This is a genomic window from Caballeronia sp. HLA56 (assembly GCF_054655155.1).
In genome coordinates this window covers 453,275-509,725 of record NZ_BAAHOB010000002.1, presented here as the reverse complement: position 1 = coordinate 509,725, position 56,451 = coordinate 453,275, and the positions used below count along the sequence as shown (strand labels likewise).

The 56,451-nt window shown below is 62.7% G+C and carries 53 protein-coding genes and 1 riboswitch (1 of these 54 running past the window's edge); of the genes, 26 read left to right on the top strand and 27 right to left on the bottom strand.

The genetic code is table 11. The features are described 5' to 3' along the window. The first annotated feature begins 295 nt into the window (after positions 1-295). A complete protein-coding gene (locus tag ACYQ47_RS08755; protein ID WP_250469200.1) occupies positions 296-601 on the top strand; it encodes a high-potential iron-sulfur protein in 306 nt (101 codons plus the stop codon). A gap of 13 nt (positions 602-614) precedes the next feature. On the opposite strand, the gene ACYQ47_RS08750 is transcribed toward ACYQ47_RS08755, so the two are convergent. Then, the gene (locus tag ACYQ47_RS08750; RefSeq protein ID WP_459905118.1) at positions 615-1,115 is read right to left on the bottom strand and encodes a DUF4019 domain-containing protein; all 501 of its coding nucleotides are present in this window, start codon (positions 1,113-1,115) and stop codon (positions 615-617) included. A 153-nt stretch (positions 1,116-1,268) separates the two neighbouring features. Continuing rightward, positions 1,269-1,892, bottom strand: a complete 624-nt coding sequence (locus ACYQ47_RS08745) for a hypothetical protein (RefSeq protein ID WP_459905117.1) — start codon at positions 1,890-1,892, stop codon at positions 1,269-1,271. Positions 1,893-2,292: 400 nt separating this feature from the next. Here ACYQ47_RS08745 and ACYQ47_RS08740 point away from each other — a divergent pair, with 400 nt between their 5' ends. The 7 genes from ACYQ47_RS08740 (at position 2,293) to ACYQ47_RS08710 (ending at position 11,918) form a co-directional block, all read left to right on the top strand. After that, positions 2,293-3,609, top strand: coding sequence for an MFS transporter (locus ACYQ47_RS08740; RefSeq protein WP_459905116.1), 1,317 nt, complete (start codon positions 2,293-2,295; stop codon positions 3,607-3,609). Between the two features lie 786 nt (positions 3,610-4,395). Then, on the top strand, positions 4,396-5,025 hold the full coding sequence (locus tag ACYQ47_RS08735) for a (2Fe-2S)-binding protein (protein WP_459905115.1): 630 nt from the start codon (positions 4,396-4,398) through the stop codon (positions 5,023-5,025). Positions 5,026-5,035: 10 nt separating this feature from the next. Further along, the gene (locus tag ACYQ47_RS08730; protein WP_284507852.1) at positions 5,036-6,040 is read left to right on the top strand and encodes an FAD binding domain-containing protein; all 1,005 of its coding nucleotides are present in this window, start codon (positions 5,036-5,038) and stop codon (positions 6,038-6,040) included. A 21-nt stretch (positions 6,041-6,061) separates the two neighbouring features. Beyond that, entirely contained in the window at positions 6,062-8,296 is a 2,235-nt protein-coding gene (locus tag ACYQ47_RS08725; protein WP_459905113.1) for a xanthine dehydrogenase family protein molybdopterin-binding subunit, read from the top strand. 132 nt (positions 8,297-8,428) lie between these two features. After that, positions 8,429-9,139, top strand: a complete 711-nt coding sequence (locus ACYQ47_RS08720) for a UPF0149 family protein (RefSeq protein WP_250469195.1) — start codon at positions 8,429-8,431, stop codon at positions 9,137-9,139. Between the two features lie 171 nt (positions 9,140-9,310). Further along, on the top strand, positions 9,311-11,485 hold the full coding sequence (locus ACYQ47_RS08715) for a malate synthase G (protein ID WP_459905112.1): 2,175 nt from the start codon (positions 9,311-9,313) through the stop codon (positions 11,483-11,485). Between the two features lie 184 nt (positions 11,486-11,669). Further along, a complete protein-coding gene (locus tag ACYQ47_RS08710) occupies positions 11,670-11,918 on the top strand; it encodes a hypothetical protein (protein ID WP_459905111.1) in 249 nt (82 codons plus the stop codon). Positions 11,919-12,013: 95 nt separating this feature from the next. Here ACYQ47_RS08710 and ACYQ47_RS08705 read toward each other — a convergent pair whose 3' ends face one another. The 5 genes from ACYQ47_RS08705 to ACYQ47_RS08685 all read right to left on the bottom strand — a co-directional run bounded on the left by ACYQ47_RS08705 (position 12,014) and on the right by ACYQ47_RS08685 (position 15,517). Next, positions 12,014-12,199, bottom strand: a complete 186-nt coding sequence (locus tag ACYQ47_RS08705) for a 4-oxalocrotonate tautomerase (protein ID WP_016347879.1) — start codon at positions 12,197-12,199, stop codon at positions 12,014-12,016. Positions 12,200-12,226: 27 nt separating this feature from the next. Beyond that, the gene (locus tag ACYQ47_RS08700; RefSeq protein WP_250469192.1) at positions 12,227-13,003 is read right to left on the bottom strand and encodes a class II aldolase/adducin family protein; all 777 of its coding nucleotides are present in this window, start codon (positions 13,001-13,003) and stop codon (positions 12,227-12,229) included. Continuing rightward, positions 12,981-13,931 (bottom strand): urea transporter, encoded by a 951-nt coding sequence (locus ACYQ47_RS08695; RefSeq protein ID WP_459905110.1) that lies wholly within the window; start codon positions 13,929-13,931, stop codon positions 12,981-12,983. Before ACYQ47_RS08695 ends, ACYQ47_RS08700 begins: the two co-directional genes overlap by 23 nt. A gap of 127 nt (positions 13,932-14,058) precedes the next feature. Then, positions 14,059-14,262: a hypothetical protein gene (locus tag ACYQ47_RS08690; protein WP_244830959.1), complete on the bottom strand. Its 204-nt coding sequence runs from the start codon at positions 14,260-14,262 to the stop codon at positions 14,059-14,061. Between the two features lie 115 nt (positions 14,263-14,377). Next, on the bottom strand, positions 14,378-15,517 hold the full coding sequence (locus ACYQ47_RS08685; protein WP_459905109.1) for an iron-containing alcohol dehydrogenase: 1,140 nt from the start codon (positions 15,515-15,517) through the stop codon (positions 14,378-14,380). A 126-nt stretch (positions 15,518-15,643) separates the two neighbouring features. Here ACYQ47_RS08685 and ACYQ47_RS08680 point away from each other — a divergent pair, with 126 nt between their 5' ends. Beyond that, positions 15,644-16,573, top strand: a complete 930-nt coding sequence (locus ACYQ47_RS08680) for a LysR family transcriptional regulator (RefSeq protein ID WP_459905108.1) — start codon at positions 15,644-15,646, stop codon at positions 16,571-16,573. 7 nt (positions 16,574-16,580) lie between these two features. Here the strand turns inward: ACYQ47_RS08680 and ACYQ47_RS08675 are convergent, their stop codons facing one another. The 6 genes from ACYQ47_RS08675 to ACYQ47_RS08650 are packed head-to-tail and all read right to left on the bottom strand — an operon-like array spanning position 16,581 to position 23,110. Next, positions 16,581-17,600 (bottom strand): GntR family transcriptional regulator, encoded by a 1,020-nt coding sequence (locus ACYQ47_RS08675; RefSeq protein WP_244830962.1) that lies wholly within the window; start codon positions 17,598-17,600, stop codon positions 16,581-16,583. A gap of 56 nt (positions 17,601-17,656) precedes the next feature. After that, positions 17,657-18,652 carry an alpha/beta fold hydrolase gene (locus tag ACYQ47_RS08670; RefSeq protein ID WP_459905106.1) on the bottom strand — a complete coding sequence of 332 codons (996 nt, stop codon included), beginning with the start codon at positions 18,650-18,652 and terminating at the stop codon, positions 17,657-17,659. 9 nt (positions 18,653-18,661) lie between these two features. Next, positions 18,662-19,771 carry a Zn-dependent alcohol dehydrogenase gene (locus ACYQ47_RS08665; protein ID WP_459905104.1) on the bottom strand — a complete coding sequence of 370 codons (1,110 nt, stop codon included), beginning with the start codon at positions 19,769-19,771 and terminating at the stop codon, positions 18,662-18,664. A 4-nt stretch (positions 19,772-19,775) separates the two neighbouring features. After that, positions 19,776-20,612, bottom strand: a complete 837-nt coding sequence (locus tag ACYQ47_RS08660) for a phytanoyl-CoA dioxygenase family protein (protein ID WP_244830965.1) — start codon at positions 20,610-20,612, stop codon at positions 19,776-19,778. Positions 20,613-20,638: 26 nt separating this feature from the next. Then, positions 20,639-21,832, bottom strand: a complete 1,194-nt coding sequence (locus tag ACYQ47_RS08655; protein WP_250469186.1) for an alpha-hydroxy acid oxidase — start codon at positions 21,830-21,832, stop codon at positions 20,639-20,641. Positions 21,833-21,844: 12 nt separating this feature from the next. Beyond that, complete coding sequence (locus ACYQ47_RS08650; protein ID WP_250494458.1) at positions 21,845-23,110, bottom strand: MFS transporter; 1,266 nt, start codon at positions 23,108-23,110, stop codon at positions 21,845-21,847. 263 nt (positions 23,111-23,373) lie between these two features. On the opposite strand from ACYQ47_RS08650, the gene ACYQ47_RS08645 reads away from it, so the two are divergent. The 3 genes from ACYQ47_RS08645 (at position 23,374) to ACYQ47_RS08635 (ending at position 29,019) form a co-directional block, all read left to right on the top strand. Next, positions 23,374-24,564, top strand: coding sequence for a diguanylate cyclase domain-containing protein (locus ACYQ47_RS08645; RefSeq protein WP_459905102.1), 1,191 nt, complete (start codon positions 23,374-23,376; stop codon positions 24,562-24,564). A 421-nt stretch (positions 24,565-24,985) separates the two neighbouring features. Continuing rightward, positions 24,986-27,445: a hybrid sensor histidine kinase/response regulator gene (locus ACYQ47_RS08640; RefSeq protein WP_309846800.1), complete on the top strand. Its 2,460-nt coding sequence runs from the start codon at positions 24,986-24,988 to the stop codon at positions 27,443-27,445. 197 nt (positions 27,446-27,642) lie between these two features. Further along, positions 27,643-29,019 carry a CoA transferase gene (locus ACYQ47_RS08635; RefSeq protein ID WP_459905101.1) on the top strand — a complete coding sequence of 459 codons (1,377 nt, stop codon included), beginning with the start codon at positions 27,643-27,645 and terminating at the stop codon, positions 29,017-29,019. A 48-nt stretch (positions 29,020-29,067) separates the two neighbouring features. On the opposite strand, the gene mntP is transcribed toward ACYQ47_RS08635, so the two are convergent. Further along, positions 29,068-29,637, bottom strand: a complete 570-nt coding sequence (mntP, locus tag ACYQ47_RS08630; RefSeq protein WP_250469181.1) for a manganese efflux pump MntP — start codon at positions 29,635-29,637, stop codon at positions 29,068-29,070. 14 nt (positions 29,638-29,651) lie between these two features. After that, a riboswitch (yybP-ykoY riboswitch) is annotated at positions 29,652-29,819 on the bottom strand. Positions 29,820-29,904: 85 nt separating this feature from the next. Here mntP and ACYQ47_RS08625 point away from each other — a divergent pair. Both ACYQ47_RS08625 and ACYQ47_RS08620 read left to right on the top strand, forming a co-directional pair. Then, entirely contained in the window at positions 29,905-30,351 is a 447-nt protein-coding gene (locus ACYQ47_RS08625) for an ester cyclase (protein WP_459905100.1), read from the top strand. 666 nt (positions 30,352-31,017) lie between these two features. Beyond that, positions 31,018-31,917, top strand: a complete 900-nt coding sequence (locus ACYQ47_RS08620) for a glycoside hydrolase family protein (protein WP_250494453.1) — start codon at positions 31,018-31,020, stop codon at positions 31,915-31,917. 6 nt (positions 31,918-31,923) lie between these two features. Here the strand turns inward: ACYQ47_RS08620 and ACYQ47_RS08615 are convergent, their stop codons facing one another. Continuing rightward, entirely contained in the window at positions 31,924-33,738 is a 1,815-nt protein-coding gene (locus tag ACYQ47_RS08615; RefSeq protein WP_459905098.1) for a PQQ-binding-like beta-propeller repeat protein, read from the bottom strand. 224 nt (positions 33,739-33,962) lie between these two features. Here ACYQ47_RS08615 and ACYQ47_RS08610 point away from each other — a divergent pair, with 224 nt between their 5' ends. Further along, a complete protein-coding gene (locus ACYQ47_RS08610; protein ID WP_244830975.1) occupies positions 33,963-34,100 on the top strand; it encodes a hypothetical protein in 138 nt (45 codons plus the stop codon). A 97-nt stretch (positions 34,101-34,197) separates the two neighbouring features. Here the strand turns inward: ACYQ47_RS08610 and ACYQ47_RS08605 are convergent, their stop codons facing one another. The 3 genes from ACYQ47_RS08605 to ACYQ47_RS08595 all read right to left on the bottom strand — a co-directional run bounded on the left by ACYQ47_RS08605 (position 34,198) and on the right by ACYQ47_RS08595 (position 37,517). Then, positions 34,198-36,774, bottom strand: coding sequence for a glucose/quinate/shikimate family membrane-bound PQQ-dependent dehydrogenase (locus ACYQ47_RS08605; RefSeq protein ID WP_459905096.1), 2,577 nt, complete (start codon positions 36,772-36,774; stop codon positions 34,198-34,200). Positions 36,775-36,891: 117 nt separating this feature from the next. Beyond that, entirely contained in the window at positions 36,892-37,218 is a 327-nt protein-coding gene (locus tag ACYQ47_RS08600) for a hypothetical protein (protein WP_459905094.1), read from the bottom strand. Between the two features lie 50 nt (positions 37,219-37,268). Then, positions 37,269-37,517 carry a hypothetical protein gene (locus ACYQ47_RS08595; protein WP_244830978.1) on the bottom strand — a complete coding sequence of 83 codons (249 nt, stop codon included), beginning with the start codon at positions 37,515-37,517 and terminating at the stop codon, positions 37,269-37,271. A 117-nt stretch (positions 37,518-37,634) separates the two neighbouring features. On the opposite strand from ACYQ47_RS08595, the gene ACYQ47_RS08590 reads away from it, so the two are divergent. Next, the gene (locus ACYQ47_RS08590; protein WP_459905092.1) at positions 37,635-38,003 is read left to right on the top strand and encodes a hypothetical protein; all 369 of its coding nucleotides are present in this window, start codon (positions 37,635-37,637) and stop codon (positions 38,001-38,003) included. Here ACYQ47_RS08590 and ACYQ47_RS08585 read toward each other — a convergent pair whose 3' ends face one another. Beyond that, positions 38,004-39,200 (bottom strand): amino acid aminotransferase, encoded by a 1,197-nt coding sequence (locus ACYQ47_RS08585; RefSeq protein ID WP_459905091.1) that lies wholly within the window; start codon positions 39,198-39,200, stop codon positions 38,004-38,006. It lies immediately after the preceding gene. Positions 39,201-39,231: 31 nt separating this feature from the next. Beyond that, a complete protein-coding gene (locus ACYQ47_RS08580) occupies positions 39,232-40,644 on the bottom strand; it encodes an amino acid permease (protein ID WP_309958225.1) in 1,413 nt (470 codons plus the stop codon). 308 nt (positions 40,645-40,952) lie between these two features. Here ACYQ47_RS08580 and ACYQ47_RS08575 point away from each other — a divergent pair, with 308 nt between their 5' ends. Next, positions 40,953-41,192 (top strand): hypothetical protein, encoded by a 240-nt coding sequence (locus ACYQ47_RS08575; RefSeq protein ID WP_250510932.1) that lies wholly within the window; start codon positions 40,953-40,955, stop codon positions 41,190-41,192. An 88-nt stretch (positions 41,193-41,280) separates the two neighbouring features. After that, complete coding sequence (locus ACYQ47_RS08570) at positions 41,281-41,442, top strand: hypothetical protein (RefSeq protein WP_250469165.1); 162 nt, start codon at positions 41,281-41,283, stop codon at positions 41,440-41,442. A gap of 75 nt (positions 41,443-41,517) precedes the next feature. Here the strand turns inward: ACYQ47_RS08570 and aroQ are convergent, their stop codons facing one another. Further along, positions 41,518-41,955, bottom strand: a complete 438-nt coding sequence (aroQ, locus tag ACYQ47_RS08565) for a type II 3-dehydroquinate dehydratase (RefSeq protein ID WP_244830984.1) — start codon at positions 41,953-41,955, stop codon at positions 41,518-41,520. A gap of 216 nt (positions 41,956-42,171) precedes the next feature. Between aroQ and ACYQ47_RS08560 the strand changes: the two genes are divergently transcribed. Continuing rightward, positions 42,172-43,731, top strand: a complete 1,560-nt coding sequence (locus tag ACYQ47_RS08560) for a diguanylate cyclase domain-containing protein (protein WP_459905089.1) — start codon at positions 42,172-42,174, stop codon at positions 43,729-43,731. Positions 43,732-43,824: 93 nt separating this feature from the next. After that, entirely contained in the window at positions 43,825-45,039 is a 1,215-nt protein-coding gene (locus tag ACYQ47_RS08555; protein ID WP_244830986.1) for an MFS transporter, read from the top strand. A 14-nt stretch (positions 45,040-45,053) separates the two neighbouring features. On the opposite strand, the gene pssA is transcribed toward ACYQ47_RS08555, so the two are convergent. After that, entirely contained in the window at positions 45,054-45,683 is a 630-nt protein-coding gene (gene pssA / locus ACYQ47_RS08550; protein WP_244830987.1) for a CDP-diacylglycerol--serine O-phosphatidyltransferase, read from the bottom strand. A gap of 278 nt (positions 45,684-45,961) precedes the next feature. Here pssA and ACYQ47_RS08545 point away from each other — a divergent pair, with 278 nt between their 5' ends. Both ACYQ47_RS08545 and ACYQ47_RS08540 read left to right on the top strand, forming a co-directional pair. Further along, positions 45,962-46,477 carry a MerR family transcriptional regulator gene (locus tag ACYQ47_RS08545; protein WP_459905088.1) on the top strand — a complete coding sequence of 172 codons (516 nt, stop codon included), beginning with the start codon at positions 45,962-45,964 and terminating at the stop codon, positions 46,475-46,477. Continuing rightward, entirely contained in the window at positions 46,474-48,039 is a 1,566-nt protein-coding gene (locus ACYQ47_RS08540; protein ID WP_404989383.1) for an MFS transporter, read from the top strand. Before ACYQ47_RS08545 ends, ACYQ47_RS08540 begins: the two co-directional genes overlap by 4 nt. A 40-nt stretch (positions 48,040-48,079) precedes the next feature. Here ACYQ47_RS08540 and ACYQ47_RS08535 read toward each other — a convergent pair whose 3' ends face one another. From ACYQ47_RS08535 to ACYQ47_RS08525, 3 genes are all read right to left on the bottom strand, one after another. Next, complete coding sequence (locus ACYQ47_RS08535; protein WP_309846778.1) at positions 48,080-49,177, bottom strand: catalase family protein; 1,098 nt, start codon at positions 49,175-49,177, stop codon at positions 48,080-48,082. A gap of 63 nt (positions 49,178-49,240) precedes the next feature. Continuing rightward, positions 49,241-49,684, bottom strand: a complete 444-nt coding sequence (locus ACYQ47_RS08530; RefSeq protein ID WP_459905087.1) for a type II 3-dehydroquinate dehydratase — start codon at positions 49,682-49,684, stop codon at positions 49,241-49,243. Between the two features lie 12 nt (positions 49,685-49,696). Further along, positions 49,697-51,064, bottom strand: a complete 1,368-nt coding sequence (locus ACYQ47_RS08525) for an MFS transporter (RefSeq protein WP_309846773.1) — start codon at positions 51,062-51,064, stop codon at positions 49,697-49,699. A 184-nt stretch (positions 51,065-51,248) separates the two neighbouring features. On the opposite strand from ACYQ47_RS08525, the gene ACYQ47_RS08520 reads away from it, so the two are divergent. The 4 genes from ACYQ47_RS08520 (at position 51,249) to ACYQ47_RS08505 (ending at position 55,207) form a co-directional block, all read left to right on the top strand. Further along, on the top strand, positions 51,249-52,031 hold the full coding sequence (locus ACYQ47_RS08520) for an IclR family transcriptional regulator (protein ID WP_250510930.1): 783 nt from the start codon (positions 51,249-51,251) through the stop codon (positions 52,029-52,031). Between the two features lie 103 nt (positions 52,032-52,134). Next, the gene (locus tag ACYQ47_RS08515) at positions 52,135-52,839 is read left to right on the top strand and encodes a GntR family transcriptional regulator (protein ID WP_459905084.1); all 705 of its coding nucleotides are present in this window, start codon (positions 52,135-52,137) and stop codon (positions 52,837-52,839) included. Positions 52,840-52,902: 63 nt separating this feature from the next. Further along, positions 52,903-54,294 carry an MFS transporter gene (locus tag ACYQ47_RS08510; protein ID WP_250494440.1) on the top strand — a complete coding sequence of 464 codons (1,392 nt, stop codon included), beginning with the start codon at positions 52,903-52,905 and terminating at the stop codon, positions 54,292-54,294. Between the two features lie 34 nt (positions 54,295-54,328). Beyond that, positions 54,329-55,207: an isocitrate lyase/PEP mutase family protein gene (locus ACYQ47_RS08505; protein WP_459905083.1), complete on the top strand. Its 879-nt coding sequence runs from the start codon at positions 54,329-54,331 to the stop codon at positions 55,205-55,207. Positions 55,208-55,238: 31 nt separating this feature from the next. On the opposite strand, the gene ACYQ47_RS08500 is transcribed toward ACYQ47_RS08505, so the two are convergent. Next, a complete protein-coding gene (locus ACYQ47_RS08500; RefSeq protein ID WP_459905082.1) occupies positions 55,239-56,063 on the bottom strand; it encodes an isocitrate lyase/PEP mutase family protein in 825 nt (274 codons plus the stop codon). Positions 56,064-56,158: 95 nt separating this feature from the next. Then, positions 56,159-56,451 carry the end of an AraC family transcriptional regulator gene (locus ACYQ47_RS08495; protein ID WP_250469503.1) on the bottom strand. Its footprint extends 775 nt past the window's final position, so 293 of the gene's 1,068 nt are visible here — the last part of the coding sequence; its start codon lies off the right edge, out of view; the stop codon is at positions 56,159-56,161.

The following is a 56,451-nucleotide window of genomic DNA, read 5'->3' as shown; positions in this document are numbered from 1 at the left end:
GGCCATCATCCATTCAGCTTCACTCACAGTCGTTCTCCTTGCAAAAAATCGCGGCGTTTGCAACCGCGCATTGATACGTTTGCGAACCCTTCTGGCCTGATTTACGGCACGAACGCGCAAAGGTTTAGCGTCGAGTGAAATACCTGGCGTTGCGCTCGCGTTAAGAGAAAATGCAAAGAAAATTAGCCCGTGATCCGACCGGTCGTTCGAATTGCAGTCGCGTTGAAAGCTGTCTGCAACGCATTGGGCGTATCGTGCTGAAAATCCTACGTGTGCCGCGTCCACCTCAAACAAAATGAAACTGACCCGCCGAAAATTCGTCGTGATGAGCGCTGGAGCAAGCGCCTCTCTCTGGCTCATTCGCGCCGATGCCGCAGCCGCGCATCTAAACGAGACCGATCCCGCGGCCGCGGCAGTCGGCTACAGGGAAGACGCCGCGAAAGTGGATAGGACGAAGTACCCCAACTTCGCAGCCGAGCAGTCGTGCGGCAACTGCTCGCTCTTTCAAGGCAAATCCACCGATGCATGGGGCGGCTGCACACTCTTCGGCGACAAACTCGTGGCAGGCAAAGGCTGGTGCGCCTCCTACACGAATATGTGAGCCAGCCGCCCGGTCAACGTACCGAATACCCCGCGAAGCGCCAGCTATTGTCCGGATCGAGAATGAAAGTGACGATCTCGCGTGACGACTTCTGCGCCTGACTGAATTGCGTATCGAACGTGACGGTGATGTACGAGCCCGCAGGCATGTTGCCCGTGCCATCGAAACGAAGGTGCCTGACACCCAGCGGCATACGCATGCCGGCCGCACCGAGCGCGGCGCGATCATTCGTAACCTTCTTCACGAAGTCGTCGCGCGTAATGACTTTCCGGGCCAGCGGCGAGGAAAGATCCCAGATATCGCCCGCCTTGTTTTCATCGACCATCTTCACGATAGTCGACGCCACTTGCGCGATATCCTGATCTTGCTTGTCGAGTTGCGCCTGCTGCTCGCGGGTAAGCGCGTGCGGCGCTTGAGCGGTCTGCGGTGCTTGTTGTGCCTGCTGCGCCTGGCACGCCCCGGCAAACGATATCAGCGAAACAACGAAGAGAAGAAGTTTGAAGCTTGCTTTCATCGGGCGGGCCGTGGTGCGTGTTTCATGGAAGAGATTGTATCGCGCGGTTTCGTCACGATAATAAGAAATACTGAGTTTCTGAATTTCAAACCCGCACGCAAGTAAAAGGAGGGTGACTGAAACTCAAGTCACCCTGATCTGCGACGACGCTGGTTACTTCACAATCTCTCCGTTGCGCGTCACGTCCACCGCGGTTGCGGCCATGTACGTGGCAAGCACGCTGTCGCCAACCTTGAGCTTGTCGAGCGAAACATCCGGCGATACCTTCATGGTCACCACCCGCTTCGGACCCGCAAGCGTGACTTCACGCGTCTGCGGATCGATCTTCTGTACCACGGCCACCACCTGCACGCCCGACGTCGATACCACCACGCCCTCCGATGCCGGCGATGTCTGGCTCGCGCTCACCCGCGAACGCACGCCTTTCGGGTCGACCTTGTCCGCGGACATCAATACCGCGCCACGGTACTGAATGTGCAGCTCATCGCCTACCTTCAGCTTCTTCACATCCGCAATCGACGGATCGACAGCGATGACCTCTTTGTCACCTCGCGCGCCCTGAATCTCCACGCTGTTGGTATCGGCGAAAACATGTGTGATCTTGGCCGTTGCCTCGACGACAGCCGCATCGGCAATAGCCGGGCTTGCGTTCACTGCCGTAGCCGCGCCTGACTGAGCCTTGTCGTTGGCATGAGCGAAAGGCGCGCCAAGAAGAAGCGCGCTCATCGCGATGGATGTGGAAACGAGTCGAACGAAACAAGAACTGCGTTGTTGCATGCTTTGCTCCAGACAAAAATCCAGGCCACCATGACCCGAACAAAACCGTATCGTCGTTTCCGACAAAAGGCGCACGCGCTTCAATTGATCGCGCGACGTAATCGCATGCTTTGAATTTAAAGTCCTGAGGGTTGCTAAGCAAGCCGGAAACGCCTCATCTTTAAGCAGGTTTGAAACATTTGGTAGAAGTGCGTATGAAAAGAGATGGTCGATGGCTGCCGGACCGCAAACACATCACGCAAAATGAATTCGACGCGCCCCCTTCCTTTCTCAAAGCTTACGAAAACCCGTCGTAAATTATTTATTTTCTTAGTCCGTCAAGGCGTAATGTTCTGTTGTTGCAGAGGCGCGCAGGCGTTCTCCCGTGCGCACCCGAAGACCCACCATCGGAGCACACTCGATGAGTACCGCCTTTCCCGCTTCACATGCGGCCGAACAAAGCGCCACGTCCAATATGTCGGGCCGACGCGCCATCGTCGTCTCGACCATCGGCAATGCGCTCGAATGGTTCGACTTCATGGTCTACGGCTTTTTCGCCGTCATCATCGCGAAGTTGTATTTTCCGGCAACCAATCCGACCATCTCGCTGCTTGCCACTTGGGCGACGTTCGGCGTGGGTTTTCTTACGCGGCCGCTCGGCGGCATCGTGCTTGGCGCCGTCGCCGATCGCGTCGGGCGCAAGTCCGCGCTCACGCTGACCATTTCGTTGATGGCGGTCGGTATCGCGATCATCGCCTTCGCGCCGACTTATGCGGCAATCGGCGTGGCCGCGCCCCTGCTCATGCTGCTCGGCCGCCTGATACAAGGCTTTTCCGCCGGCGGCGAAGTCGGCTGCGCGACGGCGTTTCTCGTCGAATACGCGCCCTCGAACCGGCGCGGTTATTTCGGCAGTTTCCAGATGGTCGCGCAAGCGGCTGCGAGTCTGTGCGGCTCGCTCTTCGGCGCGGTGCTTACACGCACGCTTTCGCCGGAACATCTCACTAGCTGGGGCTGGCGCGTGCCGTTCGTGCTCGGGCTGATGATCGTGCCCGTGGGGCTCTATTTGCGTTCGAAGCTCGATGAATCGCCAGTGTTCGTCGAAAAAGCGCAAAAGAACGAGCTCTCGGCGCGGCCTATCCGCGATACCGCCACCAAGCACTGGATGCCCGTGCTCGCGGGCTTCGGGCTGACGGTTTTCGGCACCATCGGCACATACATCTTTCTGCTGTATCTGCCGACGCATGCAACGCGCGTACTGCATCTCGCGCTCACCGACGGTCTCATCAGTTCGAGCATCGGCGCGCTGGTGTATCTCGTCTGCTGCCCGATTTCCGGCAAGCTGTCCGACCGCGTGGGCCGCAAGAAGCTGATGACGGGCGCGCTCGTGCTGTCGCTCATTACGGCGTATCCGATCTTCGCGGTGCTGACCGCGCATCCGAGCCTGCCGATGCTGATCGCCTGCCAGGCGGTGCTCATGATGTATCTCGGCATCTACCAGGGCTGCTATCCGGCGTTCATCTCGGAGTTGCTGCCATCGAGCGTGCGTTCGACGGGCATTTCGGTGAGCTACAACGTCGCGGTAATGATCTTCGGCGGCTTTGCACCCGCCATCGTGCAATGGCTGACGATGACCACCGGCGACGCGCTCTCCATCTGCTATTACGTGATGTTCGGCAGCGCGGTCGCGCTTGCGACCATCCTGCCGCTGCGCGACCGCTACAGCGACGCGCTGCGCTAAGTGCCGGTGCTCAGTGCCAAGCGCGGCCACGAACCCGATCAGCGCCCGCTCATTTCGGGTATCTTCATGGCACGCCACGCGGACGCACTTGCCGGAGACGTCCACGCATGCGGATCGCAGCCAGACCGGCGCACGCCTCAAGCCGCTCAAGGCCGCGCGAGGCCAGTAAAGCCGCTTAAGTCAGGCTTAAGAATGCGCCCCTAAGCTCTAATCTGACCGATCCACCCCTCCTTCTGGCCGCGTAAGCGGCCAATTTTTTTGGACCGACGCAATGCAATTGATCGTGCGCCTGCTCGTGATCGTCGTACTGCTGGTTGTGTTTTGCACGGCCGGCGCATTTGGCCTCTCCGTGATCGCGCGTATCTTCATGCCTCATTGAAGGCCGGCGCGCATCGAATCGGGCAATTCGATTCGAGCCAGTTCATCGCGTTTCGCTGTCGCCAACGCCAGCCAGCGCCGGGCCTCTCGCAGAATCGTTCAACCGAATAGCACGCGTGTGCCTTCGGGCACGCTTCGTGCGGCCAACGCTTTCGAAACTCAAGCGCGGCCGGCCTTCACGTACTCCTTCTGTAATGACCGGACCGCTGCCTATACTGGCTGAGTGTCGTCCTGGCGTCATCGTTCCTGCTTCGCCGCTCGCGTACGCGCTGTTCGAACGTCCTGCCGCATCGCGCAGACCCTCGCCGCGCCGCCATCTTGCGCCGCTTTCACGAGCGCGCATCGACACACTCTCGCCGCATCCCGTTGCACTTCCAGGCACTGCTGTCATACCCAGGAGAACGCTCGATGCAACATCCAGTCCCCCAATCCACGAACGAACGAGACAGGGCCAAGCGCGCCGCGACGCGCGTCCCTGGCGCCGACGTCGCCTCGCAGCCGCAAATGCAAATGCAGGCCGCGCAAGCCACCGCCGACGTGCTCGCGCCGCCGCCAGCAAAAACCGGCGACGCTAGCGTCAGCTTCAATCTCACCGTCAACGGCCAGAGCCACGCGCTCTCGCTCGATCCGCGCACGACGCTGCTCGATGCGTTGCGCGAACATCTGCATCTCACCGGCACGAAGAAGGGCTGCGATCACGGTCAGTGCGGCGCATGCACGGTGCATGTGAACGGCCGCCGCGTGAACGCGTGCCTGTGTCTTGCCGCCGCGCACGACGGCGACGCCGTGACGACCATCGAAGGCATCGGCGAAGTCGAGGACATGCATCCGCTGCAGGCCGCATTCGTGGAATGCGACGGCTATCAGTGCGGCTACTGTACGGCCGGTCAACTCATGTCGGCGGTGGCGCTGCTCGACGAACCCGTCGGCACGAGCGACGACGACGTGCGCGAAGCGATGAGCGGCAACCTGTGCCGCTGCGGCGCGTATCAGAACATCGTCATGGCGATCCAGTCCGTGCGCGGCAACAAGGCTTAAGGAGAGCGCCATGGAAATGTTCACGCTTTCCCGCGCGCGCGACTTGCGCGACGCGATTGCGGCGGGCGCGTCGGCGCATACCGCGCAGCAAGGCGCCGAAGTGCGCTTTCTCGCGGGCGGCACGACGCTGCTCGACCTGATGAAGCTCAATGTCGAAAAGCCCTTGCGGATTATCGATATCAGCCGTCTGCCGCTCGATCATATCGATGCCACCGATGACGGCGGCATGCGCATCGGCGCGACCGCGCGTAATTCGGACCTCGCGCACCATCCGCTCATCAAGGAGCGCTATCCGGTGTTGTCGCAGGCGGTGCTCGCGGGCGCGTCCGTCCAGTTGCGCAACATGGCGACGACGGCCGGCAATCTGCTGCAACGCACGCGCTGCGTCTATTTCCGCGATACGGCTTCGCCCTGCAACAAGCGCGAGCCTGGCAGCGGCTGTTCCGCGATTCATGGCTTCAATCGCACGCAGGCGATTCTCGGCACGAGCGACACGTGCATTGCGAGCAATCCGTCGGACATGAACGTGGCGCTCGCCGCGCTCGAAGCGACCATCCACGTCGAAGGCGCGAAGGGCCAGCGCGCGATTCCCATCGACGCGTTCTACGTCCTGCCCGGCGACACGCCCGAGCGCGAGAACGTGCTCGAAGCCGGCGATCTCGTCACGCACGTCAGCCTGCCCGCGCCGGTGGCAGGCGCGCGTTCGGTGTACCTGAAGTTGCGCGACCGGGCGTCGTATGAATTCGCGCTGGCGTCGGCGGCGATTGTCGTCGGTGTGAAGGACGGGCGTATCGCGCATGTGCGCGTGGGACTCGGCGGCGTGGCGACGAAACCGTGGCGCTCGCGCGAAGCCGAACAGGTTTTGCAAGACGCCACGCCCGACGAAGCGAGTTTTCGCCGCGCCGCCGATGCCGCCCTCGCCGATGCGAAGCCGCAAAGCGAAAACGGCTTCAAGGTGGAACTGGCGAAGCGCTGCATCGTGCAGGCGTTGAAACTTGCCACCCAGGCATCCTGACACCGACCGAGGAACCCGCCCATGTCCACCGCACCCGACACCACGTCGTCCTTCATTGGACGACCCCAGTCGCGTATAGACGGACCGCTGAAGGTTTGCGGCCGCGCGACTTACACCTCAGACGTCGATCTGCCCGGCATGCTGGTTGCCGTGCCGGTTGGCAGCACCATCGCGAGCGGCAGGATCACATCGCTCGAATTCGCGGCCGCGCAGGCCATGCCCGGCGTGAAGCTGATTCTGCATCGCGGCAATATCGGCAAGTTGTATCGCATTCCCGGCAATTCGTTCGAAGACGGTTATACCGATGAACAACGTCCGCCCTTCGAAGACGACGTGATCCGCTATTACGGCCAATACGTCGCGTGCGTGATTGCCGAAACCTTCGAAACAGCGAGCGCGGCGGCGGCCGCGATCAAGGTGAGCTACGACGTCACGCCGCACGACGTCAGCACGGCCCTGACCGCCGCCGAAGAGCCGAAGGTCGCGAGCGAGCGCGGCGATGCCGCGAGTGCTTTCGACGAAGCGCCCGTGAAAATCGACGAGACCTACGTGACGCCCGTCGAGACGCACAATCCGATCGAACTGCATTCGACCATCGCGCATTGGAACGGCGACAGCTACACGTTCTACGAGACGAGCCAGGCGGTGTCGAACCATCGCGGCACGCTCGTGCAGATGCTCGGCGTGCCGAAAGAGAAAGTGCGCGTGATCTCGCGCTACCTCGGCTCGGGTTTCGGCGGCAAGCTGTGGATGTGGCCGCATTCCCTGCTCGCGGCGGTCGCGACGAAGCAGACCGGGCATCCGGTCAAGCTCGTGCTGAGCCGCAAGATGATGTTCCAGAACGTGGGACATCGGCCGACGACGCAACAGCGCGTGCGGCTCGCGGCCACGCAAGACGGCAAGCTCGTGTCGCTGCGGCATGATTTTCTGAACCACGCCGCGCTCGCCGACGAATACGCCGAAGACTGCGGCGAAGCCACGCCGCAGATGTACAGCACGGCCAATTTGCGCGTGACGGGCGGCGTCGCGAAGCGCAACGTCGGTTCGCCCACGTCGATGCGCGGTCCAGGCGCGGTGCCCGGTCTCTACGCACTCGAATCGGCGATGGATGAACTCGCGGTCGCCTTGAAGATCGATCCGGTGGAATTGCGGCTGCGTAACGAACCCACCGTCGATGAAAGCAGCGGCTTGCCGTTCTCGTCACGGCATCTCGTCGAATGTCTCAAGACTGGCGCGGAGAAATTCGGCTGGGCGAAGCGCACGCCCGAGGTCGGGTCCATGAAGCGCGATGGCTTGACGCTCGGTTGGGGCGTCGGCGCATGCAGTTGGCCTGGCTTGCGCTTCTCGGCGGAAGCGGCGGTCGATCTGCGCGCGGACGGCACGGCGCGGGTTGCGTGCGGCACGCAGGATATCGGCACCGGCACGTACACGATCCTCGCGCAGCTGGTGGCCGAGCACACCGGCATTGCGCTACGCAAGATCGAAGTCGGTCTCGGCGATACGGCCTTGCCCATCGGTCCCATTTCCGGCGGCTCGGCGGCGACGGCATCCGTGATTCCGGCGGTGTCGGATGCCGTGCGCGCGGCGGTGAAGATCGTGCTCACACGTGCATCGCAGGCGGAGGGATCGCCGTTCGCGGGCGCGAAGCCGGACGATCTCGCGTTGAGTGGCGCACGCGTGCATCGCAAGAACGAATCGGCGGAAAGCGGCGTGCCTTATACGCGGATCCTCGAGTTGTCGAACATGCATGCGGCATCGGGGAGCGGCAGCGCAAAAGGCGGCTTCGACGATCCACTCAAGAAGAAGTGGTCGATTCACTCGTACGGCGCGCATTTCGCCGAAGTGACCTGGGACGCGGCGACGGCGCGCTTGCGCGTGAGCCGCGTGGTGACGGTGATCGACGGCGGCAAGATTCTCAATCCGCGCGCGGGACGCAATCAGGTGGAAGGCGCGGTGGTGATGGGCGTCGGCATGGCGCTCTTCGAGCATACGATCTACGACGAGCGCAGCGGCGCGCCGATCAACAGCAATTTCGCGGATTACGTCGTCGCCACCAACGCGGATACGCCGAAGCTCGACGTTACCTTCCTCGATCATCCGGACACCATCTTCAACGAACTCGGCGCACGCGGGATCGCGGAGATCGGGCTTGCCGGGATCGCGGCGGCGATCACGGGCGCGGTCTATCACGCAACCGGCGTGCGGGTGAGAAAGCTGCCGGTGATGATCGAGGACTTGCTGGAAGCGGCTGTGTGAGTCGATGCACGGTGAGGCCCGGTCTTTCGAGACCGGGCCTTTTCCTTGGCCTTCGATCGGAGGAAAACAAGCAGGCCGTACAATCGATGAAGTGACTCCTGCCCGAAAACTCTAAACGTCCAATCTTCAAACGTGCCCTCGATCCGCCCCGACAATCTTTCCGACGACGAACTCAACCAGCTCGACGACTTCCTCGCATCCGTTGGTCCGAACGCGATGAACGTCGAAATGGTCGATGGCTTCTTCGCTGCCCTGGCGTGTTGCCCCGACCTCATCAAGTCCAGCGAATGGTTTCCTGAAATCTGGAACACCGATTTCGAGTTCGATAGCGAACGGCAGGCAACCGAGATCACCGGATTGCTGATACGCCACTGGAATGTCGTCGTGGGCGAACTGGCGCGCACGCTCGATAGTTCGCATCATTACGAGCCTGTGCTCGAAGAAGACGAGAGCGGCGTGGCGAACGCGAACGACTGGGCGCATGGCTTCATCCGTGGCGTCGGCATGCGTGCCGAAAGCTGGAGCAGCCTGCTCAGGGACGACACGCGCGCGCGTTTGCTGGCTCCCGTGCTGGCCCTGCATCACGAACACGACGACAACCGCACCTTGCAGTCGCTTTCCATCGAAAACGAAACGCGCGATGGACTGATCGGCCAGATGTGCGAGAACCTGAGCACGATCTACCGGTTCTTCGAGCCGCAGCGAAAGGCGCGGGCAGCCGGTCTCTCTCCCATGCCATTGAAGCGGCTGGAGCCGAAAGTCGGACGCAACGACCCGTGCCCGTGCGGCAGCGGCCGCAAGTACAAGCAGTGCTGCGGCGGCAATCTTCCGACGCTGCATTGATGCGCGGGCCAATCGTCTTCCGGCGCCGTTGCGTACGCACCGGAAGGCGTTCCGTATGAAGCCCGCAGCGCCCACGCTTGCCGTTTCGAACAGCGACCCGCCGTCAATCCGCGCTACCATATTGCCCAGCCCGCCCAAAAACCCCTGAAGCATCGTTCAGCCGGAGTGCCCATGACCGACATGACCCAACAACACGGCCTCAAGGTCGCCACGAGTCTCGCCAAGTTCGTCGAAGAAGAAGCCATTCCCGGCACGGACGTCGATACTGCTTCCTTCTGGAAAGGCTTCGACGCCCTGGTGCACGATCTCGCACCGAAGAACCGCGCGTTGCTCGCCGAGCGCGACCGCCTGCAGACCGAACTCGACAACTGGCATCGCGGCAATCCTGGCCCGGTGCGCGACCTGCGCGCGTATCGCAAGTTTCTGGAAGAGATTGGCTATATCGTGCCCGCGCCTGCCAGCGTGCGCGCAACGACCGCCAATGTCGATCGCGAAATCGCCGAACAGGCCGGTCCGCAACTCGTCGTGCCGCTGTCGAATCTGCGCTATGCGCTCAACGCCGCGAACGCACGCTGGGGCAGTCTGTATGACGCGCTGTATGGCACCGATGCCATCGACGAAAGCGACGGCGCCGAGCGCACGGCCGAGTTCAATCCTAAGCGCGGCGCGAAAGTAATCGCCTATGCACGCGCCTTTCTCGACGACAATGCGCCCCTCGCGCACGGCTCCCATGCCGACGCCACGAAGTACAGCATCGAACAGGGCAAGCTCGTCGTCACGCTGAAGGACGACAAGAGCCGCCTTGCGAACCCGGAACAGTTCGCGGGCTTTCAGGGCGATGCCAGCGCGCCCCACGCCATCCTCCTCAAGCATAATGACCTGCATGTGGAGATTCAGATCGACGCCGATCATCCCATCGGCAAGACGGATGGCGCGCATGTCAAGGACCTGCTGATGGAAGCGGCGGTGAGCACGATCATCGATTGCGAAGATTCGGTGGCCGCCGTCGATGCCGCGGACAAGACCGCGCTCTATCGCAACTGGCTCGGTCTCATGCAGGGCAATCTCGCCGAGCAGGTGACGAAGAACGGCAAGAGCTTCACGCGCAGCCTGAACCCCGACCGCGAATACACCGCGCCCGACGGCTCGACGCTCAAGCTGCATGGCCGCTCGCTCCTCTTCATCCGCAACGTCGGGCATCTGATGACCAACCCCGCCGTGCTCGATCGCGACGGCAACGAGATTCCCGAAGGCATTCTCGACGCGGTGATGACCACGCTCGGCGCGCTGCACGACCTCAAGAACAAGATCAACTCGCGCACGGGCTCCATCTATATCGTCAAGCCGAAGATGCACGGTCCCGCCGAAGTGGCGTTTTCGGACGAGCTTTTCACGCGCGTCGAGGACCTGCTTGGCTTGCCGCGTCATACCATCAAGATGGGGATCATGGACGAGGAACGCCGCACCAGCGTGAACCTCAAGGCATGTATCGCGGCGGCGGGCGCGCGCGTCGCGTTCATCAACACGGGCTTTCTGGATCGCACCGGCGACGAAATGCATTCGTCGATGGAAGCCGGCCCGATGATGCGCAAGGGCGACATGAAGTCGTCCGCTTGGATTGGCGCATACGAGCGCAACAACGTGCTCGTCGGGCTGAACACCGGCTTGCGCGGCCGCGCTCAGATCGGCAAGGGCATGTGGGCGATGCCCGATCTCATGCACGCCATGCTGCAGCAGAAAATCGCGCACCCGAAGGCGGGCGCGAACACGGCGTGGGTGCCTTCGCCCACGGCGGCCACGCTGCATGCGCTGCATTATCATCAAGTCGATGTGCAGCACGTTCAGCAGGACATGGAGAGCATCGACTACGACGGCGTGAAGAACGAACTGCTGGATGGCCTGCTGACCATTCCGGTGGTCGAAAAGCCGAGCTGGTCGGAAGACGACATCAAGAGCGAGATCGAGAACAACGCACAGGGCATTCTCGGTTATGTGGTGCGCTGGGTCGATCAGGGCGTGGGCTGTTCGAAGGTGCCGGACATTCACGATGTCGGCCTGATGGAAGACCGCGCCACCTTGCGCATTTCGAGCCAGCACATTGCGAATTGGCTGCGGCATGGCATCGTCACGGAAGAGCAGGTGAGACAAACGCTGGAACGCATGGCCGCCGTGGTGGACCAGCAGAACGAAGCAGACCCGCATTATCGTCCTATGGCGCCGGCATTCGACAGTTCGTATGCGTTCAAGGCGGCGTGCGCGCTGGTGTTCGAGGGTCGTACGCAGCCTAGCGGGTATACGGAACCGTTGTTGCATAAGTTCCGGCTGGCAGCCAAGCAGACGGCTTGAGTTGCTTCGGATGAAGGGCCGCTTGGCGGTCCTTCGTCGATTAGTCACTTACGCAACGAGAGTTCGGCTGAAGGTACTTAGGTTGCATTCATCTGCGTCAAACCTTGTTCAAAAGCGGTCGATGCAATCGACGCATGGCGCCCCGAAGCGCTCGCCCGCGATTTCCCCTTAAGCCCATCCGATCATGATGAACTTGATGCATTGGCGTTTGCTGGTGGCCGTGGCGGATGCGCGATCTGTCTCGAAGGCCGCCGCACAGGTCGGCGACTTCGGTGTGGCGGACGCCTACCTTTACACGATACTGTCGTGGCTGCCGCACTTCTCAATAGACATCGAGCGCTGGAAGTCGCTCGCACGCTTTGTGGACCGGATCGGCGCACGCCCTGCGGTGAAGGCCGCGCTTGCCGCTGAAGAGGTGTCGCCCGTCGTATGACGCGCGCATCGCGCTCGGATCCGGTCGAAAAATTGAGATCCGGCGATTCATCCAAAGCGGCAGAAAGCCGAAACGTCAGCCACATGAACCCACAACTACTGCTCCGACCAGAGCTTCCCTGCCGTCGCCCAATTCTCGCGCTTCACATCCGTCAGAATGATATCCACGGAGCCCGGCTCGCAGCCGAGCGTCTCGCAAGTCGTACGCGTGATCGCCTCGACGAACTTGCGCTTCTCTTCCGCCGTGCGGCCTTCGAACAGTTGAATGTTGAATGTCGGCATGCCGTCGATCTCCTTTGAGTTGAACCTTCATTCCCGATACGACGGGTCGATGCGCTCGAGCTTGCGCAGCAGCGCAGGCCATTCGAGTGCGCCTTCGATCGCATCGTCATCGTGCAATTGTGCGGCCGTGCGCGCGACGACATCCGGATTCGGCACGATCATCTTGCCCACGCCCGCCAGCGCGCGCAGCTGAATATCGCACGCCTTCACGAGCATATCCATCAGCACGTAAGCCTCGGCGATGGTGCGCCCAAGCGTAAGCGGCCCGTGATTGCGCAAGAGCATGGCGCGATGCGCGCCGAGACTCGCAACCAGCCGCTCGCCTTCCGCCGGCGAAAACGCGAGGCCTTCGTAATCGTGGTACGCCAGGTGCCCGTGAAAGCGCATGGCATGTTGCGAGCCGGGCAGCAAACCGTGCGGTTGCGCGGACACGGCGATCGCTTCGCGCACGTGAAGATGCATCACGCAAACGGCATCGGCACGGGCGGCGTGCACCGCGCCATGCAGCGCGAAGCCGGTCGCGTTCACGGGATGCGCGCTCGCGCCGATCACGTTGCCATCGATATCGATCTTGACGAGATTCGACGCCGTGACTTCGTCGAAGGAAAGCCCGAACGGGTTGATCAGAAAGCGGCCGGGCTCGCCGGGAACGCTTGCCGAGATGTGCGTATAGACGACATCGTCCCAGCCGTTGAGCGCAACGAGCCGATACGCCGCCGCCAGATCGGCGCGCGTCGCCGCTTCGGCCGCCGAACGCGGTCCGCTTTCCGCGATGCGGCGCTCAGGCGTGTGGGTGAACGACATGTGAGTCTCCTTTATCGACGAGAGCGGGCGCTGCCTGCATGCGATGCGACTTGTCCGTATGCGCCTCGAGACGGCGCGCCATGCAAAGCACCGTCCACGACGCCAGCACGAAAGGCGCGGTCAACGCGGCGACGCCCAGGCAATCGATCACGCGCTCGAACAACACCGATGCGACGATCGCCAGCAGCGCATAGCGGCCGCCGAGCGGCGCGGCAGCCAGCGCCGCGAGCGCCGCATTGAAACCGCATGCACCGGAGAGCGCGACGGCATCGCTTGCGCCGCCGAGTGCGTGCAGAAACGCGCCGAGTCCGCTGCCCGCGAGCGCCCACGCCGCACGCGACGGCCCGGCGGCAAACAGCCCGATTGCGATGAGCGCACCGGCCAGCGCGCCGGTCGCGAAGACAATCGGCGCGAGGCCCGCGAAAGCCGCTTGCAGCATGGAAACGAAGCCCGTCGCGACGGGCGGAATCGCGCCTGTATCGCCGCGCCCGGCCAGAAACGGCAGCCAGCACCAGGTCACGATGATCGCCGGGCTGGAGAAGATCGGCAAGCCAGAGCGCATGAGTCTGCCGGCGAGCGTGGGGGCGATGAGCGTCGCGGCCATCGCCGCGACAATGGCCACAGCCGCCGCCTGCGATGCATCGCCGATAAACGTGAACGCCGCGAGCGCGGCCAATGCGCCGTTGAAACCGTAGAGATCGTCGCGCATGGCGGGGGAATCCGCGTCTTGCGTGATGACGGTAATGACGTTGCCCGTCAACGCGCCGATAAGCAGACCGCACGCGAGCCGGGGATTCGCGCACAGCAGCGCGACGAAGATGCAGACGCCCGTCGCGGCATTACGCTGCAGGACGATCTGCCCGATGCTGCGGGCAAAGCTCGTGATTTGATCGCCGAAACTGGCGTTGGTTTGGATGGCGGCGGACATGCGTGGCGGCGGAAACGGCTTGAGGAGCCGCCAGCATAAGACAAGGTGCGCGCGCCGTGCGACGGCGGGCCGTATAGCGGGTATGCGACTGCCGCGCTCGAAGAAGGCGAGCGCGGCGACGTGAAACTTAATTGAACGCCATGGGAACGAGCGGCGTGGCGTCGCCGCCGGGGTTCGCCAACGAGAGGTCTGAACTCATCTTGACGATTTCCGTAACGTTCTCACGGAAATTAGGGTGACTCTCCCAGGTGATATAGCTCGCGTCCAGCACGGCGGACATGGTGAGCAAGGTAAAAGCGATCTTTTCTACGACAACGAAGCGGCGGCCCATGGCAAGTTCCCCAAAATTTGCCAACCATTGTAACAGAACCTAGGGTTTTCCCGTAAGGGTCGTGTTGCAATGCCGCAAATCGGCCGCCGTCGCTCGTCTTGGCTTCCGGCCCGAATTACAGGGATGCCTCGAGAATCGCCGTGTAGTCTTTCGTCGATGCCTCGCGCGGATTCGTCTTATGACTGTGGTCCTTCAGCGCGCCCGCGATGATGCGCGGGAACAATTCGCGCGTCACGCCGAGATCGGACAAACCGCGCGGCAGTCCGAGCGTCGCGGTCATCGCGCGGATGGCCTCGCCGACTTCATCGCCGGATGCGAGGCCCATTGCCTGCGCGATGCGCGAAAGCTTGCTCTCTTCCTGCATGGTCGGCGCGCTGCTGTTGAACGCGATGACCGCCGGCAAGAAAATGGCGTTTAGCGTGCCGTGATGCAGCTTCGGGTTGATGCCGCCGAGCGAGTGCGACAGGCTGTGCACACAGCCGAGACCCTTCTGGAACGCAAGCGCGCCCTGCATCGACGCGCTCATCATGTTCCAGCGCGCCACGCGGTCGGCGGGATTGCGCGTCGCGCGTTCGATATGCCGCCACGCGCGCCACAAGCCGTCGAGCGCGATACCGTCGGCGGGTGCGTTGAACACCGGCGCCATGAAGGTTTCGAGACAGTGTGCCACGGCGTCCATGCCGGTGGCGGCGGTCATTAGCGGCGGTAGGCCCAGCGTGAGTTCGGGGTCACAGATGGCGACTTTTGGCACAACATAAGGCGAGATCACGCCGACCTTGCGGCCATCGTCGAGAATCAGGATCGCGCCGCGACCCACTTCGCTGCCGGTGCCCGCCGTCGTCGGAACGGCGATGACCGGGGCGGTCGCCGCCGTGATGCGCGCAAGGCCGCCTTCGATCACCGCGAAACTTTGCAGCGGACCTTCGTGGGTTGCGCAGACGGCCACGCCCTTCGCCAGATCGATGGACGAACCACCGCCTGCCGCGATCACGCCGTCGCAATCGTTCTCGCGATACATCGCCACCGCCGCGCGCACGGCCGCTTCGTTCGGATTCGGCGGCGTCGCGTCGAATACCGGCGCGGGCGTTTGCGCGCCCAGCGCATCGACGACTTTATCGAGCAGACCGGCTGCGCGAATGCCTGCATCGGTCACGATCAGCGGGCGTTTGATGCCGAAGCGTTCGCACTCTCCCGCAAGCAGGCGCAACGCGCCGAAGTCGAACTGAATCTGCGTGATGTAGTTGATGAGGGACATGGTGACTGAGGAAAGGTTATATGGAGCGAAGCGCGCCGCGGTGGTGGTCGAGTATACGTCGGAGAACTTCGCGGCGATACTGACGACAATTGATACCGCTATAACTTTTACTCAACCCTCGCGGCCATGACGCCCAGCATCGACTCGATCATCTCCCGCCTGCATGTCAAACAGTTGCGGCTTCTCATCGCGCTCGAAGAACGCGGCTCGCTGCTCGGCGCGGCAAGGCAACTCGCGCTCACGCAACCGGGCGCGAGCAAGGCGCTCCATGAAATCGAAACCACCTTCGGCGCGCCGCTATTCGTGCGGACCAATCGCGGGCTCGAACCCAACGCGATCGGCCATTGCGTGATCCGCTATGCGCGGCTCATTCATACGGACCTGGCGCATTTGCGTGAAGAGATCGTCGGCATCATGCGTGGATACGGCGGGCGCGTGGCGGTCGGCGTCATCATGGGCGCGGTGCCGCTCGTGACCGATGCGATCACCGAAGTCGCCACGCGTCAGCCGGAGATGTCGGTGGAAATCGTGGAAGATACGAGCGCGACGTTGCTGAGTCTGATCGATGCCGGCCGGCTCGATCTCGCCGTGTGCCGCACGAGCGTGAGTCAGACGCCGTATCTCTACGACAGCGCGATCGTGCAGGACGAGACGCTCGCGGTCATCGCCAATACGGAGCATCCCTTGGCGAAGAGAAAGCGCGTAGCCTTGAAGGATCTGGCGAAGCACCGGTGGGTCGTGTATCGCGCGAACATGCCCATGCGCCTCTTGCTCGAACGCGAGTTTCACGATGCAGGCCTGCGTTTTCCCGCGCATCTGCTCGAAACCACATCTGCGTTCGCGACGCTTTCTCTGCTACAGAAAAACCCGCCGCTAGTGGCGCTGGTGTCCGTGGATGTCGCGCGCTTTTGCACGGCGCATGGCATCGTCTGCACCTTGCCGCTTGCATTGTCGTCGCGTAGCGAGCCTTACGAACTGGTCACGCGGCGCGACGCGCCTCTGTCTCCCGGCGTGCGTCTTTTGATGCAGGCGATCGAAGAAGCCGGCCGCGCGTGAACAGGAATCAGACGCTGCCGAGCGACGAAAGATACGGCGGAAGATCGGGCTGCCTCAAGCGCCGGATGATCTCGAAGCGCAGCATCCACCGTGTATCCGCTTCGCCGATGTGCTCCTGTAAGGTCTGCGCCGCGCGTTCGGGCTTGCCGGCGAGAATGTCGTCGATGATGCGCAGATGCTCCGTGAAGGCATCGCTGATGAGCTGATCGGGAATCTGCAGATACGGGTCGCTCAAATAGCGCGTCGGCACGAACAGCACATGCGTACGCTGCAGCGCAAACACGATCTCCTTGTTCGGGCAATGCGCGAGCAGGTCGATATGCAGGTCTGTTTCCGCCATGTCCATTTCGGCGCCGCCGCGATGCGTGGCCTCGATCGCGCCGATGAGCCGCTCGCGCACGCCTTCGAGAAATTCGCGCGAAACAAGCGGCGCGGCATGCACCAGCGCGGTCGGTTCGAGCAAACGGCGCATTTCGAAGAGATGCCCAATACGCGCCTCGGTCACCTGTTCGGCAATCCAGTGTCCATTGCGGTCCTGCGACAGCGCGCCCACGCTATGCATGCGCGCCATGACGCCGCGCGCCACAGTGCGGCTCACGTCGAAGTACTGCGCCAGCGCTTCCTCGGTAATACGCACCGAGCCGAACAGCACGCGCGTACAAAGTTCGCGCTCCAGATCGGCATACATGCGCTGCCATTGCGGCTCGTTAGTGAGTTCGACCTTGTCGAGCACGGCCGCCTTGCCCGCACGTTCCGCCGATGCCGTTCCCGCCACGCGATACCCGCGCCCCTCGCTCTCGACGATAATCTTGTCAGCGCACAACGCCGCAAGCGCAATACGCGCAGGCGAGCGGCTGATGCAAAAAGACTTCGCGACCTGCGCTTCGAGCAGCTTTTCTCCAGGCGCGATACGTCCGTCCTCGATCATCTCGCGCAACAGCCGGTAAGTGCGATGCTGGATGGAGCCGCCTGCATCGAGCGGCGGGGTATCGGCGGCATTCGTCGCGTAGGTGTTCAACTGGCTCATGTGTTCTTCGTGCAGATTCGATCGATGCTCAACCATACCCCAGCACGTATGCGCCGTCACCGCATGAATTCGGCGATGGCGTCGTTCAGCTGCGCCGCCGCCTGCGGGTCCGCTTCCGAGGCCATCATGTGCCCGCTCGTGCAGGGCAGCCGCAGCAAGGTCGCTTGCGGAATGTGCTCCGCGGCCCAGACGCCCGCTTCAACGGGATTGTAGAGATCGAGCGCGGGCACGCAGACGAGCGTGGGTGCCGCGATCGCGGCCAGCGCCTTTGCGGTGTCGCCATCGAAGCCGGGGGTGGTGCCGACATCGTGGGTATCGTAGGCATGCGACTGCGCAATCCAGTCGAGCGGATCGGCGCGCTGCGTCGCCCACCATGCGGCGCGCGCATCGAGCCAGGCGTATGTGCCGCCCGCTTTCGCGGCGTCATCGGCGAAGCGTTCGGGCGTACGCATGGCGATGATCTGCATCACCGCGAGCCACGCGCTCCAGTCTCCGTTCGACTTAGAAAGCGCGCTGCGTCCCGCATGATTGATCGCCTGCGACCAGGGCGTGGTCTTCGCCATCGGCGTTAGCGCGACGAGCTTGCGCATGAAGCGCGGAAACGTCACGCCCCACTGCAACGCCTGCATGCCGCCCATCGACGCGCCGACCACGGCGGCCACTTCATCGATGCCGAGATGATCGAGCAGTGCCTTCTGGCTCTTCACCATGTCGCGGATGGTAAAACGCGGAAAGCGCTCGCCGCCCTGGCTCAACGCATTAGAAGGCGAACTCGACAAGCCATTGCCGAGCGCATCCACGACGACGATGTTCACGCTTTGCGGGTCGAAGGCACGCGCCTCGCCGATCAGAAAGTCCAGCCGATGATGCGTGCTGCCGATCGCGCACAAGCCCAATACCACGGGCCGTGCGCGGTCGCCGATATCGCCGTGCACGACGTAGGACACGAGCAGATCGTCTATATGTTCGCCCGATTCCAGCGCGAAGCGCCCGAGCGTCGCGCTGCGATGCGGCGCGTCGATCCAGCCGGGTTGCATGTCGGGATGACGCATGACGTTCGCTCAGAATTCGATGACCGCGCGCAGCTCCGCGCCCGTGGCGAGCCTTTGCAAGCCGTCGTTGATATCGGCAAGCGCGATATGCGACGTCACGTACTCGTCGAGTTTCAGCGAGCCGTCGAGATACGCTCTAGCGAGCATCGGAAAGTCGCTGGCCGGGTTCGCGCCGCCGTAGCTCGAACGTACGATCTGTTTCTCGCCCATGAGGCTCGCCCAACGAAACGAGGCCTCTTCTTCCGCCGGCAGCTTGCCGAGCCACACGACATGCGCGCCGGGCCTTGCAAGCTCCACGCTTGTCCGCAGCGATGTGCGATTACCCGCAGCCTCGAATACGTAATCCGCGCCGCGTCCCTGGGTCAGATCGGCATGCGCGGCAGCGAGGTTGTCGTCGGCTGAAAGCGCGTGAGTGGCGCCGACCGCGCGCGCAAGATCGAGCTTGTCCGACGCGCGATCCACCGCGATGATGCGCGCCGCGCCCGCGAGCCGCGCGCCCTGCACCGCCGACAAACCGACCGCGCCGCAGCCGATTACCGTCACGGTACTACCCGGCTCGACCTTCGCGACATTCAGCGCCGCGCCCACGCCCGTCATCACGCCACAGCCGATGAGACACGCGCGGTCGAACGGCATCTCGTGGGGCACCTTCACCGCGCACTCTTCCGACACCACGCACAACTCCGCGAAGCTGCCCGAATACATCAACTGATGCACGGGCGCGCCATCGTCGAGAAAGAGGCGAGGCGCGCCATCGAAATGGAACGACTGCGCCGCGTGATCGCGATACGCCTGGCAGAGAATCGAAAGCTTGCGCGCACAGTAAAAGCACGCGCCGCAATGAGGATTCCACGACGTGACGACATGGTCGCCCACCTTCACGCCGCGCACTGCGTTGCCCGCCCATTCGACGATACCCGCCGCTTCGTGCCCCGGCACGAACGGAAGCGGCGTGCGTAAGTCGCCGCGCACCGCTTCGAGATCGGTATGGCACAGGCTCGTCGCCTTCACGCGCACGATCACATCCGTGTCGGCCAGATTGCCGAGCGTGACGCGCCTGAGCTGCAAGGGCTCGCCTTTACGCTCCAAGACCGCTGCTTCGAATTTCGTGTTCGTCATGCGTCTAGCGTCGTCCGGTTGCGGTTTGTCCCGCGCCCTTGTAGAGAATGTTCAGGTTGCGCTCGCCGATCTGCTGATGCAGCGCGACGAACGCCGGGTCCAGTTCCTCGGTCGGACGCGGCTCGTGCTCGAAGGTGTTGTACGTATCGATGCCGCGCACGAGCGTGGCGCTGTCCTCGCCTTCGAGCTGGCGCACGTAAGTCGGGATATAGCGGATGGCATAGCCGATGCGCCGCTTGTCCGAATGGTTGGGCGGCGAGCCATGCACGATTCGCACATGATGAAGCGACATCTCGCCCGGCGCGAGTTCGATCGATACCGCCTGCGCTTCATCCACTTCCACCGCGACTTCCTGCCCGCGTGTGAGCAGATTGTGCTCGTTGAAGGTATCGCGATGCGGCATCTGGTCGAGCAGATGCGTGCCCGGCACGACCTGCATCGCACCGTTCGAACGGTTGCTCTCCGAAAGCGCGACCCACGCGGTCACGACATCGGGCTTGGACAATCCCCAATACGTCGAGTCCTGATGCCACGACACGTAGGCCGGGTCGCGCGCGTTCTTGATGAAGAAGCTGCTTGCCCAGACCAGCAGATTCTCGCCGTAGAGATCGTCGATTGCATCGACTACCTTGTCGTTGCGCACGAGATCGTTGAGCCACGGAAACAGCAGATGGCTCTTTACGTTGAGCGCCTTCTTCGCGAACGAACTTTTCTCGTGCTCGAAGTCCTCCAGGCGCTTGCGCAGTTCGAGCGCGGTCTCTTCGGACATCACGCGAATGGGCGCGACATAGCCGTGTTGCTGGAAATGTTCAACCTGTTGCGGGGTCAATGCCTTCAGCATGATGCGAGTCTCCTTTTTTCCGTGATTCAAGCAACCTGCATGCGCACCGGTGTTTCCAGCGCGCCGCGCCCGGAGGTAAAGCCGCCTGAGCGCAATACGCGGCCGTCTATCGCGCGTGCATCAGTGACGCCTGCGAGGGCCATCGTCATATCGAGTTCATCGCGGATGATTTCGAGCGCACGTGTCACGCCCGCTTCACCTTCCGCGCCGAGTCCATACAGAAATGCGCGGCCTATGTACACGCCGCGCGCGCCGCAAGCGAGCGCTTTCAACACGTCTTGTCCCGAGCGGATGCCACCGTCCATGTGCAGTTCGATATCGCCATGCACGGCTTCTGCGATACGCGGCAGCATGGAAATGCTCGAAGGCGCGCCGTCCAGTTGACGCCCGCCATGATTCGAAACGATGAGCGCGTCCGCGCCGATATCGCGGGCAATGCGCGCGTCTTCCTCGTCGAGGATGCCCTTCAGGATGATCTTGCCGCCCCACTGCTTGCGCACCCAGTCGATGTCCTGCCACGTGAGCGTCGGGTCGAACTGCCGCGCGGCCCAGTCGGCCATCGACGCGATGCCCGTCACGCCCGGCGCATGTCCGACGATATTGCCGAAGGTGCGGCGCGGCGTGCCCAGCATGCCCGCACACCAGCGCGGATAGCGCGACAGATGCGCGAGGTTGCGCAGCGTGAGCTTTGGCGGCGCGGACAGACCGTTCCGTTTGTCCTTGTGGCGCTGGCCTTGAATCTGCAAGTCGAGCGTGAGGACGAGCGCGGAACACCCGGCAATTTTCGCGCGATAAATCAGGTCCGCAATGAAACCGCGGTCCTTCATCATGTAGAGCTGAAACCAAAAAGGCTTCTGCGTATGCGCGGCGACGTCCTCAATCGAGCAGATGCTGACCGTCGATAACGTGAACGGCACACCGAAGCGCGCGGCCGCGCGCGCCGCGAGAATCTCGCCATCCGCGCGCTGCATGCCGGCGATGCCGGTCGGTGCAATGGCGACCGGCATCGAAACGGGGATACCAGCCATCGTCGTCGTGAGATTGCGCTCGCTGAAATCCACGGCGACACGCTGCCGGAACTGCAGTTGCGCGAAGTCGTCACTGTTCGCGCGATACGTCGATTCGGTCCACGAACCGGCATCGACATAGTCGTAGAACATGCGCGGCACGCGCTTCCTGGCGGCGATGCGCAGTTCCTCGATAGTCGCGTAATGTCGCATGATTTTTCGCCGTTACGCGAGTTCGGGTTGAAGCTGCAATTGAGGCTTGGGCGGTCTTACGAACACCGCGACGAAGATCGCGCCGAGCGCGGCGATCGCGCCGGTCAGCAAGAACGCGCTCTTGAAGTTGCCGGACCATTGCACGAGAAAACCCGTCAAGGCCGGCGCGACGATCCCCGCCAGATTGGCGATGAAGTGCACGAAACCGCCGACCGCGCCGACGCGCCGCTTTTCCACGGTATCGAGCACGATCGCGAAGTAGGTGTTGTACGACGCGTACATGAAGAAGACGGCGATGGCCATCAACGTGACCGCGCTCGTCAGGTCCGTCACCGTGCCTGTCACGCCGATGCACACCGCGCCCGCGCCCAGGCTCGTGATCAGCACGATCTTGCGCGCGAAGATGGCGCGGCCGGTCTTCTTGTAGATCCAGTCGCAGACCAGGCCGCCGACCACGAGGCCCGTCGCGCCGACCGCCCACGGAATCACGCTTACCACGGCCATCTTCTGAATGCTGAGGTGATGCGCCATCGTCAGATAGCTCGGGAACCACGACAGGAAGAAGTACAGGATGTAGGCGTAGCCGAAGAAGGCGAACGCGGTCGAAAGGATCGCTGGGCGCAGCAGGTAAGTGGACAACGGCGCGGGGGAGCCATCGGCGGCGAGGGCCGCGTCGTCTTGCGCGAGGGCTTCGGCGGATTCCTCGATGGGCGTCGACGGCTTGTCCTTCGCCAGCAGCAACCACGCGAGCACCCAGAGCGTGCCGACCGCGCCGATGATCACGAACGACGTACGCCAGCTCGTCGCCAGCGCGAGAAAGCCGACCACGGGCCCCGCGATCGCCGCGCCGACCGACTGTCCGGAATTCGCGATACCGATCATGCTCGCCTGCTGCCTGCGCGGAAACCAGTTCGAAACGAGCTTGTTGATGTTGGCGCAGAGCGGCCCTTCACCCATGCCAAAGACAATGCGCACGAGCAACAGACTGACGATGCCGACCGCCGTTGCCGTCAATCCGCAAAAGAGCGACCAGACGAGCATGGAGACGGCGAGCACGGATTTCGGTCCCCATCGATCCGCCGAATAGCCGCCGACGAAACAGAAGATCGCGTAGCCCACAAAAAAGCTGGAGAACACGATGCCGAGTTGCGCGGGATCGAGGTTGAGCTCGCGGGAAATGAGCGGCGCGGTGATTGATAACGCCGCCCGGTCGAGATAACTGATCGCTCCACCTACGAACAACAGACTTACGAGAGTCCAGCGCGCACGCGTCTCCATCGATGTCTCCTGGTGAGGGCCTCGGTTTGCGCTGAAAACGTTCAGTGCATCCAATGTACATTCAGCGTAGTTGAGACAAGCGGGGCGTGTCAATGAAGGAGTTGCAGGGGTAAACCTTTACGGCTTCGATCGGTGGAGGCGGAACGCTTCGCGTCGAACGGCCATCATCGGCGCCCTAAAGCTCCCCGCGCCCCCGCCGTTAACCGATGTGATGGATGGCTTTTCGCCACTCCGGCCTTTGCCGATCCGCGCATCGCACCGACATGGACCAACTGACTGAGGTGTACACGCTGCCCCGCTTGCGGGCAGCCAAGTGGTTACTGCACGCGGGGCCGGACATCCCCCGCGCGATTCGCGTCGCCCTGGTCGGCAGTCTGTTCGGCACGCTGCCCATTTTCGCGGGCGGCGTGCTCAACACGATTCTCGTCGCCTGGGTGCTCACGCGCCGTCATCCGACCATCGCGTTTCATGTGTGGCTCGCGCTCGAAATCGCCGTGTGTTTCGTGCGGCTCGTCGTGCTCGTCCTTGCGCGCCGCCGCGCGCGCGAACGGCGCGCCACGTTCACCGATCTCTATGTGCTGCTCGCGCCCATGTGGGGCGCGACGGTCGGCTACGGCGCCCTCGTCAGCGTGCTCTCCGGCGATTGGGTCGCGGCCACGCTCTCGTTTTTGTCGGCGGCCGCGATGGTCGGCGGCATCTGTTTTCGCAACTTCGGCGCGCCGCGTCTGGTCGCCGTGATGATCTTCCTGTCGCTCGGGCCGTGCTGCGTGGGCGCACTCCTGTCGGGCGAGCCGACGCTCTTGGTCACGTGCCTGCAGATTCCGTTTTATCTCTTCGCGATGAGCGCCGCCGCGTACCGCCTGAACGGCATGCTCGTCACGACGATGAAGGCCGAGCAGGAAAACGACCGCCGCGCGCGATACGACGAGCTCACCGGCCTGCTCAATCGCGCCGGTCTGTTCCGGGCGTTGCGCTCGCGCGTGCCAGGCAAGCGTTATCAGAACGATGAAAGCGCGCTGCTCTATCTCGATCTCGACGGCTTCAAGGCGATCAACGACGATCACGGCCACGAAATTGGCGACACGCTCCTCGCGCTCGTCGCGAAACGCTTGCGCCTGGTATCGGGCGAAGGCGCGCTGGTCGCGCGCCTGGGCGGCGACGAATTCGTGATCGTAACGCCGCCCGAAGCCGACCCGCCGGCACTCGCCGATACGCTCGTGCGCGAACTGTCGAAGCCATTCATGGCGAACGACGGGATGGCGCTTGGGATCGGCGTGAGTATCGGCATTGCGAAGTTCAGCGACGACGACCGCGAACTCGACGGCGTGTTGCGCGACGCCGACAACGCGCTCTACGAAGCCAAGCGCGCGGGCAAGAATCGTTGGGTGGCGGCAGAACGCTGGTTCAAGGCGGCGCGGCCATCCGGCATTCGTCCGGCGGCGCGGACTGCATGAGCCCGAAGCCCGAAGCCGGAAGCCGGAAGCCGGAAGCCGGAAGCCGGAAGCCGGAAGCCGGAAGCCGGAAGCCAAAATTTACCGGCTTCTGACGAAGGCAAGTAAATCGGTATTCGAAGTTCGCTGTTTTTACCGCTAAAGCTATAAAGAATATTGTTTTTCAATCGGTCCGGCGATTAAAAGGCATGCATGACTTGCATCCGAAAGGCGGGTTTCGCCGTATCGACTCCTAATCGATTCAGCTACGCCTTACAAGCGGAGTCAAAATTTCCTCTCCTCGCAAACGTTTGCGCAGGATTTTGTGTTTCAATACCAAAATAAAATATCGGCTGCGCTTTTCGATATTTCCGCGATTACAATTCGCGATCCGTCGATTGGAACAAGAGCTATGCACTCGCAATTCGAGGCTTCGACTCCGAACATGAAATCAAAGGCGGAACATAACCGTCAGGCGCACTTTCAGCGCTGGTTCGCTATTTTCGCAAGTCTCGCCCATTCCCGGCTGCCGCTTCCCGCTTATCTGCAAAGAGTCACGGATACCTTGAGGGAAGTTGCCGGCGTGGCGTCCGCGGTTGTCGAGTGGATCGAAGGCGATCAGCTCGTCTATTGCGCGGCGAGCGGAGTCGCCGCGAAAAGCGTCGGCACGCGTTTGCCCACCGCGGGCAGTCTTTCGGGCTTGTGCATCACGCGGCAACAAGCGCTCATCAGCCGCAATACGGCGAATGATCATCGCGTGGATCGTGCTGCATGCGAAGCCGTCGGCGCTGTCTCCATGGTGGTCGCGCCGGTCATTTACGAAGGCCGGTCGGTCGCGGTGCTGAAACTCATTTCAAGCGAAGCCGATTACTTCAGCCAAAGCGATATCTCCATTCTCAACGCGTTTTGCGCGTGCATTGCGGAAACCTTTGCACGCGAGGAAATCGCGCAGGAGAACCGCAAACTCCTGCAAGAGAATCAAAGCGTAAATGCGGACCTGACGGTCGAATTGTCGTTACGTATCGAATACGAAAAAAAGCTCGCCGATGCCATGCGTCGTCGCCGCACCGTGCTCGACAACGCGCATATTGCGTTCGTCGCCATGGACGAAGCCGGCATGGTCGTGGACTGGAACGAGGCTGCGACCAGCCTCTTCGGCTGGCGCGCGCAAGAGGCGCTCGACCGCGAACTCGCGCAGCTCATCGTGCCGGAGCGTTATCGCGATGCGCATCGCGCCGGTCTCACGCGCTATCTCGCCACCGGCGAGGCGCGCATGATGAATACGCGCGTGGAACTGCATGCGCTGCGCCGCGACGGCAGCGAATTCGCCGCCGAGCTGACCATCAGCGAAGTGTGGTTCGACGGGCAGCGGCAGTTCGCGTGCTTCATCCACGACATCACGGATCGCCGCCGCGCGACGGAAGCGGACGAACGCCTGCGGCTCCTCATCCATTCGGTGAGCGACTACGCCATCTGCATGCTCGACCACGACGGCATCATCCGTTCGTGGAACGACGGCGCGCGCGCGCTCTACGGCTTCACCGCGCAAGAAGCGATCGGCCGGCATTTCGCGCTCTTCTATCTGTCGGACGAACAGGGCCGCGACCGTCCTGGCGACGACTTGCGTCTCGCGGCGGAACGCGGCCGCACGGAACACGAGGACTGGCGCACGCGCAAGGATGGCTCGGAGTTCTGGGCGCACGTCATTCTGAGCGCGCTGCCCGCCGCCGATGGCCGCGAAAAAGGCTTCGTCGCCATCACGCGCGACATGACCGCGCGCAGGCGTTTGGAAGAACTCGAGGCGTCGAGCCGCCGCATGAACGAGTTTCTCGCGTTGCTCGGCCATGAACTGCGCAATCCGCTCGCGCCCATCCGCAACGCGGTGAGCATTCTCAAGCTAAAGGCTTCCGACGATGCCGATGTCATTCGCAGCCGCCATATCGTCGACCGGCAGCTCGCGCATCTGACCAAGCTGGTGGACGATCTGCTCGAAGCGGGCCGCGTGAGTTCCGGCAAGATCCGGCTCGCGACCGAGACCGTGGATATCGCCGATGTCGTGCACCTGAGTGTCGAAGCGAGTCAACCGCTTTTCGAGGCGCGCGGGCAGCGGCTCGACGTGGACGACAGCGGCCAGCGCCTCTTCGTCAATGGCGACCCGACGCGGCTCGTGCAAGCGCTCAATAACCTGCTCAACAACGCGGCGAAATTCAGTCCGCCCGAGTCGACCATCCGGCTGGAAATCGGTCCACGCGGCGGCGCGGCGCTTCTGCGCGTGACGGATCAGGGTCGCGGCATTTCCGCCGATGCGCTCGCCTCCGTGTTCGATCTTTTCGTGCAGGAGCATGCGCCGGGCGCGCATCCGGATGAAGGCGGGCTTGGCATCGGCCTCACGCTGGTTCGAGCGATCGCCGAATTGCATGGCGGCCACGTCGAGGCGAAGAGCGGCGGCACTGGCAAGGGCAGCGCGTTCAGTTTGTGGCTGCCGCTCGCGCAACCGCCCACGCAGGGCATCATGCCGCCTTCCGCGCCGAATGCGGTGGCGAGCCGTCAGCTCGACGTGCTCGTCGTCGACGACAATCGCGACTCGGCCGACAGCATGACCTTGCTCGTCGATATGCTCGGTCACGCGGCGCGCGCGGCGTATGACGGCCCGGAAGCGCTGGCATCGTTCGGGACGACGCGTCCGCAAGTCGTGCTGCTCGATCTATCGATGCCGGGCATGACGGGCTTCGACGTCATTCGTCAGATGCGCGATGAAGGCAAGCGTGTGATCGTCGCCGCAATGACGGGTCTTGGTTCCGACGAAGACATGGCGCGCACGCGGGCGGCCGGGTTCGACGCGCATTTGGTCAAGCCGGTGGATTTGCCTGAGCTGGAGCGCGTGTTGGCGATGGCGGGGAAGTGAAGGTGTGCGGGCGGTTGGCGGTGGGCATCCTGCGGGCCTATGCCAAGCGTTGAGCCGTCGGCGTCAAGTCGCGACCGCCTGCGCCGCCTCGCGGACCACTTTTTCCGCTGATCCACGCGCTTTAGACAAGCGCAACGTGCGCGCTCAACCAATCGGCGCGACAATGCGTCATCGCTGACCCGCGCGCACTCATCGCCATGACTTCTTTCGCAACGCTTACGAATCTCTGGCAACTCGCCGGCCTTCCCGACGATGCCCTCCACCTCGTCGATCTACCCGGACACGACCCGGTGTTCCCGTCATCGTTCGCCGTGGGCCAAGCGGCGCAATCGACCATCGCGGCGGCAGCGCTCGCGGCCTCCGAGCTGGCTCATGCGCGCGGCGTCGACCGCCAGCGCGTGAGCGTCGACATGACGCACGCGGCCGTCGAATGCACCGACTGGTTCACGGTCGATGGCGCCGAACCCGAGACCTGGGGCAAGTTCTCGGGCCTCTACCGCACGGCCGATGGCTACGTGCGCATACACGCAAACTTCGAGCATCATCAGGATGGCGCGTTGCGCGTGCTGGGTCTCGACCCGCACAGCGCCACGCGCGCCGATGCCGAACGCGCGCTGCTCGAATGGCGCGCGAACGATTACGAAACCGCGTGCGCCGAACGCGGCCTCGTCGTGACGATGCTGCGCAGCTTCGAAGAATGGGATGCGACGCCGCAAGCCAAAGCCATCGCCGCGCAGCCGTTGCTGAAGATCACGCGTATCGGCGACGCTGCGCCTCTCGCGCTGCCCGCGCTCGACAATGACGCGCGCCCGCTGACCGATATCCGCGTGCTGGACGTCACGCGCATCCTTGCCGGTCCCACGGGCGGTCGAGCGCTCGCCTCGTTCGGCGCGGACGTGATGCTCGTGAATTCGCCGCATCTGCCGAACATTCCCGCTATCGCCGAGACGAGTCGCGGCAAGCGCTCCGCGCATCTCGACCTGCGCACGGAAGACGGTCGCGCGACGCTGTGGCGGCTGATCGATGACGCGCATGTCTTCTCGCAAGGCTATCGGCCGGGCGGGATCGCCGAGCTTGGCTTCGGGCCCGAGGCGCTGGTGGCGCGGCGGCCGGGCATCGTGTACGTGTCCTTGTCGGCTTATGGCACGGAAGGTCCGTGGGCGGATCGGCGTGGCTTCGATTCGCTCGTGCAGACCGCGATAGGCTTCAACGCCGCCGAAGGCGAAGCGCAGGGCGATGGCAAACCGCGAGCGCTGCCCATGCAGATGCTCGACATGGCGAGCGGCTTTCTGATGGCGTTCGGCGCGGCCGCCGCGCTATGGAAGCAACAAACGGAAGGCGGTAGCTGGCACGTGGAGGTTTCGCTCGCACAGACGGGACACTGGCTGCGCGGGCTTGGACGTATCGACGGAGGGTTGAAGACGGCGCGGCCGGACATCGCCGCATACACCGAGGAACGCGAATCGGGTTTCGGCATGCTGCGCGCGGTCACGCCGAGCGCGCGCTTCGAGCGCACGCCGGCGGGTTACGCGAGGCCATCGGTGCCGCCGGGAACGGATGAGCCGAAGTGGTGAGTTCGTGGCATGGGCGGCGATTTCAAACGCGACATGCAGAACTTCGCATCAACTCAAGTAACCGAGATGCTCCGCAAGGATCACGCTGCCCACGCCAATGAGAATCAGCCCGCCCAAGATCTCCGCGCGCTTGCCGATAGTCGCGCCGACCAGCCGTCCGACCATCACGCCGATGGTCACCATGAGCATGGTTGCGAAGCCGATGGTCGCGGCGGTCGAGAAGATATCGACATCGATGAACGCGAGGCCCGCGCCGACCGCCATCGCGTCGATGCTGGTGGCAAAGCCCGTGACGGCGAGCACCCAGAAGGAATGTGAATTGGGCTTCTCTTCTTCGTGAGCCGATTTGCTTAAGCCTTCGCGGATCATGCGCGCGCCGAGCACGAAAAGCAGGCCGAAAGCGATCCAGTGGTCCCACGCGGTGACGTATTGCGCGGCGGCGCGGCCGAGCGCCCACCCGACGAGCGGTGTGAGCGCCTCGATTACGCCGAAGATGACTCCCGCCTTGAGCGCCTCGCCGATGCGCGGTTTATGCAGGCTCGCGCCTTTGCCCACGGCGGCGGCGAAGGCGTCGGTGGACATGGCGAAAGCAAGGAATACGGTGGAAGCGAGGTTCATCGAGTAGCGCTCTGGTCTGGTCGGGCAAGCACAAGGACAGAAGGCGCGCCCGACCGGAAGCGCATTCTGTCGATGGTCTTGCCAACCTGTGACGGCTGCCCATGCCACGGTCGAAAGACCGAGCGTGTTGACATGGACGCTCTCCCGGGCGGGAAAGCCGGCTACTCCCCAACGAAGAAATGCGAGCTTAACACGACAGATCACCCGATCCGGACCATTGGGTTAAAGTGGGTTGCAACGCCGCATCCCTAACGCTCAGGAGGCACCATGGAGGCAGAACACATCACCCAGTCAGAAGCCCGCGCGGCCGTCGAGCGTCTTTACGCCGCCTTCGCGCAAAAGGACGTGAACTTGCTGCGCCAAGCCGTGACGTCGGACTGGGAATATCTGCCTGAGCCGGCCGGCTTCAAAGCCGGTCCCGACCAGATGATCCCGATCTTCGCGGAGATGGCGGTTGCGCTGCCTGACATGCGCATCGAGATTCTAGACATGCTCACGCAGGACAATCGCGTCGGCGTGCGCGCGGAAGTGAGCGGTACGCAGTCCGGTCCGTTGATGGGCATCGCGGCGACATCGAAGCCGGTTCGATTTGCCATTCACTCGTTCCATGAGATACGCGATGACCGTGTGTCGAAGACGTGGCATCTGGAAGACTGGTTGAGCGTGTTTCGGCAAATTGGCGAAGTGCCGCGCGGTATTGGATCGGATGCGTAATTCGAGAACGCGCGAAGTCGATTGAAACGAGAAAGGTCTGAAGCGTACGTCGTTTATCTTTCTTTCCAATACGTCGCGGGCGGCGCGTCACGAATTTTCTATTTTCCAAATGCGCCGCACATTGCCCGCTGACTATTCAGCTTTAATTTTTCTGACCAAATAAATCTCGCAACGCGCTTGCTTTTGAAGCCTGAATTGCTGTCGCCATTAAGAATACATCCTCCGCTCTACGATTATCTCGCAAAGATAAGCGCGGCTCGTGAAAGTGACGCGATTAAGTCTTGATTATCCCGTCTGTCACCGACTATATTTCTCGACGCACCGCGCCATTCCCATCGGCAAAAGGCGCGGCCCCGCTTGCGCTTCGCGTTATCAGCATCGCGCTACTCACCTGTCTTCGCGTCCGCGAATGAATTTAATTTTCCGCGACATAAGCGAGCACACGTCATCGGCTTATTTTGGATTATGCAAATCGCTCATCGCTTAATTAGTTTTTGCAGAAACACAAAACCTGTTTTGCCTGCGATCTTTTCAGCAAGTCTGTTATTAACCGCTTGCGGTGGTTCGGACAGCGCTAACGTGCCATCGAGCGTCGATGATTCACGCTATCGTCATCACGCCGCGTCCACCGCCATAAATCCTGTCGCCAGCGATTTATTCTACGGAATGAACGGTCACAACAGTTACGGCGATGTCTATTATCTTGCTGGCGCCGCCAGACAATTAGCGCAGCTTCAGGATCTCGGCATCAAACTGTATCGCAACGAGGTGTATAGCAAATCAACCGCCATGCGTCTCGCCAATGTGGCCAACGCGCTGGCCGCCGGTGGGGTGACGGTGTACCCGGTGATCTTGATGGGCATCGATTTCGCCGATGAAGACTCCGCCTACCAATCGGCCTATGCGCTCGCGCGCGACGTCGTGAGTGTGCAGCGTTACGCCTACTACGAAGTCACCAACGAACTCGGCTCGGCAACGGTCGCCGGATGGGTGGACGGCGTGCGGCCCACGGACTTCGACAACCAAAAGTTCCAGATTGCGCGTGGCGTCATCCGAGGCATGATCGCCGGCATCAAGTCGATGGACCCGTCGGGCAAGATCGTCATGGGCGGGAATGCGTGGATGCAATACGGCTTCGTGACGATGCTCGCGAACGGCACACAGCCGGACGGTTCGGGCGGGCATCCCATCGTGACGTGGGACATCACGGCATGGCACTGGTACTCCGACCAGGGCAACATCGAGCACGCGTGCGGCGGCACGGGTTGCTACAACGTCATCGGCGCGCTTGCCCGGTTCGGCAAGCCGGTATGGATCAATGAAATGGGCGTGCGGCCCGACTTCGGCACCGATCAGCAAGCGGCCGCCTTCCTTGCCAACGACATGCTCGGCGGCCTGAGAGCGATCGCGGTGCGCTACGACATCGAATCCTTGCAGATCTACCAGCTCTACGACGATCCGCCTGGCGGCGAAGGACCTTACGGCGTGATCCTCGACGACGGCCAGACGCCCAAGCCCGCCTACGCCGCCGTGAAGCAATTCATCGCCACCAATCCGCGTCCATGACAGGCATCACCGCAGACCGAACACGCCCACGCCGTTGCGCGTCCCCACATAGACCTTGCCGTTCGCGATCATCGGCGTAATGAACTTGTTGCCCTGCCCGAACTGATCGCGCGCGCCCGCCGCCTGGTTGCTGTTGTAAAGCTCGCGCGCGAGATTGCTGGCGTCGTAGGCGTGCAGCACGGCGATGGTGCCATTCTCCACCGCCCATACGATGCCGTTCGCCGCGCCGTTCGCAGACACGCTCGGCGTGGCGCCCGGCGAGCCGAAACTGTTCGCGGTCTGGCTCGTCGGCGTCGTGGACAAGGCGGCGTTCGCGATGCCGAACGCCTTGATGCTGTCGCCAATCGAGCCGAAATAAACGGTGTTGTTGAAGTACGCGGGCATGGCGAACATCGGGCCGCGAATCTGCCCGACGATCTCCTGATAGATGTGATCCGCATTCGAATCGAACTTGCCCATCGCGTCGCGATTGACCACGTAGATCGTCGATGTCTTGCCCGCGCCGAGCGCGAGATGATGCGTCGTGCCGCCCGCATCGACGAGATCGGGCAATACGAGCGCGCCGCCCGAACCCAGATCTTCATCGGCCGCCGATTCGTTCACCGTGTTCGACGGCTGGAAATAATCAGTGACGGCGAGGGCGGGCGAAGTCCCGAGTTTCAGAAAGCCGTTGCCGAAATTGCCATGAATCGGCATGCCGTTGCCGTCGAGCGTGGCGTCGAAAGTGCCGTTGGCATCGAGGAAATAGATCGACGTGCCGTCCGACGCGAGGCCCGCGCCGCTCATCCAGATCGCGCCCATCTGGCCGTTCGGCGTGAGATTGAGCACGTTTGCCTGCTGCAGCGTGCTGGCGTTATAGCCGATCACCCAACCGGTGTACGGCATGATGTCGCAATGCGATGTCCACGCGGTATAGACCACGCCGTTTTGCAGCAACAGCGAAGCGCGCTCTGCGTACTGGCCGGGATCGAAGCTCACGCGGCCATTCGCGCTGCCCGCGCCCGTGCCGGGATACGACGCGGCAATTTCGGTCGGACCGTTGAAAAGTTCCGCGCCTGTCGTGATGTCGAGCGCGTGAATGCGCTGGTGATACTTGCCCGACGTGTCTTTCGACATGCCGACCACGTAGATCGCGCCATTCGGGCCGCGCGTGCGGTCGATGACCGGCGTCGCCGTAATGCCTATAGTCGGCGTGATCTGGCCGCAGCCATGGTCGTCGCTCGGTGTTTCGCCTGCGCCTAACGTCGACGATTTCCACAGGATCGCGCCAGTGTCGGCGTCGAACGCGTAGACACTGGCGTTTTCGGTGGCGACGTAGAGCACGTTGTGCGTGCCGCCCGCGATTGCCACGCTCGTCAGGAAGAGCGGTTCCGCGTCCACGGGTCCGTCCGCCGCAAGCACGTTGAGCTTGCCGAAGGTCGTCGAATTGACGTTCGCGGGCGTGAGCTTCGTTTCCGCGAGTTGCTGGCCCGTGCGGCCGATGTCGTTGTGATAGGTCGCAACGTCCATCGGATGGGCGACAGGGGTAACGACGGTGCCCCCGCCCGCTCCGCCCGAAGACCCCGAAGACCCCGAAGCGCCTGAAGCGCCCGATGCGCCTGAAGGGCTCGAAGCGCCCGCGGGACTCGACGCGCCTGACGGAGTCGACACCGCCGACGGACTAGAAGCCGCCGAAGGATTCGACGCCGGCGCGCTGCTGCCCGCCGCCGGAGTCGAACTGGAACCGCCTCCCCCGCTGCATCCGCCAATGATGGCCGACACGATTACTGCGCTACACAGCCACGGCAACGCGCCGGCACGGCTCGAGCGATCCCCTTTCATACATCCTCCCTTCTGGAAGAACGGCGTAATCAGTCGGTTTTGCCCTGCATTGGAGCAATTTGGATTCCACTTCCATCACATGCGGCCTATGCCCTTCAGCTTGCACGCAAACCACACTTTTGGAAATATTGAAAGCAACTTGTTGCACTGCGTCACAACATGCTAATATAGGGTTATTACCTAGTTAGTTACCCTAGGTCGTTCATTTTTAAGGGAGTTTAGTCATGGCCGTCATCGCCGTTACCTCAAGTTCGTTTGTTTTCGCCATTGCCAAGACCGTGCGCGCCGCTTTTCTGGACGCGCTCAAGACACGCGCAAAAGTCAGCAAGCTCATGGCCGATGCCTATCGGCGCGCGGCTTGAGTCGCTCCACACGCGGCGGCGATCATGCTGTCGCGCAGGTTGAAAAAGAAACGGCGGGCAATTGCCCGCCGTTCCTTTTTTTCGCTTACCGTTTGCGCTACTGCAGCGTGTAGGCAATCACGTAGTCGCCGGCTTTCGTGCCGAGCGAACCGTGGCCGCCAGCCGTGACCAGCACGAATTGCTTGCCGCTGGCATCGGCGTAACTCATCGGCGTCGCCTGGCCGCCCGCGGGCAGACGCGCTTCCCACAGTTTGTGGCCATCGCGCACGTCGTAGGCGCGCACGTACTGGTCGAGCGTACCGGTGAGGAACGCCACGCCGCCTGCCGTGACCATCGTTCCGCCGAGGCTTGGCACGCCGAGCGGCATCGGAATGGGCAGCGGCGCGCTATCGCGGATCGTGCCGTTCTTGTGCTGCCACGCAATCCCGCCCGTGCGCAGATCCACGCCCGCCACGTAACCCCACGGCGGCGCCTGACACGGAATGCCGAGCGGCGAAAGAAACGCGCTGATCTCATAGGCGAACGGCGTGCCGCGCGCCTGCTTGATACCGCTCGTCTCGCTGCCCTTCTTTTCCCCTTGCTGCGCGTCGAGCTTCTCGCGCGGAATCAGTTTCGACACGAACGCCATATAGTCCGGATTCGCGATGAGGATCTGCCGCACCGGATCGACCGACACGCCGCCCCAGTCGAACACGCCGAAGTTACCCGGAAACACGAGCGTGCCCTGCTCGGACGGCGGCGTGAACGGGCCTTCGTAACGCAGACTCTTGAACTTGATACGGCACCAGAGCTGATCGAACGGCGTCGTGCCCCACATGTCGGCCTCGCGCACGCGCGGCGGATTGAAGTTGAGCGCGGAAACCGCCTGCGTCGGCGCGGTGTGGTCGCCACGCGCAGCGCCTTGCGGCACCGGCGTCTCGGTAATGGGCACGATCGGCTTGCCGGTCTCGCGGTTCAGCACGTAAATGCTGCCCTGTTTCGTCGATGCGATCACCGCCGGTTGCGTGCCCTCCGCCGTCTGCAAATCGACGAGCGTCGGTTGACCGCCCACATCCATGTCCCACAGATCGTGGTGCGTGAACTGGTAGTTCCAGCGCAGCTTGCCCGTGAACGCATCCAGCGCGACCAGGCCTGCCGCGAAGCGCTCGGCTTGCGGCGTGCGCTGTCCGCCCCACTGATCGGGCGTTTGGTTGCCCATTGGCAGATAAATGAGACCGCGCTTTTCGTCGACGCTGAACATCGACCACATGTTGGGCGAGTTGCGCACGTAGGTGCCGCCCGGCGCGATGGGTTCGGTGGCGTCCGGATTACCCGAGTCCCAGTTCCAGACCAGATGGCCGTCGTTCACGTCGAACGCGCGGATCACGCCAGAAGGTTCGTTGTTCGATTCGTTGTCCGTCACGTGACCGCCGACGATTACCAGATTGCGCACCACAGCGGGTGGCGAGGTGGAGTAATAGCCGCCGGGCGTGAACGGTCCGATGTTCAAACGCAGATCGATCGCGCCGTTCTTGCCGAAGTTCGTGCAGGGCTTGCCGGTATCGGCGTCGAGCGCAAAGAGCCGGGCGTCAGCGGTCGGCAGAAAGAGACGGCGTGAGCACTCGCCGGTGGCGGCGGTTTGAGCAACGGCTACGGGTGCGGCCGGTGCGGCCGGTGCGCCGGGCGCGGATGCTTCGGCGGGCGCGGAGGCGCTGGCCGAAGCGGTGGCGTCGGAAGCCGTCGTATCCGTCGAAGCCGCGGGCGCGGATGCGCTCGCGTCGAGCGCTGGCGCGGAAGCGGAAGCAGCCGCATCGGCGGCGGAGGGCGGACCCACGTGCATTGCCGCATCGTAATAAGCGACGCCCCGGCAAGTCATATGCTCCCAGTGCTTGAAGCCGATGGGACTTTGAATCTGCGGATCGAAGCGCCAGCGTTCCGCACCCGTCGCGGCATCGAGCGCGATCACCTTGCTATGCGGCGTGCACAGAAAAATGGTGTTGCCGACCTTGATCGGCGTGTTCTCGTCCGTCGTCTCCGTGGGATCGTCGGGGCCGGGCATGTCACCGGTGCGAAACGTCCACGCCACTTTCAGCTGATGCGCGTTCTCGGGCGTGATCTGCGCGATCGGCGCATACCGTTGCGCCAGCGGCGAGCCGCCGTAATCGGTCCAGTCGCTTGCCGCGCGTCCAGTGCCGGCGTTCAGATCGGCCTGATTCGGATCGGCGGCTACGTTGACATCGATACGTCCCGGACGGTCATGGAAGTCCTGAAAGTACGTGCCTGCACCGAGCAACAGCGTGAGGATGACGGCAGCGGCCAGCGGCACGCGGGCGGCGCGTGCAGTCGAAGGCGGCCCGAACAGCGCGCCGCGATGCACGAACGGAATTAGCAGCCACAGTGCGAGCAGCAGCCAAATCCAGAGACGCGGCATGAGTTGCCAGAAATCGAACTTGACTTCGAAGACGGCCCAGATCGTCGAGGCAAACAGGAAAATTGCAAACAGCAAGAGCGCGGAGCGCCGCCGTATCAACAGCAAAAGGCCGGTCAGTACGATGGCCGCGCCCGCGATTACGTAGTACCACGATCCTTGCAAGGTCACGAGGTAAGCACCACCGGCCGCAAGCACCGCGCCGATGATGATGAACCCGACGGCCGTGACGAACGTGAGCGGATGAAGTCTTCCGGTGCCAGCCATACTGCTACCCTCCGTGATGATGAATGGCGGAACACAGCCGTCCTGCGGCCGTGGTTCGGACATGGTGAACCGGGGGAGGGTAGCAATTCGCGTGCCGTGACGACACCTTGCAACGGCTCAAGCCAGAGCGCGCGGCCAGCGTCCGAGATGAACGTCGGCCATGGGGAGATCGGCGAGTAATGCAGCTTTCAGATCGCTTCGTTCGGAGAAGCGCGGCGCGTCGAGCCACGCGAGGAACTCGTCGCACCACACGCCCCACGCGTTCTGGTCGAAATCGAAGTCTTCGTCGATACGCCCGTTATTGCGCAGGTACGCGCCCATCACTTGCTTGCCGTTCCAGTAAGCCACGGCCACGTCGTTGAAATCAGCGGTCATGCCGCGCGGCAGGTCGCGCAACAACATGGCGACATGCGCTTTGAACGAGGCAAAATCGGTCGGTCTCATCGCGTGCTCCGCTTCAGGGATGTCATCGTGCCCGATATCGCGTGCCCGCCTCAGCCGAACACGCGCTTGTTCAGATCCTTCTCGAAGGCAACGGTCCAGTGGGAGCCATGCCCGATGCGATATTCGCGTTCCTTCGAAGTGGATCGCCGCACGATCGTTACATAACCCTGCAATGGATAGACGTCGTCGACGACATCCGACGCGCCTGCTTCGGTCACGAGGAAATCGCCCTCGGTGAAACGGTGGCGCGCGAGAATCGCAAGAAACTCCGCTTTCTCGTCCGGTGCGATCACTGACATGGCGGCCCTCCGGGACTGAACGCTGCTTCATTCAAGGTAGCACACGCGCGCGGGAACGTCGGGCAAAACGCGCGCGGAGTGTGGGGCGCAGCCCTTTATCGAACGAGGCCGATACTCATGAACATTCGTGTGATTTCGCTATGCGCGATGGCGTTGATGCTTCGCGCTGTCGCGGCAAGCAGCGCCGAAGCCGCGCCATGCGGCACACTCGAAGGCGCGGCGGGCAGCTCATTCGCGCTGCGCGAAGGCGAAAGCGTGAATCTGAAACGCGGCGACGAGACGATACACGGCGCGCTGCACGTCTATCGAGACGATGCGGTGTATCGCGTGTACTGGCAGCCCGATGGAAGTCCCGAGCAGTACGTGCTCGCGAATGCGGGAGAGAACAGCGTGCGGCTCGTTGCGACGCCGCCGCGCGGTTCGAAGGTGGATCCGGGACCGGGCACGCTGCCTTCGCAGAGCGTGCTCTCGTGTCCCGCTTTATGACTAGCGCGCCAGCACCTTGCGGATGGAGTCCGCCACCACCTGCACGTTGCTGTCGTTCAGGCCCGCGACGCACATGCGGCCGGAGCGCAAGATATATACGCCGAACTCCTCGCGCAGACGGTCCACTTGTTCCGCCTGCAAGCCGGTGTACGTGAACATGCCGCGTTGCTTGATATAACGCGCAAGCGCCTCGCCGCGTACATGCTCGCACAGGCCGTCGTGAATCGCGTGCCGCATACACGCGATGCGCTGACACATCGCCGCCAGTTCCTCGCGCCACGATTGCGCGAGTTCCGGCGTGTTCAGCACCTTGGTCACGATCTTCGCGCCGTGCGTCGGCGGATTACTGTAGTTCGCGCGCACCGCGCTCGTCAATTGACCGAGCACGCGATCGGCTTCAGCGGCATCGTCGCATACGACATGCAGGCCGCCACAGCGCTCGCCGTACAGCGAGAAATTCTTCGAGAACGAGTTGGCGACGAACGCCGGCACGCCGCGCCGCGCAATCTCGCGCACCGCGAAGGCATCGGCGTCGAGCCCTGCGCCGAAGCCTTGATACGCCATGTCGACGAAGGGCAGCAAGTCGCGCTTTTGCAGCACGTCGATGACCTTCACCCACTGCGCTTCGTCCAGATCGACGCCTGTCGGGTTATGACAGCACGCATGCAGCAACACGACGCTCTTCGCAGGCAGCTTGTCGATGGCGTCCAGCATGGCATCGAACAACAGCCCGCCGGTTGCTTCGTCGTAATAGGGATACGTGTTCACTTCGAAGCCCGCGCGCTCGAAGATGAAACGGTGGTTCTCCCACGTCGGATCGCTTACCCACACCTTCGCGTCCGGGAAGTAACGCCGGATGAAATCCGCGCCCACTTTCAACGCGCCCGAACCACCGAGCGTCTGCACGCTCGCAATGCGTCCGTCGGCACGCGGTGCGCTCTCGGCGCCGAAAACGAGCGTCTGCACGGCATCGCGATAATGCGCGAAACCGGCCATCGGCAGATACGGCTTCGGGCCGAGTTCCTGCAAGAGCGAAAGCTCGGCTTCGCGCACGGCTTGCATCACGGGAAGACGGCCGGCATCGTCGAAATAGATGCCGATACTCAGATTGACCTTGTCGGTGCGCGGGTCCTTCTGAAAGTTTTCGTTCAGCGTGAGAATCGGGTCGCCGGGGTAGGCATCGATATGTTCGAACATGGTGGTGGTTTCAGGACTTCGGGACGGGAGTTCAGCGAGTCGGCGCGCGGCGCGATTGGCCCGCGCTGCCGTTCCTTTTTCCGAGATAGTAGCCGATTCCGAGAACGGCCAGCCAGATCGGGATCAGCCAGACGGAGAGCCGCAAGCCCGGCGTCTCGAACATCACCCAGACTATGCCCGCGACGAATGCAAGACACAGATAGTTCGTGAGCGGATAGCCGAGGCTCGGGAACGCCGTCACCGAGCCGCTCGCGCGCTTCCTAGCGCGGAACTTCAGATGGATGATGCTGATCATCGCCCAGTTGATGACGAGCGCGGATACCGCGAGACCCATCAGCAATTCGAAGGCGCGTCCCGGAATGAAGTAATTGATGAGCACGCAAGCCGCCGTGACGAGCGCCGACACGCCGAGCGCGACGAGCGGAATGCCGCGCGCGCTCACCCGCAACAGGGCGCGCGGCGCATTGCCTTGCTGCGCGAGACCGTAAAGCATGCGGCTGTTGGCATAGACGCCGCTGTTATAGACCGAAAGCGCGGCCGTCAGCACGATCACATTGAGCACGTTCGCGATGAGGCCGCTGTTCATCTCGCGGAAGATCAACACGAACGGACTGCCGCCCGTCACGACCTTGTCCCACGGATACAGCGAAAGCAGCACGCCAAGCGCGCCGATATAGAAGATGAGAATGCGATAGATGACCTGATTGGTCGCGCGCGGAATGCTGCGCGACGGGTCTTCCGCTTCCGCTGCCGTGATGCCGACGAGTTCGAGCCCGCCGAACGAAAACATGATGACGGCCATGGACATGACGAGCCCGCTCACGCCATAGGGAAAAAAGCCGCCGAGCTTCCACAGGTTGGTGACGCTCGCTTGCGGCCCCGCGTGACCCGAGATCAGCAGATACGCGCCAAACAGGATCATGCCGACGATGGCCGCGACCTTCACGATGGCGAACCAAAACTCCATCTCGCCGTATGACTTCACGCTCGTCAGATTGATGGCGTTGACGAGCGCGAAGCACACGAGCGCCGACACCCACGCGGGCAGCATCGGCCACCAATACTGCATGTAGATGCCGATGGCCGACAGCTCCGCCATGCTCACGAGAATGTAGACCGCCCAATAGTTCCAGCCGGAGATGAAGCCCGCCGCGTTGCCCCAATAACGTGCAGCGAAATGGCTGAACGAGCCGGCCACCGGTTCATCGACGACCATCTCGCCCAACTGCCGCATGATGAAAAACGCCGCCAGCCCGGCGATGGCATAGCCGAGCAGCACGGACGGCCCCGCGAGCCGGATGGTCTGCGCGACACCCAAAAAGAGCCCGGTGCCAATTGCGCCGCCAAGCGCGATCAACTGGATATGCCGGCTCTTGAGTCCTCGGCGGAGTGTCGTCTGCGATGCCTGTACTGCCTGTTCTGTCTGTGAAGTGCCTGAAGCCATGTCGATGCGTGCCTGAACTGCGCGAAAACCCCTAGGGTTCTTTTGAGCCGCAAAGCGGCCCACTGTTGTTTTTTTGTCCGAATGACACGCAAACGTTGCTTTTATCGTTTTGGCCAGCGAAGCGGACGAAACGCGATTCTACCGCCTGGCCGCCGCAGAGCCTTATTGGGCGGACCTTGCTCGCCGTTCCCGGCAACTTTAGGCCTACCGCGCAAACGATTTGAGGCCGGAATCAGGGCTTGTTCGGAGGATTGATTCGGCATCCGCGACCGCAAAATTCATCTCATGCACTCAACGGGGAAGTCGACATGTTTCAGACGATGGAAGGCAACGCGGCACCGCATCGCGTAATCGGTTCGAAAGCGGATTCGGAAGCGGAACTCTTGAGCACGCTGCAGGCGGCGTCGGAAAACATCATGCGCCTCGCGGGCAAGCTGCTCGCCGGACGCGACGCCTCGGCGCAGGACGCGGTCTCCATCACCGAACAGAACGAACTGGCGCAACTGACCATCGGCCGACTGCTCGCGCTACCGGCATCGACAATTTAAGCACCAAAGAGAAGCGCGGCGGCTCCATGTGGAAGCCGTCCGCGATCAGGGAATTAGACGCGCAAGCCCAAAGAATCTGGAAGGGAACATGAACTACCTGACGATCATCGCAACTGTGTGGGCGATTTGCGCGATCTGCGCGGTGCTGTTCATCCGCGGCTCGGCGGCGCAGCAAATGAAGCCGGCGCGCGTACGTCGTGACCAACGCACGCTTGCCGAGCGCATCAAGGATTTCAGCCACACGGCCTGAAGTACCGAAATACCGAAGTCCCGCGTCCGAATACGGCAGGCCGTTGTCGCCTGACAAACGGCCGCTGCCGGTGAATTATTTGATTGCCGCCACCGCCGCGCGCAAGCCGAGCAGATAGCTGTCCACGCCGAAGCCGGAAATCTGCCCCTTCGCGACTTCCGCGAATACCGACTTGTGACGGAACTCCTCGCGTGCATGCACATGCGACATGTGCACTTCGACGATAGGCACGGTGAGAATGGCGAGTGCATCGCGAATACCGTAGCTGTAATGCGTCCACGCGCCCGCGTTGATGATGATCGCATCCACCTTGTCTTCGAACGCCTTGTGGATGCGCGCGCACATCTCCCCTTCGATATTGGTCTGGTAACTTTCCACCTCGACGCCCAGTTCCTTGCCGAGCGCTTGCAACTGTTCGTCGATCTGCGCGAGCGTGGCCGTGCCGTACTGCTTGGGGTCGCGCTTGCCGAACATGTTGAGATTGACGCCATGCAGCGTGAGGATCTTTGCCATAACGAATTCCTTTCGGTGGATGAATGAAGCGTGGAAAGCTCGAACCTCGCTTTCGACGATGCGCAGATTCTGCAACCCGCGGCGCGCACTGACAATAGCCATGCGTCGCGCGTTGCGCGCTAAAGCTCGTCACCGGGCAGCCGATAACGCGTATACCGGCGCTAACGGCGATTCATCCGCTCTCCCGCGCAACTACAACGTTTAGCCGGTCTCAGTATGTCAGCCACTTCGTCCTTGCGCGATTCCATTCTGGCCACGCCTTCGACCACGGACGGACCGATCACGGCGGCCATTCGCGCGTCGCTGCTATCCACCCTCGTCGAGGACATTCGGCCGCTTCTGCTCTCCGGTCTTTCCAGCGCTTTCGTCGCGACGATCGCGCTCTTGCGTCTGCATGCGCTCTGGACCGTGCTCTGGCTCGGCGCCGATGTGCTGTTGCTCGCGGCGCGCGTCGGTATCGTGTGCCGGTATCGCGCGTTGAGCCGCCCGGACGCGCCGCATCCCGAGCCCTGGGCCGCGCGCTATGCGCCCTTCGCGCTCCTTACGTGTCTCGCGCTGGGACTCGGCGCGATGGCCTGCGTCATCTCCGGCGATACCGTGCTGGCCGCGCTCGCGATCATGGTGACGGCGGGATTGCTCGGCGGCATCGCATCGCGCAATGCGGGCACGCCGTATCTCGTCAGCGCGCAGATTTGCCTCGGCGCGGCGCCTATCGGTTTTGGCGCGCTGCTCGCGGGCGGAAGTTTCTGGATGCTCGTGCCGCCGCTTTTCCTGTATATCGGCGCGATGGGCTCGGTCGTGCGCCGCCACTATCGCACGCTCGTCGCGCTGATGATCGCGGAGCAGCGTCACGCCGAACTCGCCGCGCGCTTCGACGCCGCCCTCGCCCACATGCCGCATGGCCTTTGCACCGTCGATGCGGAAGGCAAGGTGATCATCGCCAATCGACGGGCGGCGGAACTGTTCGGCTCGACCGTCGAGATGCTGCGGCTGAATATATCGTTGCCGGATTTCATCGGCCATGCGGGACTCGCGAAGTTCGGCGAGACCTTGCGTGCGCAACTGGTCGAACGTTGCGCGCTGTGGCTGAAAGACGGGCAAGGCGCGCTCGAACTGAATCTCGCCGATGGGCGGCAACTCGAACTTTGCCGCAACGCGGTGCCGGACGGCAGCGCGGTGATCATCATCGAGGACGTGACGGAGCGGCGCCGTTCGGAAGCGCGGCTTCTGCACTGGGCGCATCACGATTCGCTCACGGGACTGCCCAACCGCCGCTATCTCGGCGATCACGCCGAACGGCTGATGGCGAACGGCGCGAGCCGCGAGAAGGTCATGGTGATGTATGTCGATCTCGACGGCTTCAAGCGCGTCAACGACACGCACGGCCACAATGCGGGCGACGAGCTGCTGACCCAGGCCGCCGACCGCCTGCGTAACGCGATGCGGCGCGGCGAGCTGGTCGCGCGGCTCGGCGGCGACGAGTTCGCCATCGTGGCGACTTACATTGCGCGAACGTCGGGTGCGGCATTCGCGCGGCGCATCATCGGCGATCTGTCGGCGCCTTACGAACTCGACGATGGCGGTATTGCGCGCGTGGGCGTGAGCGTCGGTATCGCGCTGGCGCGACGCGGCGAGTTGTTCGAGAGCGCCCTTAAACGCGCGGATGCGGCGCTCTACGAAGCGAAGCGCGAGCAACGCTGCACCTACCGGTTCGCGGCAGGCGACGAAGATCTGTTTCAGGTCGATGCGCACGCGGAAGCGCATCGCGAAGGTTGATCGAACGCGCATCAGCATGCGCCTTTCAAAACGCCGCGCCCTGCAAGCCGCTTCGCGAACACGTATCCTTGCGGCTTCACACAGGGATCATCCATGTCGACACCAGCATCGTCCGGGCTCGATGGCGCGCGGCGCATCGAGCTCACGCGCGGCCTGATCGCGCTTTTTGCGTTTTGCTGCGGCGCCATCGTCGCGAATCTGTATTACGCGCAGCCGATCACCGAACTCATCGCGCCCGATCTGCACATGAAAGGCGGCACCGCGAGTCTGATCGTCTCGTTGACGCAGATAGGCTATGCGCTCGGCCTCTTCTTCATCGTGCCGCTCGGCGATCTGCTCGAAAACCGAAGGCTCATGATCGTGACCGCGCTCGTTTCCATCGCAAGCTTGACGGCCGCCGCGTTCTCGCACGATCCCGTCTGGTTCCTCTGCATCTCGCTTCTCGTGGGGTTTTCATCCGTCGCGGTGCAGATCCTGATTCCGCTTGCCGCGCATCTCGCGCCCGACGAGTCGCGCGGCAAGGTCGTCGGCACGATCATGAGCGGCTTGCTGCTCGGCATCCTGCTTTCGCGGCCGATTTCCAGTGTGGTCGCGGGCCACTTCGGCTGGCGCGCCATGTTCGGCGCGGCCGCCGTGCTGATGGTCATCGTGACCAGCGTGCTTGCCTTCACCATTCCGCGCCGTCAGCCGAGCCATCAGGCGACTTACTTCGAACTGATCGCCTCGCTCGGCCATCTCGTGCGCACGATGCCCGTGCTGCGTCATCGCTCGCTGTATCAAGGGCTGATGTTCGCTTCGTTCAGTCTCTTCTGGACCGCCATACCCGTCGAGCTCACGCGCGGCTTCGGGTTGACGCAGACGCAGATAGGCTTGTTCGCATTGATCGGCGCGATGGGCGCCACTTCCGCGCCGATCGCCGGCCGCCTCGCCGATGCCGGTCACACCGTGCGCGCCACCTTCATCGCGCTGGCGCTTGCGGCGCTCGCGTATCTTCCGGCGTTGATTCATCCGGCGTGGGGCGTGGGCGCGCTCGTCGTCACGGGCGTGGTGCTCGACTTCGCGGTGCAAATGAACATGGTGCTCGGCCAGCGCGAAATCTACGCGCTGCATGCGACGAGCCGGAACCGGCTGAACGCCGTGTATATGACGAGTATCTTCGTGGGCGGCGCGTGCGGCTCGGCACTGGCGGGCCCGCTATACGAGCACGGCGGCTGGACGCTGGTGGGATGGGTCGCCACGGCATTCCCGCTCGTGGCGTTGGTGCATTACCTCGCGCTCGGCCGACACACCGCCGCGCGCGGTCACTGATCTGGGCTCGCCACTCAGGGCTTCGGAATGCGGATACGGCTGATCATCAACGAGCCGGAGACGGCATAAACGAGCGTCAAGGGATGCAGCGTGAAGCCCGCGAATTCCCACGCGCCGAACCAGAGATTCGCGCCGACCGCGTTGTACCAGCCCGCGATGCCGAGCATCAACACGATGGCAAACGACGTCGGAATGGGCGTGCCTTCGAAGTGCGTGACCTTGCCGCTGCCGGCCGACATTTCCTCGGTGGTCACGTTATAACGCGCGAGCCGCGAGACGCCGCACGCGACGAAATACGCGAGCATCACGCGGTCATAGAGGCCGCGCATGCCGCACGCATAACCGATGACCGCCGGCGCCACGCCGAACGAGATCACGTCGGCGAGCGAGTCGAGCTCCTTCCCCAAGAGCGACGCCTTCTGGCGCCAGCGCGCGATACGGCCATCGAGTACGTCGAAGACGAGCGCGGCGAATACCAACGCGCACGCAAGATAGATATGGAGGACGTCGTTGTCGTCGAGATAGGACATTGACGAGAACAGCGCGCCCGTGCCGCAGACCGCGTTGCCCAGCGTGAACCAGTCGGCCAGATGAAACTCGCGGATCATCGAGAAACGTTTCTTGCCGGTGTTGTTGGTATTCATGGCGAACTCGTGAGGGCGCGACGTCCCTGATGGTTTGAAAAACTGCTCAAGTCTATCATTCAAAGAGGCCATGGCTTGCGCAGAAAGCGTCGGAAATCGAAAGATCTTCGCCGATTATTTTCACTTTGGCCGTTTCACGAAATTTTTTACAGGAACGATTGCACTTCGCCCGAGGCTGGCTATGCTCGATAGCAAGACGCGCGACCGCTCAAACCTGAACGTGAACGTACACGTTGCTTTATAATCCGGCTCGTTTACGTATCCGCGAGTGCATTCACATGACGACGAAGTCCGCGCTTCTGACTATTCGCGACGCCGCCGAGCGCCTTCAGGTCACGCCGCGCACGCTGAAGTATTACGAGGAGCGCGGTCTCGTCACGCCGGACCGCAGCGAAGGACGTTACCGGCTGTACAGCGAACAGGATCTGGAGAAGTTCGCGCGCGTTCTGCGGCTGCGTTCGCTTGGCTTTTCCTTGCAAGGCATTACCGAGATCCTCAAGCGCCCGCTGGAAACGCTCGGCGCGGGACGCACGGGTTTTTCGCCGGATTCGCTGCGCGAGATCGAACAGGCGTTGTCGCAACAAATCGATTCGCTCGATGCGCGGATTGCCAGCGTGCGTCGTGAACTCAAGGAAGCGCAAGCCGTGCGCGGCGAGCTCAACGCGGACCTTGATTACTTGCGGCGGAGAATCGCCGGAGAAAGCAAGGAAGACTTGTTTCAGGAGCGTATGGCCGCGCAGAAAAAGACGAAGCGCGGCAACCAGCCAGGCAGTCAAGAGGTCGATGGCGAATGACCGCAGCACGCTTACCACGCTTACCTGCACCAAAGCTTGGCGCCACCACGCTTCGCGACGTCATGTTTCCGTGGGCCATCGCGCTTGCCACCGGACTCGATTACTTCGACAACTCGATCTTCTCGTTCTTCACGAGCTATATCGCGGGCGGCATCAACTCATCGACCGACGAACTCGTGTGGGCGTCGAGTGCCTACGCGGTTGCGTCCGTGCTTGGCATCCTTCAACAGCAATGGTGGATCGAGCGGCTTGGCAACCGGCGGTATATCGGCGGAAGTCTCTTTCTGTTTGCCGCCGGCGCGATAGCCGCGACACTGTGCGAATCGTCGTTCGAACTGGCGCTCGCGCGCGGCTTTCAAGGCTACTTCATCGGCCCGATGATGAGCGCATGCCGCATCCTCATTCAGATGCGCTTCACGCCGCAGCAACGTCCGCGAGCGACGCGCGCGTTTCTCAACATGATCTTGCTCGGCAGCGCCCTTGCGCCGCTCATCGGCGGATATCTGGTCGCGTCGTTTGGCTGGCGTGCGCTATTCACGAGCACGGCGATAGCGGGAGCCGCGTGCGGCCTCTTCGTGCTGCTGGCCGTGCCGTCGAGCGGGCGCGTGCAACCCGAAGCGCGCGGCGAGGCGCATTTCTGGCCGTACATCATGTTCGCGTTTGCGCAAGGCGCGTTGCAGATCGTCATGCAGCAAGTGCGCTTTCAACTCTTCAGCAGCTCGCCGCTGCTCATCATGCTCACGGCGGCGGGACTTTTTGCGCTCGGCTGGTTCGTGTGGCATCAGTGGCATCATCCGAGGCCGCTCATCCGCTTGCATGCGTTGCGCGAGAAGCCGTTTCGCGTGGGCATCATGTTGTATATCGCGTTCTATTACGTGAACACCACGCTCAGTTTTCTTGTCTCGCGTTTTCTCGAAGGCGGGCTGCACTATCCGGTGGAGAATGCGGGCAGGCTCACAGGCTGCACGTCGCTCGTCGCGCTTGCCGCGGCTTATTTGTACTTTCGCTACTCGGCGCGCGTCGCGCACAAGAAGTGGCTGATCGGCACGGGCTTTCTAATCTCCGCGTTCGTCAGCGTGTGGATGGTGAACATGCCGCCCGATGTCAGCATGCCATGGCTCATCGCGCCGCTCACGCTGCGCGGCATGGTGCTGCTGTTCATCGCGCTGCCGGTGGCGAATATCACGTTCCGCATCTTCGCGATCGAGGAGTTCAACCATGGTTATCGCTTCAAGAACATCGTCAAGCAACTGACGGTGTCGTTTTCCACGGCGACCGTGATCATTCTCGAACAGCATCGCGCGGCCGTGCATCAGACGCGGCTCGTGGAGCGAGTCAACCCATTCGACCCGGTGTTTCAGGAGACGTATGCACGGCTGATAGGCGGCTTCGAGGCCCTGGGACGAAACGCCGCCGATGCAAAAGGACTTGCGCTCGCGGAAATAGGCCGCGCGGTGACGCAGCAAGCGAGCTTTCTGAGTTCGCTGGACGGCTTCTGGTTCGTGATGGGTGTGGCGCTTTGCGGCGCCGCGCTGGCGTTCTGGCAAAAGCAGATCAATTGACGAAGCGCGCGACACTCGCCGCGCGCGCCAACCTTAGCCTTCATGCTTCAACCGATCCCTTCGGCTCATGCATCGGGCAGCCGTTGCGCTCACCACGGAAGCGCGACGACATCTCGTAAGCCGGCTTGCGCGAGCGCATCACGCCGCCCAACGGTCGATGCGCCTCCACCCCATGCCAAGGACTGAACGCCATGCCATCGTCGATAGCGGCCGCGCGGCTATCGCTCCATGAAGTCTGCGGCGCCACGCGAATCCGCGCCACAGTTACGTATGGACTTTCATCTTCCGGCCAGCGCTTCGATGCATCTTCGATCGGCATCTTCTCGATATCCGTTGCAAGCTGCACGCGCACTTCCCATTCGCCGCTATTGGCCGCGAAGAAATCGCTGACGGCTTCGCGCAGGCCGTTGGGTTTATCGTCGAGATCGACGGGTGCATCCGTCAAGGCAGTCAGTTCCGGCGATACCGGCGCCACGCTGATCTTCCCGAAGTACTGACCATAGAGGTGCGGCACGGCCGTATAGAACGTTTCGCCAAGAATATGCGTTTCGGGATGTCCGCCAAGACTCTTGATCGTGCCGCTCTCGCCGCCGAGTTTTTCGATCACCGCTTCCGTGCCGCGCAACACAGCCGAAAGCGCCTGCTTCGTGCCGGGCATTTTGTCGGTGGTCTTGGCGAGCAACTTCAGGTTGCCGAGGAAGGCTTTGGGCGTCGCCGCCGTGAACGCGGGTGCATTGATCATCACCAAGTCTTGCGTGACATCGCCTTCGCTCCCGGGCAAGCGCGCGCCTTCCACGCCGATCACCTTTAACGCGAGGCCGCGCGGTGTCGAGACTTTGTCATCGAGAATATCGCCGGGATTCGTCGACAAACGCAGCACCACCTGATACGTGCCGCCGTGCGCGAAGATGCCTTGTGCGAGCTCAGGCGCCAAGCCATCGACCACTTGCAGCTCTCCGGTTAGAAGCCCGTGACTCTTCGCGTGCACGCTGCGGATTGCGTGACCGCTATCGGCGTAAGTCTTCTCCGTGATGCTACGCATGGCTTCGGCGAGTTGCTGCGTGGTCTCGGCTTCGTCGTCGGGGATTTGTTCGAACGAGGGATCGAAAGGCAACGGTTGATAGGCGCGCGTATCCATTTGAACTCCGGGGACGTTGGTATGTTTGGCTACTCAGCAACGCCCGTACCAACGCGCTAAAGCTCACCCCTCGCGCAGCATTTCGTCCACGGCGCGGATCGCCAGCACGTATCCTTGCACGCCCAGACCGCAGATCACGCCACGCGCCGCAAGCGAGATCAGCGAGTGCCGATACTGCTCGTCACGCCGATGAATATTCGTCACGTGAACCTCGACGAGCGGCTTCGAAATGAGCTTCACGGCGTCGAGCACGGGTATCGACGAGAATGAAAATCCGGCCGGGTTGATGACCACCGATGCGTCCTTCTCAAACGCTTCCTGCAGCCAGTCGACCATCACGCCTTCATGGTTGGTCTGACGAAAATCGCATTGCAGACCGAGTTCGTCGGCGAGCGCTTCGCAACGCAATTGCACTTGCGCGAGCGTCGTCGTGCCATACAAATGCGGCTCGCGCTTGCCAAGCAAATTCAGATTCGAGCCGTTCAAAACATAGACGAGAGGTTTCATATTGTCGATAAGTCAATGAGTGTTCGATTGCATCGGCGCCTGCGTCGTCGCGCCGATCACTTCAGCGGTGGAATCGGTACGGTTCAGGTCGATGCCGAGCGTTTCGGGCGCGGTGAGGATCATCGCGAGCGAGATGACGTTGAAGATCACGCACACCGCCACGACGCCCCACGGCGAACCGTTGCACAGCGCGAAGAGCCAGACCGCGACGACCGGCATCGGGCCGCCCGCGATCAGGTTCGCGCCGGTATAGGCGAGCGCCGAGCCAGAGTAGCGCACGTTGGTCGGAAACGCTTCGGCGAACGCGACCGGTTGTATGCCGCTCTGGAACTGCGTGAAGCCGAGGAAGAAGCCCATCGCGAGGAGCATCGGCAGGAAGCTTTTCGTGTCGAGAATCTGGAAGTAGACGAAAAGCATCAGTAAGGTCGCCGTCGAACCGATTGCCAGCGCCTTCCTTCTTCCGATGCGGTCACTCAGCATGCCGCCCGCCAGCGCGCCCACGATGGCGCAGACATTCGCGCCCATCAGCAGCAAAAAGCCGGTCTGCTTCGGCACGCCGAGCGTCTTCGTCACATAGCTCAGCGAGAACACGACGATCAGATAGAAAATCGCCGCCGGTCCGCAGAAGAAGAGCATCCAGCGCAGCACGGTGCGCCAGTGGAGACGCAGGGCGTCGCGCAAGGGACTGCCGACGTCCGCGACTTCGGTTTTCGACAAGGCGACGAACGCGGGCGTCTCCGCCACGCGCAAGCGGATATACACGCCGACCATCACGAGCACGAAGCTCAGGACGAAGGGAATGCGCCAGCCGTAGGCATCGAAGGATTCGGCCGACATGGCCGATGAAAGCGTCAGCAGCACGCCGTTCGCCATGATCTGCGAGAGCGGCGAGCACAGACCGAGCAGGCCCGAATATTTGCCACGCGCGCCGGCGCTCGCGTGCTCGATCGCCATCAATTGCGCGCCGGTCGATTCGCCGCCGAGCGCAAAGCCTTGCAGGATACGCAGGATCACGAGCAGCGTGGGCGCCCATACGCCGATGCTCGCGTAAGTCGGCAAGAAGCCCATCAGCATGGACGCGAGGCCCATCACGGTGACGGTGCCGAGCATGAGATTGCGGCGGCCGAGCTTGTCGCCGAGATGCCCGCAGATGATCGCGCCGAGCGGCCGCGCCGCGAGCCCGACGCCGAAGGTGGCAAGCGAGGCGAGCAGCGCGGAGGTCGAATCCATCGCGGGGAAAAAGAGCTTGGGCAGCACGGTCGCGGCAAGCGCGCCATACAGGGTGAAGTCGAACCATTCCAGCGCCGTGCCAATGGCGGCGGCGGTGACGGCTCGGGTGCGCATCGACTGGTGCGCGGTTTCTTCTAAGTGCGATTGCATCTTGTCTCCTCTTCGGGCGTGTCTCTGTGTACGTTCTTTCGCTTACCCGGGAATCGTCGTAGCCCGATAAAACGACGTGGCGCACAGATTAACAGCGCCGGGTGGGATACCGTTCCAGTGTGGAATCTCTTCCCGCAATATGCAATCATGCGCGAATCATCGATTCGAACGATAGGTAAAACCCATGCCCGGCGTCACCGAACGAACGCTTGCCGTCCTCGAATTCCTCGCGACGCAAATGGAAGGCACGCCGCTCGCGATGATTTCCGATCAACTCGAAATTCCACGTAGCGCGTGCCATCGGCTGCTGGTCGATCTCAAGCAGTGCGGCTACGTGCGGCAATTGCGCGAACACGGCGACTACGTGCTCACGACCAAGCTCGTCGGGCTCGGCCTCAGCTATCTTGCAACGTCGGGCATCGTCGATATCGCGCAGAGCATGCTCGACCGGCTCGCGGAAAGCTCGGGCGAACTGGTGCGGCTCGCAATCGTCGATGGCGACCGGCTGACGTGGGTCGCGAAGTCACAAGGCGCGCTCAAGGGCCTGCGCTACGACCCGGACATGGGCATGGACACGGTCTTGTCTTGCAGCGCCACCGGCCACGCCTGGATGATGACCATGAGCGACGAACGCGCGCTCGAACTCGTGACGCGGCAAGGCTTCGGCGCGCCGAAGCAATACGGCCCGCGCGCGCCGACCACGGTGACGGGTTTGCTCGAATTCGTGCACGCCGCCCGCATGCGCGGCTACGCGACCATCTACGAAGTCTTCGCGCCCGGCATGACGGCCATGGCGGCGCCCGTGCAGCGGCGTGGTTATCCGGCTATCGGCGTCATCAGCATCGCCGGGCCGGCCGTGCGGCTCACCGAGAAGCGCATGGCCGCGCTTGGCTCGACGCTGCTTGCTGCCGCCGGCGAACTGGCGGCTGCGAGTCTCGCGTCACCGCTTTTCGGGCGCATTCGATAACGTTCGGTCGCGTTCGGCCGCGTGATGCTGCGGGAAATCCCCACGTTTCATTTGCGGCACATTGCATACAATGAATCCCGTTCACTCCCATAACGGGGCCTCGATGGCTGTCATAAGCGCCGCTTTGCATACAATCACGCCTGATACGTCTCGTCCTGGCGATGACGTCTATCTCGCCATCAAGCGCGCGCTTGCCGGCAACGAGTACGGCGCGGGCCAGTATCTGCGCGAGGAACAACTCGCCAAGAGTTTGGGCGTGAGCCGCACGCCGGTGCGCGAAGCGTTGCGAAGACTCGACGCCGAAGGCTGGGTCGAAACGCGTCCGAACTACGGTGTGCGCGTCAAGGCGTGGACCCTGCAGGACGCGCGCGAAATTTTCGAGTCGCGTCTCTTGATCGAGCCGTATCTCGCGGGGCGCGCCGCACTCAAGATCGAGCCTGCCGATATCGAGCGCCTTCGCACGCTGGCGGACGCCATGCTCGCCATTACGCATCGTCCGTCCACGGCCGAATCGTGCGAGGCATGGTTCACCGCGAACGGCGAATTCCACGCCATCGTCACCGCCGCCGCGAACAACGCGCGGCTCGACCGGTCGCTCAAGTCGATGAAGGAAACGCCGCTCATCAAATGGACCTTCGACGCCTACAGCGACGAAGACCGCGAACGCAGCGCGCGTCAGCACTTCGAGATCGTGCTCGCGCTCGAGCAGCGCAATGCGGCGTGGGCGGAAGCCATCACGCGCTGTCACATCATGGCCGCCGAAAAGGCCGTGCTGGACCGCCACGAGCGGGAGAATCTCAGTCCGTAGCGTTGTTGCCCCTTGCACCGTCGATAAAAAACCGTCGCACACGAAAGACATCGGAGACACGACATGCAGCCAAGTACGGTGAACGCCGGTCCGCGTCTGGACCGCCTGCCCATTTCCGGGTTCCACAAGCGCGTGCTCTGGCTGATCGGCGCGGGCATGTTCCTCGATTCCTTCGATATCTATCTCGCGGGCGGCGTACTCGGCGCGCTCTCGAAGACCGGCTGGTCGTCCATGCATCTGAACGCGGCGTTTTTATCGTCGACGTTCATCGGCATGTTGCTCGGCGCGTTCACCGCGGGCGTGCTCGGCGACGCCAAGGGCCGCAAGTTCACTTATCAGTTCAATCTCGCGGTCTTCGGGCTCGCGTCGATTGCGGGCGCGTTTGCCCCGAACATGACCTGGCTCATCGTCTGCCGGTTCTTCATGGGCCTGGGACTTGGCGCGGAGATCGTCGTCGGTTATGGATCGGTCGGCGAATTCATGCCACCCGCCGTGCGCGGCAAATGGTCGGCGTATCTGTCGCTCATCACCAATTCGGCGCTGTTCTTTTCAACCTTCCTCGGCTATTTGATCATTCCGACCATCGGTTGGCGCGCCATGTTCGCTATCGTCGGCGTGGGCGCGATGATCGTCTGGGTCATCCGCAAGAAGATGCCCGAGTCGCCGCGCTGGCTCGAATCGAAAGGCCGTTACGACGAAGCCGAAGCAATCCTGCGCGCCGCCGAGGAAGAGTCGGCGCGCGTGCGTCCCTTGCCGCCGATTGCCGACCTACCGCGCGCCATCACCAAGAAAACCACGCTCATCGAGCTGTTTTCGGGCGCACTGATTCGCCGCACGTTCGTGTCGATCGTCGTGCAGGTCGCGGTGAACATGGTGATCTACGGCTTCATCGTGTGGGTGCCCACGTTCCTGATGAAGCAAGGCATCGGCATGGCTTCGTCGCTCGGATACACCACGCTGATGTCGCTCGGCGGCCCGGCGGGCGCGCTCGTCGGCGTGCTGATCGCGGACAGGATCGGCCGCAAGAACGGTTTGATCGCGGTGGCCGCCCTCGCTGCGGTCATCGGCTGGTTGTACAGCCATTCGACCAGTGTCGAGATGGCGACGCTTCTCGGCTTCATCCTCTTCACGCTGACGTATCTCATGGTCGCGCTCGGCATTGCCACGTATATCCCCGAACTCTTCGCGACCGAAAACCGCATGCGCGCAAATGGCATAGCCGGATGCGCGGGCCGCATCACCGGCATTTTCGCGCCGCAGCTCGTCGTCGTGATGTACGCGACGGGCGGCATCAAGGACGTGTTGTCGATGATCATCGGCGCGTGCGTGGTGATGGCCGTCGTGCTCGCGGTATTCGGCATCGAAACGAACAAGCGCTCGCTCGAAGAGATCGCGCCGACGCTCGATACGGACGCCGACGCCGCGCTGGCGTTATCGCGCGAATCGCATCATTGACTCTGCAACGTCGAACTTCACACAAGGACACGCTATGAACACCACCAGTCAGGCTAAACGGCAGGCATTGAAGGCACGTTTCGCGCAGAAGGAAATCGTGACGGCGCCCGGCATCTTCGACATGATCTCCGCGAAGATGGCCGATTCAATGGGCTTCGATTGTCTCTACATGACGGGCTTCGGCACGGTCGCGTCCTATCTGGGCTTGCCCGATGCGGGACTCGCGACCTACACGGACATGGTGAATCGCGTCGCGGCGTTTTGCGGCGGCACGAACACGCCGATGATCTGCGATGGCGACACCGGCTACGGCGGCTTGCTGAACGTCGCGCATACGGTGCGCGGTTACGAACAGGCGGGCGCGGCGGGCATTCAGCTCGAAGATCAAGAATTCCCGAAAAAGTGCGGCCACACGCCGGGACGCCGCGTGATTCCGCTCGAAGACATGGTGCGCAAGATCAAGGTGGCCGTCGAGAGCCGTACCGATGACGGGTTTCAGATCGTCGCGCGCACGGATGCGCGTACGTCGCTCGGACTCGACGAAGCGTTGCGCCGTGGCGAAGCCTATGCGAAGGCAGGCGCCGATGTATTGTTCATCGAGTCGCCGGAAAGCGTGGAGGAGCTGGAAAAGATCGGCCGCGCCTTCGATATGCCCTTGCTCGTGAACGTAGTGGAAGGCGGACGCACGCCGCAACTCGCGCCCAATGAATTGCAGAAGCTCGGCTTCTCGCTGGCGATTTATCCGGCGTCCGGCTTCCTTACGGTCGCGAAGGCTCTCAAGGATGTGTACGGCCAGATCCTCGCGAAGAAAAGCACCGAAGGCGCGAAGGACGCGATGTATCCGTTCTCGGACATGTGCGAGTTGATGGGCTTCGCGCAAGTGTGGGCGTTCGATCGCGAGCACGCGGATTGATTCGTCCGCGCACTCGAACGCGTCATGCGCCTCATGCGCGCGGCTTGAAGATGCCGTTGAGCTTGTCGCCGGGCGCGGCATCCGCGAAGCCGTCGAAGCGCCCTTCCACGAGGCCCTCCGCCGCGCGCATGACGCCGCCCCAGGCCGCGCGTGCCAGCGCGCCGCCTACGCTCACGCGCCGTACGCCCAGCGCGGCGACATCGGCAAGCGTGAATTCGGATGCCGAGCCAATCAGCAGATTGACGGGCTTCGGCGCGACGGCCGCAACCACCGCCGCAATCTGCTCGCGCGTCTTGATGCCGGGCGCGTAGAGGCAATCGGCGCCGGCTTCGGCGTAGGCCTTCAGACGCGCGATGGCATCGTCGAGGTCCGGTTTGCCCGCGAAAAAATTCTCGGCGCGGCCAATCAGCAACGTGTCGCCGCCGTTCTCGTCGATGGCGCGGCGTGCGGCCTTCATGCGCTCCACCGCGACATCGATGGCGAACAAAGGCGCGGATTCATCGCCGGTGGAATCTTCGATCGATAGTCCCGCCACGCCGGTCGCTATCGCCAGCTTCACGCTCGCTGCAATCTCTTGCGGCGTCTTGCCAAAGCCGCTTTCGAAGTCCGCGTTGACCGGAAGGTCGGTGGCATCGACCAGTTCCTTCAGATGCGCGAGAACGGCGTCGCGCTCGACCGTGTTGTCGGCGTGACCCTTGGACCAGGCAAAGCCGGAACTCGTCGTTGCGATAGCCTTGAAGCCCAGTGTTTCGAGGTATCGCGCGCTGCCAATGTCCCATGGATTGGGCAAGACGAAGCAGCCGGAATCATGAAGTTCGCGGAAGGCCGAGCGTTTTTCGGCGACGGTGCGAGGCATGAGCGTGTCTCCCTGGTTGGTCGCCCATGATCTTGCGGTTGGGGATGAAGCGCAAGGGCAAGGCCCAAGCAATGCGCTCGCTTCTTGCGCAACCGCTACGCGATCTGGCCTTCGGCCGAACCGCCCGCGGCTCTGACGGCGAGCGCGTCGCCGACATCTTCCATATCGGCCAGGGAATCGCTCGCATCCGCCAGGCCGAGATTGCGTCGCCAACTCGCCGGCGGCGTGCCGAACTCGCGCTTGAACGCGCGATTGAACGCCGCCTCGGATTCATAACCCACTTGCTCGGCGACGGCCGCAAGCGAGCTGGTCCCGTTGCGCAATTCCTGCGCGGCAATCTGCAGACGCCAGCGCGCAAGATATTGCATAGGCGGCTGGCCGAGCAGTT

Coding starts and splice junctions, on each gene's coding strand:
- ACYQ47_RS08755 (WP_250469200.1), top strand. CDS start 296: ATGAAACTGACCCGCCGAAAATTCGTCGTGATGAGCGCTGGAGCAAGC.
- ACYQ47_RS08750 (WP_459905118.1), bottom strand. CDS start 1,115: ATGAAAGCAAGCTTCAAACTTCTTCTCTTCGTTGTTTCGCTGATATCG.
- ACYQ47_RS08745 (WP_459905117.1), bottom strand. CDS start 1,892: ATGCAACAACGCAGTTCTTGTTTCGTTCGACTCGTTTCCACATCCATC.
- ACYQ47_RS08740 (WP_459905116.1), top strand. CDS start 2,293: ATGAGTACCGCCTTTCCCGCTTCACATGCGGCCGAACAAAGCGCCACG.
- ACYQ47_RS08735 (WP_459905115.1), top strand. CDS start 4,396: ATGCAACATCCAGTCCCCCAATCCACGAACGAACGAGACAGGGCCAAG.
- ACYQ47_RS08730 (WP_284507852.1), top strand. CDS start 5,036: ATGGAAATGTTCACGCTTTCCCGCGCGCGCGACTTGCGCGACGCGATT.
- ACYQ47_RS08725 (WP_459905113.1), top strand. CDS start 6,062: ATGTCCACCGCACCCGACACCACGTCGTCCTTCATTGGACGACCCCAG.
- ACYQ47_RS08715 (WP_459905112.1), top strand. CDS start 9,311: ATGACCGACATGACCCAACAACACGGCCTCAAGGTCGCCACGAGTCTC.
- ACYQ47_RS08710 (WP_459905111.1), top strand. CDS start 11,670: ATGATGAACTTGATGCATTGGCGTTTGCTGGTGGCCGTGGCGGATGCG.
- ACYQ47_RS08705 (WP_016347879.1), bottom strand. CDS start 12,199: ATGCCGACATTCAACATTCAACTGTTCGAAGGCCGCACGGCGGAAGAG.
- ACYQ47_RS08700 (WP_250469192.1), bottom strand. CDS start 13,003: ATGTCGTTCACCCACACGCCTGAGCGCCGCATCGCGGAAAGCGGACCG.
- ACYQ47_RS08695 (WP_459905110.1), bottom strand. CDS start 13,931: ATGTCCGCCGCCATCCAAACCAACGCCAGTTTCGGCGATCAAATCACG.
- ACYQ47_RS08690 (WP_244830959.1), bottom strand. CDS start 14,262: ATGGGCCGCCGCTTCGTTGTCGTAGAAAAGATCGCTTTTACCTTGCTC.
- ACYQ47_RS08685 (WP_459905109.1), bottom strand. CDS start 15,517: ATGTCCCTCATCAACTACATCACGCAGATTCAGTTCGACTTCGGCGCG.
- ACYQ47_RS08680 (WP_459905108.1), top strand. CDS start 15,644: ATGACGCCCAGCATCGACTCGATCATCTCCCGCCTGCATGTCAAACAG.
- ACYQ47_RS08675 (WP_244830962.1), bottom strand. CDS start 17,600: ATGAGCCAGTTGAACACCTACGCGACGAATGCCGCCGATACCCCGCCG.
- ACYQ47_RS08670 (WP_459905106.1), bottom strand. CDS start 18,652: ATGCGTCATCCCGACATGCAACCCGGCTGGATCGACGCGCCGCATCGC.
- ACYQ47_RS08665 (WP_459905104.1), bottom strand. CDS start 19,771: ATGACGAACACGAAATTCGAAGCAGCGGTCTTGGAGCGTAAAGGCGAG.
- ACYQ47_RS08660 (WP_244830965.1), bottom strand. CDS start 20,612: ATGCTGAAGGCATTGACCCCGCAACAGGTTGAACATTTCCAGCAACAC.
- ACYQ47_RS08655 (WP_250469186.1), bottom strand. CDS start 21,832: ATGCGACATTACGCGACTATCGAGGAACTGCGCATCGCCGCCAGGAAG.
- ACYQ47_RS08650 (WP_250494458.1), bottom strand. CDS start 23,110: ATGGAGACGCGTGCGCGCTGGACTCTCGTAAGTCTGTTGTTCGTAGGT.
- ACYQ47_RS08645 (WP_459905102.1), top strand. CDS start 23,374: ATGGACCAACTGACTGAGGTGTACACGCTGCCCCGCTTGCGGGCAGCC.
- ACYQ47_RS08640 (WP_309846800.1), top strand. CDS start 24,986: ATGAAATCAAAGGCGGAACATAACCGTCAGGCGCACTTTCAGCGCTGG.
- ACYQ47_RS08635 (WP_459905101.1), top strand. CDS start 27,643: ATGACTTCTTTCGCAACGCTTACGAATCTCTGGCAACTCGCCGGCCTT.
- mntP (WP_250469181.1), bottom strand. CDS start 29,637: ATGAACCTCGCTTCCACCGTATTCCTTGCTTTCGCCATGTCCACCGAC.
- ACYQ47_RS08625 (WP_459905100.1), top strand. CDS start 29,905: ATGGAGGCAGAACACATCACCCAGTCAGAAGCCCGCGCGGCCGTCGAG.
- ACYQ47_RS08620 (WP_250494453.1), top strand. CDS start 31,018: ATGAACGGTCACAACAGTTACGGCGATGTCTATTATCTTGCTGGCGCC.
- ACYQ47_RS08615 (WP_459905098.1), bottom strand. CDS start 33,738: ATGAAAGGGGATCGCTCGAGCCGTGCCGGCGCGTTGCCGTGGCTGTGT.
- ACYQ47_RS08610 (WP_244830975.1), top strand. CDS start 33,963: ATGGCCGTCATCGCCGTTACCTCAAGTTCGTTTGTTTTCGCCATTGCC.
- ACYQ47_RS08605 (WP_459905096.1), bottom strand. CDS start 36,774: ATGGCTGGCACCGGAAGACTTCATCCGCTCACGTTCGTCACGGCCGTC.
- ACYQ47_RS08600 (WP_459905094.1), bottom strand. CDS start 37,218: ATGAGACCGACCGATTTTGCCTCGTTCAAAGCGCATGTCGCCATGTTG.
- ACYQ47_RS08595 (WP_244830978.1), bottom strand. CDS start 37,517: ATGTCAGTGATCGCACCGGACGAGAAAGCGGAGTTTCTTGCGATTCTC.
- ACYQ47_RS08590 (WP_459905092.1), top strand. CDS start 37,635: ATGAACATTCGTGTGATTTCGCTATGCGCGATGGCGTTGATGCTTCGC.
- ACYQ47_RS08585 (WP_459905091.1), bottom strand. CDS start 39,200: ATGTTCGAACATATCGATGCCTACCCCGGCGACCCGATTCTCACGCTG.
- ACYQ47_RS08580 (WP_309958225.1), bottom strand. CDS start 40,644: ATGGCTTCAGGCACTTCACAGACAGAACAGGCAGTACAGGCATCGCAG.
- ACYQ47_RS08575 (WP_250510932.1), top strand. CDS start 40,953: ATGTTTCAGACGATGGAAGGCAACGCGGCACCGCATCGCGTAATCGGT.
- ACYQ47_RS08570 (WP_250469165.1), top strand. CDS start 41,281: ATGAACTACCTGACGATCATCGCAACTGTGTGGGCGATTTGCGCGATC.
- aroQ (WP_244830984.1), bottom strand. CDS start 41,955: ATGGCAAAGATCCTCACGCTGCATGGCGTCAATCTCAACATGTTCGGC.
- ACYQ47_RS08560 (WP_459905089.1), top strand. CDS start 42,172: ATGTCAGCCACTTCGTCCTTGCGCGATTCCATTCTGGCCACGCCTTCG.
- ACYQ47_RS08555 (WP_244830986.1), top strand. CDS start 43,825: ATGTCGACACCAGCATCGTCCGGGCTCGATGGCGCGCGGCGCATCGAG.
- pssA (WP_244830987.1), bottom strand. CDS start 45,683: ATGAATACCAACAACACCGGCAAGAAACGTTTCTCGATGATCCGCGAG.
- ACYQ47_RS08545 (WP_459905088.1), top strand. CDS start 45,962: ATGACGACGAAGTCCGCGCTTCTGACTATTCGCGACGCCGCCGAGCGC.
- ACYQ47_RS08540 (WP_404989383.1), top strand. CDS start 46,474: ATGACCGCAGCACGCTTACCACGCTTACCTGCACCAAAGCTTGGCGCC.
- ACYQ47_RS08535 (WP_309846778.1), bottom strand. CDS start 49,177: ATGGATACGCGCGCCTATCAACCGTTGCCTTTCGATCCCTCGTTCGAA.
- ACYQ47_RS08530 (WP_459905087.1), bottom strand. CDS start 49,684: ATGAAACCTCTCGTCTATGTTTTGAACGGCTCGAATCTGAATTTGCTT.
- ACYQ47_RS08525 (WP_309846773.1), bottom strand. CDS start 51,064: ATGCAATCGCACTTAGAAGAAACCGCGCACCAGTCGATGCGCACCCGA.
- ACYQ47_RS08520 (WP_250510930.1), top strand. CDS start 51,249: ATGCCCGGCGTCACCGAACGAACGCTTGCCGTCCTCGAATTCCTCGCG.
- ACYQ47_RS08515 (WP_459905084.1), top strand. CDS start 52,135: ATGGCTGTCATAAGCGCCGCTTTGCATACAATCACGCCTGATACGTCT.
- ACYQ47_RS08510 (WP_250494440.1), top strand. CDS start 52,903: ATGCAGCCAAGTACGGTGAACGCCGGTCCGCGTCTGGACCGCCTGCCC.
- ACYQ47_RS08505 (WP_459905083.1), top strand. CDS start 54,329: ATGAACACCACCAGTCAGGCTAAACGGCAGGCATTGAAGGCACGTTTC.
- ACYQ47_RS08500 (WP_459905082.1), bottom strand. CDS start 56,063: ATGCCTCGCACCGTCGCCGAAAAACGCTCGGCCTTCCGCGAACTTCAT.